Annotated in this window: 48 protein-coding genes (2 of these 48 cut by a window edge); 33 read left to right on the top strand and 15 right to left on the bottom strand. The window is 49.5% G+C overall.

Translation table 11 applies throughout. The features are described from left to right. The 4 genes from tfpB to ACJJIB_RS20280 form a co-directional block, all read left to right on the top strand. A protein-coding gene (gene tfpB / locus ACJJIB_RS20295) for a type IV pilus assembly ATPase TfpB (RefSeq protein WP_444887383.1) crosses the window boundary here: on the top strand, positions 1-997 show its 3' portion. 779 nt of this gene lie to the left of the window's left edge; 997 of the gene's 1,776 nt are visible here — the last part of the coding sequence; its start codon lies off the left edge, out of view; its stop codon occupies positions 995-997. A gap of 96 nt (positions 998-1,093) precedes the next feature. Next, a complete protein-coding gene (glnE, locus tag ACJJIB_RS20290) occupies positions 1,094-3,937 on the top strand; it encodes a bifunctional [glutamate--ammonia ligase]-adenylyl-L-tyrosine phosphorylase/[glutamate--ammonia-ligase] adenylyltransferase (RefSeq protein WP_444887382.1) in 2,844 nt (947 codons plus the stop codon). Between the two features lie 59 nt (positions 3,938-3,996). Then, the gene (locus tag ACJJIB_RS20285) at positions 3,997-4,959 is read left to right on the top strand and encodes a branched-chain amino acid transaminase (protein ID WP_444887381.1); all 963 of its coding nucleotides are present in this window, start codon (positions 3,997-3,999) and stop codon (positions 4,957-4,959) included. A gap of 266 nt (positions 4,960-5,225) precedes the next feature. Beyond that, positions 5,226-6,599: an O-antigen ligase family protein gene (locus ACJJIB_RS20280; RefSeq protein WP_444887380.1), complete on the top strand. Its 1,374-nt coding sequence runs from the start codon at positions 5,226-5,228 to the stop codon at positions 6,597-6,599. A 44-nt stretch (positions 6,600-6,643) separates the two neighbouring features. On the opposite strand, the gene ACJJIB_RS20275 is transcribed toward ACJJIB_RS20280, so the two are convergent. Next, a complete protein-coding gene (locus ACJJIB_RS20275; protein WP_444887379.1) occupies positions 6,644-7,975 on the bottom strand; it encodes a UDP-glucose dehydrogenase family protein in 1,332 nt (443 codons plus the stop codon). A 177-nt stretch (positions 7,976-8,152) separates the two neighbouring features. Here ACJJIB_RS20275 and ACJJIB_RS20270 point away from each other — a divergent pair, with 177 nt between their 5' ends. Then, entirely contained in the window at positions 8,153-9,043 is an 891-nt protein-coding gene (locus ACJJIB_RS20270) for an ELM1/GtrOC1 family putative glycosyltransferase (RefSeq protein ID WP_444887378.1), read from the top strand. Here the strand turns inward: ACJJIB_RS20270 and ACJJIB_RS20265 are convergent. Next, on the bottom strand, positions 9,040-9,705 hold the full coding sequence (locus ACJJIB_RS20265) for a YrbL family protein (RefSeq protein ID WP_444887377.1): 666 nt from the start codon (positions 9,703-9,705) through the stop codon (positions 9,040-9,042). The two genes, ACJJIB_RS20270 and ACJJIB_RS20265, sit on opposite strands and share 4 nt — an antisense overlap. Then, a complete protein-coding gene (locus ACJJIB_RS20260) occupies positions 9,702-10,820 on the bottom strand; it encodes a glycosyltransferase family 4 protein (RefSeq protein ID WP_444888951.1) in 1,119 nt (372 codons plus the stop codon). Before ACJJIB_RS20260 ends, ACJJIB_RS20265 begins: the two co-directional genes overlap by 4 nt. Positions 10,821-11,030: 210 nt before the next feature. On the opposite strand from ACJJIB_RS20260, the gene waaA reads away from it, so the two are divergent. Beyond that, positions 11,031-12,293: a lipid IV(A) 3-deoxy-D-manno-octulosonic acid transferase gene (gene waaA / locus ACJJIB_RS20255; protein WP_444887376.1), complete on the top strand. Its 1,263-nt coding sequence runs from the start codon at positions 11,031-11,033 to the stop codon at positions 12,291-12,293. A gap of 49 nt (positions 12,294-12,342) precedes the next feature. On the opposite strand, the gene ACJJIB_RS20250 is transcribed toward waaA, so the two are convergent. Beyond that, positions 12,343-13,869, bottom strand: coding sequence for a TolC family outer membrane protein (locus ACJJIB_RS20250; RefSeq protein WP_444887375.1), 1,527 nt, complete (start codon positions 13,867-13,869; stop codon positions 12,343-12,345). Positions 13,870-14,224: 355 nt separating this feature from the next. On the opposite strand from ACJJIB_RS20250, the gene ACJJIB_RS20245 reads away from it, so the two are divergent. The 4 genes from ACJJIB_RS20245 to ACJJIB_RS20230 are packed head-to-tail and all read left to right on the top strand — an operon-like array spanning position 14,225 to position 18,499. After that, on the top strand, positions 14,225-14,875 hold the full coding sequence (locus ACJJIB_RS20245; RefSeq protein ID WP_252083551.1) for a paraquat-inducible protein A: 651 nt from the start codon (positions 14,225-14,227) through the stop codon (positions 14,873-14,875). Continuing rightward, entirely contained in the window at positions 14,872-15,552 is a 681-nt protein-coding gene (locus ACJJIB_RS20240) for a paraquat-inducible protein A (RefSeq protein ID WP_252083550.1), read from the top strand. The genes ACJJIB_RS20245 and ACJJIB_RS20240 overlap by 4 nt, the downstream gene beginning before the upstream one ends. Beyond that, on the top strand, positions 15,545-17,929 hold the full coding sequence (locus ACJJIB_RS20235) for a PqiB family protein (RefSeq protein WP_444882965.1): 2,385 nt from the start codon (positions 15,545-15,547) through the stop codon (positions 17,927-17,929). Before ACJJIB_RS20240 ends, ACJJIB_RS20235 begins: the two co-directional genes overlap by 8 nt. 21 nt (positions 17,930-17,950) lie before the next feature. Further along, positions 17,951-18,499 (top strand): DUF4136 domain-containing protein, encoded by a 549-nt coding sequence (locus tag ACJJIB_RS20230; protein ID WP_252083548.1) that lies wholly within the window; start codon positions 17,951-17,953, stop codon positions 18,497-18,499. Between the two features lie 186 nt (positions 18,500-18,685). Here the strand turns inward: ACJJIB_RS20230 and ACJJIB_RS20225 are convergent, their stop codons facing one another. Both ACJJIB_RS20225 and ACJJIB_RS20220 read right to left on the bottom strand, forming a co-directional pair. Further along, positions 18,686-19,741, bottom strand: coding sequence for a glycosyltransferase (locus ACJJIB_RS20225; RefSeq protein WP_444887374.1), 1,056 nt, complete (start codon positions 19,739-19,741; stop codon positions 18,686-18,688). A gap of 38 nt (positions 19,742-19,779) precedes the next feature. Then, a complete protein-coding gene (locus ACJJIB_RS20220; RefSeq protein ID WP_444887373.1) occupies positions 19,780-20,820 on the bottom strand; it encodes a glycosyltransferase family protein in 1,041 nt (346 codons plus the stop codon). A gap of 116 nt (positions 20,821-20,936) precedes the next feature. Here ACJJIB_RS20220 and ACJJIB_RS20215 point away from each other — a divergent pair, with 116 nt between their 5' ends. The 10 genes from ACJJIB_RS20215 to ACJJIB_RS20170 all read left to right on the top strand — a co-directional run bounded on the left by ACJJIB_RS20215 (position 20,937) and on the right by ACJJIB_RS20170 (position 29,633). Then, positions 20,937-21,635 carry an NUDIX domain-containing protein gene (locus tag ACJJIB_RS20215; protein ID WP_444882961.1) on the top strand — a complete coding sequence of 233 codons (699 nt, stop codon included), beginning with the start codon at positions 20,937-20,939 and terminating at the stop codon, positions 21,633-21,635. A gap of 85 nt (positions 21,636-21,720) precedes the next feature. Continuing rightward, the gene (locus tag ACJJIB_RS20210; RefSeq protein WP_444887372.1) at positions 21,721-22,242 is read left to right on the top strand and encodes a DUF1249 domain-containing protein; all 522 of its coding nucleotides are present in this window, start codon (positions 21,721-21,723) and stop codon (positions 22,240-22,242) included. A gap of 41 nt (positions 22,243-22,283) precedes the next feature. Continuing rightward, positions 22,284-23,108 (top strand): phosphodiesterase, encoded by an 825-nt coding sequence (locus ACJJIB_RS20205; RefSeq protein WP_444887371.1) that lies wholly within the window; start codon positions 22,284-22,286, stop codon positions 23,106-23,108. Between the two features lie 438 nt (positions 23,109-23,546). Continuing rightward, positions 23,547-24,197 (top strand): hypothetical protein, encoded by a 651-nt coding sequence (locus tag ACJJIB_RS20200; RefSeq protein WP_444887370.1) that lies wholly within the window; start codon positions 23,547-23,549, stop codon positions 24,195-24,197. 73 nt (positions 24,198-24,270) lie between these two features. Beyond that, positions 24,271-24,894 (top strand): YqiA/YcfP family alpha/beta fold hydrolase, encoded by a 624-nt coding sequence (locus tag ACJJIB_RS20195; RefSeq protein WP_444887369.1) that lies wholly within the window; start codon positions 24,271-24,273, stop codon positions 24,892-24,894. Positions 24,895-24,906: 12 nt separating this feature from the next. Beyond that, positions 24,907-26,793: a DNA topoisomerase IV subunit B gene (gene parE, locus ACJJIB_RS20190; RefSeq protein WP_444887368.1), complete on the top strand. Its 1,887-nt coding sequence runs from the start codon at positions 24,907-24,909 to the stop codon at positions 26,791-26,793. Between the two features lie 83 nt (positions 26,794-26,876). After that, on the top strand, positions 26,877-27,647 hold the full coding sequence (locus ACJJIB_RS20185) for a hypothetical protein (protein WP_444887367.1): 771 nt from the start codon (positions 26,877-26,879) through the stop codon (positions 27,645-27,647). 527 nt (positions 27,648-28,174) lie between these two features. Further along, complete coding sequence (locus tag ACJJIB_RS20180; protein ID WP_252083527.1) at positions 28,175-28,663, top strand: hypothetical protein; 489 nt, start codon at positions 28,175-28,177, stop codon at positions 28,661-28,663. Further along, on the top strand, positions 28,660-29,034 hold the full coding sequence (locus tag ACJJIB_RS20175; protein WP_444887366.1) for an FAD-binding oxidoreductase: 375 nt from the start codon (positions 28,660-28,662) through the stop codon (positions 29,032-29,034). The genes ACJJIB_RS20180 and ACJJIB_RS20175 overlap by 4 nt, the downstream gene beginning before the upstream one ends. 290 nt (positions 29,035-29,324) lie before the next feature. After that, a complete protein-coding gene (locus ACJJIB_RS20170) occupies positions 29,325-29,633 on the top strand; it encodes a hypothetical protein (RefSeq protein WP_444887365.1) in 309 nt (102 codons plus the stop codon). 46 nt (positions 29,634-29,679) lie between these two features. Here the strand turns inward: ACJJIB_RS20170 and ACJJIB_RS20165 are convergent, their stop codons facing one another. Next, a complete protein-coding gene (locus ACJJIB_RS20165) occupies positions 29,680-30,597 on the bottom strand; it encodes a LysR family transcriptional regulator (protein WP_444887364.1) in 918 nt (305 codons plus the stop codon). 121 nt (positions 30,598-30,718) lie between these two features. Between ACJJIB_RS20165 and ACJJIB_RS20160 the strand changes: the two genes are divergently transcribed. Then, positions 30,719-31,441: an SDR family oxidoreductase gene (locus ACJJIB_RS20160; protein ID WP_444882952.1), complete on the top strand. Its 723-nt coding sequence runs from the start codon at positions 30,719-30,721 to the stop codon at positions 31,439-31,441. Between the two features lie 35 nt (positions 31,442-31,476). On the opposite strand, the gene mmsB is transcribed toward ACJJIB_RS20160, so the two are convergent. Both mmsB and ACJJIB_RS20150 read right to left on the bottom strand, forming a co-directional pair. Beyond that, positions 31,477-32,376, bottom strand: a complete 900-nt coding sequence (mmsB, locus tag ACJJIB_RS20155) for a 3-hydroxyisobutyrate dehydrogenase (RefSeq protein ID WP_444882951.1) — start codon at positions 32,374-32,376, stop codon at positions 31,477-31,479. Between the two features lie 39 nt (positions 32,377-32,415). Next, a complete protein-coding gene (locus ACJJIB_RS20150; protein WP_444887363.1) occupies positions 32,416-33,927 on the bottom strand; it encodes a CoA-acylating methylmalonate-semialdehyde dehydrogenase in 1,512 nt (503 codons plus the stop codon). A gap of 334 nt (positions 33,928-34,261) precedes the next feature. Here ACJJIB_RS20150 and ACJJIB_RS20145 point away from each other — a divergent pair, with 334 nt between their 5' ends. Next, the gene (locus tag ACJJIB_RS20145; RefSeq protein WP_444887362.1) at positions 34,262-35,317 is read left to right on the top strand and encodes a hypothetical protein; all 1,056 of its coding nucleotides are present in this window, start codon (positions 34,262-34,264) and stop codon (positions 35,315-35,317) included. 95 nt (positions 35,318-35,412) lie between these two features. On the opposite strand, the gene ACJJIB_RS20140 is transcribed toward ACJJIB_RS20145, so the two are convergent. Together ACJJIB_RS20140 and ACJJIB_RS20135 are read right to left on the bottom strand one after the other, a co-directional pair. Next, positions 35,413-36,417 carry an alpha/beta hydrolase gene (locus ACJJIB_RS20140; protein ID WP_444887361.1) on the bottom strand — a complete coding sequence of 335 codons (1,005 nt, stop codon included), beginning with the start codon at positions 36,415-36,417 and terminating at the stop codon, positions 35,413-35,415. 381 nt (positions 36,418-36,798) lie between these two features. Further along, positions 36,799-37,401, bottom strand: coding sequence for a GNAT family N-acetyltransferase (locus tag ACJJIB_RS20135; RefSeq protein ID WP_444887360.1), 603 nt, complete (start codon positions 37,399-37,401; stop codon positions 36,799-36,801). Positions 37,402-37,847: 446 nt separating this feature from the next. Here ACJJIB_RS20135 and ACJJIB_RS20130 point away from each other — a divergent pair, with 446 nt between their 5' ends. Both ACJJIB_RS20130 and ACJJIB_RS20125 read left to right on the top strand, forming a co-directional pair. Continuing rightward, a complete protein-coding gene (locus ACJJIB_RS20130) occupies positions 37,848-39,314 on the top strand; it encodes a DEAD/DEAH box helicase (RefSeq protein ID WP_444887359.1) in 1,467 nt (488 codons plus the stop codon). Positions 39,315-39,631: 317 nt separating this feature from the next. Next, positions 39,632-41,944 (top strand): FG-GAP repeat domain-containing protein, encoded by a 2,313-nt coding sequence (locus ACJJIB_RS20125; protein ID WP_444887358.1) that lies wholly within the window; start codon positions 39,632-39,634, stop codon positions 41,942-41,944. 49 nt (positions 41,945-41,993) lie between these two features. Here ACJJIB_RS20125 and ACJJIB_RS20120 read toward each other — a convergent pair whose 3' ends face one another. After that, complete coding sequence (locus ACJJIB_RS20120) at positions 41,994-43,295, bottom strand: amidohydrolase (RefSeq protein ID WP_444887357.1); 1,302 nt, start codon at positions 43,293-43,295, stop codon at positions 41,994-41,996. 836 nt (positions 43,296-44,131) lie between these two features. Between ACJJIB_RS20120 and ACJJIB_RS20115 the strand changes: the two genes are divergently transcribed. From ACJJIB_RS20115 to ACJJIB_RS20105, 3 genes are read left to right on the top strand one after another with little or no spacing between them, the layout of a single operon-like run. Then, positions 44,132-46,489, top strand: coding sequence for an efflux RND transporter permease subunit (locus tag ACJJIB_RS20115; protein ID WP_444882943.1), 2,358 nt, complete (start codon positions 44,132-44,134; stop codon positions 46,487-46,489). Beyond that, entirely contained in the window at positions 46,470-47,285 is an 816-nt protein-coding gene (locus tag ACJJIB_RS20110; RefSeq protein ID WP_444887356.1) for an outer membrane lipoprotein-sorting protein, read from the top strand. The genes ACJJIB_RS20115 and ACJJIB_RS20110 overlap by 20 nt, the downstream gene beginning before the upstream one ends. An 11-nt stretch (positions 47,286-47,296) precedes the next feature. Next, a complete protein-coding gene (locus tag ACJJIB_RS20105; RefSeq protein ID WP_444887355.1) occupies positions 47,297-48,481 on the top strand; it encodes a hypothetical protein in 1,185 nt (394 codons plus the stop codon). 70 nt (positions 48,482-48,551) lie between these two features. On the opposite strand, the gene ACJJIB_RS20100 is transcribed toward ACJJIB_RS20105, so the two are convergent. Then, positions 48,552-49,145: a TetR/AcrR family transcriptional regulator gene (locus ACJJIB_RS20100; protein WP_444887354.1), complete on the bottom strand. Its 594-nt coding sequence runs from the start codon at positions 49,143-49,145 to the stop codon at positions 48,552-48,554. A 340-nt stretch (positions 49,146-49,485) separates the two neighbouring features. Here ACJJIB_RS20100 and ACJJIB_RS20095 point away from each other — a divergent pair, with 340 nt between their 5' ends. The 6 genes from ACJJIB_RS20095 (at position 49,486) to ACJJIB_RS20070 (ending at position 56,890) form a co-directional block, all read left to right on the top strand. Further along, positions 49,486-49,782, top strand: coding sequence for a hypothetical protein (locus ACJJIB_RS20095; protein ID WP_444887353.1), 297 nt, complete (start codon positions 49,486-49,488; stop codon positions 49,780-49,782). Between the two features lie 60 nt (positions 49,783-49,842). Further along, complete coding sequence (locus tag ACJJIB_RS20090) at positions 49,843-50,154, top strand: cupin domain-containing protein (RefSeq protein WP_444887352.1); 312 nt, start codon at positions 49,843-49,845, stop codon at positions 50,152-50,154. 402 nt (positions 50,155-50,556) lie between these two features. Next, positions 50,557-50,865 carry a DUF1272 domain-containing protein gene (locus tag ACJJIB_RS20085; protein ID WP_444887351.1) on the top strand — a complete coding sequence of 103 codons (309 nt, stop codon included), beginning with the start codon at positions 50,557-50,559 and terminating at the stop codon, positions 50,863-50,865. A gap of 226 nt (positions 50,866-51,091) precedes the next feature. Further along, the gene (glk, locus tag ACJJIB_RS20080) at positions 51,092-52,054 is read left to right on the top strand and encodes a glucokinase (RefSeq protein ID WP_252083507.1); all 963 of its coding nucleotides are present in this window, start codon (positions 51,092-51,094) and stop codon (positions 52,052-52,054) included. Positions 52,055-52,368: 314 nt separating this feature from the next. Next, entirely contained in the window at positions 52,369-55,233 is a 2,865-nt protein-coding gene (locus ACJJIB_RS20075; RefSeq protein WP_444887350.1) for a TonB-dependent receptor, read from the top strand. A gap of 136 nt (positions 55,234-55,369) precedes the next feature. After that, complete coding sequence (locus tag ACJJIB_RS20070) at positions 55,370-56,890, top strand: tryptophan halogenase family protein (protein WP_444887349.1); 1,521 nt, start codon at positions 55,370-55,372, stop codon at positions 56,888-56,890. 151 nt (positions 56,891-57,041) lie between these two features. Here the strand turns inward: ACJJIB_RS20070 and ACJJIB_RS20065 are convergent, their stop codons facing one another. Next, positions 57,042-57,341, bottom strand: coding sequence for a hypothetical protein (locus tag ACJJIB_RS20065; protein ID WP_444882933.1), 300 nt, complete (start codon positions 57,339-57,341; stop codon positions 57,042-57,044). A gap of 55 nt (positions 57,342-57,396) precedes the next feature. Continuing rightward, positions 57,397-57,671: the end of a VCBS domain-containing protein gene (locus ACJJIB_RS20060; protein ID WP_444887348.1), read on the bottom strand. Its footprint extends 1,648 nt past the window's final position; only the last 275 of its 1,923 coding nucleotides appear in the window; its start codon lies beyond the right edge, outside the window — the gene reads right to left on this strand; its stop codon occupies positions 57,397-57,399.

The following is a 57,671-nucleotide window of genomic DNA, read 5'->3' as shown; positions in this document are numbered from 1 at the left end:
AATCCTTGGACGAATGAATGTGGCGGAGAAGCGCAAACCCCAGGACGGCCGCATAAAAACCAAGCGGCCCGATGGCAGTGAGGTGGAACTGCGCCTCTCCACTCTGCCTACCGCCTTTGGCGAGAAGTTGGTGATGCGTATATTCGATCCCGAGGTACTGGCGCGCTCCTATAGTGACCTGGGGCTCGCCGGCACTGATTTGGCCCGCTGGCAGACGATGCTGGCGCGGCCCAACGGCATTGTGCTGGTTACGGGCCCTACCGGCTCGGGTAAGACCACTACCCTATATACCGGCCTCAAGCAGCTCGCCACCAGTGCAGTGAATGTCTCCACCGTGGAAGATCCTATCGAGATGGTGGAGGAGAGTTTTAATCAGACTCAGGTCCACCATTCTATCGGCTTCGATTTTGCCGCGGGCATCCGTACCCTGATGCGCCAGGACCCGGATATCATCATGGTGGGGGAGATTCGCGATCTGGAAACCGCGCAGATGGCGGTACAGGCAGCGCTCACCGGCCATTTGGTGATCTCCACTCTACACACCAACGATGCTCCCACGGCGGTTACTCGTCTGTTGGATTTGGGATTGCCTCACTACCTGCTTAAGTCCACCATCCTCGGTGTTATGGCCCAGCGCCTGGTGCGGACTCTCTGTCCTTCGTGCAAACGCGAAGACACCATCAATGAGGCGGATTGGCATTCCCTGGTTCGCCCCTGGAAAGCGCCTCTACCCGAAAAAGTGTATGCCCCCGAGGGCTGTCTGGAATGTCGTAACACTGGCTACAAGGGCCGCCAGGGGATCTATGAAATCCTACCGTTTAGCGAAGCGGTGCAGACCATCGTCACCCCCGATTGTGACCTACAACAGCTGCGTCGCCAGGCTATGCGCGAGGGTATGAACAGTCTGCGTCTGTCGGGGGCCAAGAAAGTGGCCGCTGGCCTGACTACGGTGGCGGAAGTATTGCGTGTGGCACCGCCGCCGGATATCGCTTTTTAATTGGGCCCAATTCCCCAAGTAGTTTGAGTTTAAAAATTGTGGGGCGGGCAGCTGCCCCTGCAGAATTCCACATTTGGAAATAAGGATCGATTTCCCATGATTGATAGCGCCATCTGCCCCGAACCCCTGCGCCCGCAACTGCAGAGCCTGTGGCAAGACTGGCGCGAGGCGGCGGGCCCGGCATTGGCGGCTGAGGCAGAGGCGTTGCTACAAGAGAAAGCGCTTGGGTTGGCACTGGCACGCAGTTTTATCGGTTCTGAATTCCTTTATCGACAGTGCTGCCGCCAACCGGATTTCCTCTTGGAACTACTGCAACAGGATGATCTGGGCCTGCAATTGCCTTGCTTTGATAGCGATGAAACTTTAGATCTGGCTCTGCGTCAGCTGCGCAACCGAGCGACCGCCGAGGTTATTTTCCGAGACTTTGCCGGCCAGTGGGATATTCCCAGGGCCTGCCTGCGTCTCAGCGAGCTGGCAGAGCTCGCTATTAGCACGGCTTTGCAGTGGCACCACCGCCAGCTGGCACAGCGTTATGGTGAGCCCCGGGATAAAAGCGGGAGGGCTCAGTCTTTGGTGGTGCTGGGTATGGGTAAGCTGGGCGCGCGCGAGCTGAATCTCTCCTCGGATATCGATCTGATCTTCGCCTATCCCGACCCCGGTCATACCGATGGCGATCAATGTGTGGAAAACCAGAAGTTTTTCCAGCGCTTGGGTCAGCGTCTGATTAAATCCCTGGATGCCATTACGGCGGAGGGCTTCGTGTTTCGTGTGGATATGCGCTTGCGCCCCTATGGTGACAGCGGCCCATTGGTGAGCCATTTTGCCGCTCTGGAAGATTATTATCAGACCCAGGGGCGCGAGTGGGAGCGTTACGCCATGGTCAAGGCGCGTCCGGTGGTCGGCGATCAAAGCGTTGCCGCCGAGTTGATGGAGCTGTTGCGGCCATTCACTTACCGTCGCTATATTGATTTCAGTGCTATTGATGCCTTACGCGAGATGAAAGCGCTGATTCAGCGACAGGTACGCGCCCGTGGGTTGATTGACAATATCAAGCTGGGGCGCGGAGGTATTCGCGAACTGGAGTTTATCGTGCAGGCTTTCCAGTTGATCCGCGGTGGACGTGTGCCGGCGTTGCGAGAGCGCAATTTGTTAACAATCCTGCCTTTGCTGGAAGCTGACGGCCATGTGGAACCTGGTGTCGCCGATGAGTTGGGCAACTGCTACCTGCTGCTGCGTCGGGTGGAGCACGCCTTGCAGGCTTATAAAGACCAGCAGACCCAAGCGCTGCCGCAGGACCCAGCAGAACGCGAGCGGCTCGCATTCGCCCTCGGTCGCGACAACTGGGATCAGTTGTCCAGGGAATTGGCTGCCGTTCGCAATGTGGTGGAGCGAGAGTTCGACACGGTTATTGCACCGCCGGAGGAGATTGCCGAGCCCCATGTGGCGGAAGAGTGGCAGGGATTGTGGAGTAGCTGTGGCGATGAGAGTAGTGAAGAGATCAATCTGCAGACCCTGGAGAATGCAGGTTTCAGTCCGGCGCCGGAGGCTCTGGAGTTGCTGCGGGATCTCAATCACTCTCCAATGGTAGTGGCACTGCCAGCATCTTCGCGTGAGCGCCTGGATCACTTTATGCCCTTGTTGCTGGCCGCAGCCAGTTTGCAGGAAAGACCATTGTTGGTGCTCGGTCGGGTACTCCCCCTGGTGCGCTCAGTGTTGCGCCGCAGCGCTTACCTGGTGCTTATCAATGAGAACCCCCCAGTACTCAGCCAGCTGGTACAACTGTGCAGTGCCAGCCCACGAATCGCCGAGCAGCTGGCGCGTCACCCCATCCTGTTGGATGAACTACTGGATTCTCGCCGCCTGCTGGCACCGGCCACGGCTGAAGATATTGCCGATGAGCTTCGCCGCGAACTGTTGCGTGTCGATCCAGCAGATCTGGAGCTGCAGATGGAAACACTGCGCTATTTCAAGCAGAGCCAGAGTCTGCGTATTGCCGCTCAAGAGGTCAGCGGGGCATTACCGCTGATGAAGGTAAGCGACTCTCTCACCTGGCTGGCGGAAGGCATATTGCAGCAGTCACTCAGTCTAGCCTGGGCGCAAATGGTGGATAAATATGGACAGCCGGCCGGCGCCACAGCTGAAGATATGCACTTTGCCATTGTCGCCTACGGTAAACTTGGGGGGCTGGAATTATCCCACGGCTCCGATTTGGATATTGTTTTTGTGCACGATGCGGACCCCCAGCTTGCTACCGACGGCGCAACCAGTATCGACAATTTGCGCTTCTATACCCGCCTTGCGCAGCGCCTGATTCATATCCTGCAAACCCGTACCCTGAGCGGACCGCTGTATGAGGTGGATACCCGTTTGCGCCCTTCGGGCAATTCGGGCCTGTTGGTCACCTCTATGAAAGCCTTTGAAAAATACCAGCGCGAGAGTGCTTGGACCTGGGAGCATCAAGCGTTGGTGCGCGCCCGCCCGGTTGCGGGTAGCGAACAGCTCTGCAAGGACTTTGAGGCCCTGCGCCTGAAATTGCTTTGCGAGCCCAGAAATGAGGGGAAATTGCGCGAGGAAGTGGTTGGGATGCGCGATAAAATGCGCTCTCACCTGGATAAAAGCAATGATCAAAATTTCGACCTCAAGCACGGCCCGGGCGGTATTGTCGATATTGAATTTTTGGTTCAATATGCTTCTCTGGCCTGGGCGCAAACTGCGCCCTCGATCGTGCGATACACCGATAATATTCGCATTCTCGAAAGTCTGAATGACGCGGGCCTGATGCCGGCCAAACAGGTCGAGCATCTGATCGACGCCTACAAAGCCTACCGATCTGAAGGTCATCGCCTGGCACTACAACAACTGCCAGGGACAGTGAGCGATGACCGTTTCACAGCGGAAAGAAAGACCGTTCTAACAAACTGGCAGCAATTACTCGGTTAAAACCGGCTTGGTCCTGCTGCCCGATTAAACTGTTTTTCAGGATTAGTGGGAGTTGCCCTATGTCTTTTGCCGACCGTGATGGCGTTATCTGGTTTGACGGTGAGTTGGTTCCCTGGCGCGATGCGCGCGTGCACGTCCTAACCCATACCCTGCACTACGGCATGGGTGTTTTTGAGGGGGTGCGCGCTTATGAGACCGATCGCGGAGCCAGTATCTTTCGCCTGCAGGATCATACCCGTCGTTTATTTCGCTCCGCGAAGATCATGAATATCCCTATGCCCTATGAAGCGGATGAGCTGAATGAGGCTCAGCGTCTTGTAGTCAGGGAAAATAATCTCCAGCACGCCTATTTGCGCCCAATGGTATTTTACGGCTCTGAGGGGATGGGGTTGCGTGCAGAGGGCCTTAGTACCCACGTAATCGTCGCCTCCTGGGAGTGGCCCAGCTATATGAGCCCAGAGGCATTGGAGCGTGGCATCAAGGTCAATACGTCCTCTTATACTCGTCACCACGTCAACATCAGCATGTGCAAGGCGAAGGCCAACGGTAATTACATCAACTCAATGCTGGCCCTGCAGGAGGCGATTCGCAACGGTTGCGAAGAGGCGTTATTGCTCGATCCAGAGGGCTATGTGGCCGAGGGCAGTGGGGAAAACTTTTTCATCGTCAGGGATGGGATTATTTATACCCCGGAGCTGACCTCCTGCCTGGATGGCATTACCCGGGATACGGTGATTGAATTGGCTAGGGAGTGTGGCTACAGGTTGGTGGAGAAGCGTATCACTCGCGATGAGGTTTATATCGCCGATGAGGCCTTTTTTACAGGTACTGCCGCAGAGGTGCTGCCTATCAGTATGCTCGATGGCCGCTCCATCGGCAGTGGTTGCCGCGGCCCAATCACCGGTCGCTTGCAGGGACTTTATTTTGATGTAGTGCATGGTCGCAGTACCGCACACCGAGGTTGGCTGAGTGATGTAGATGACACCGGCCTTCATGACACAAGCCATATTGCTGTAGCCTAACTCACCAGATTTGGGCTAAGTTCAGATCCTCCCAATTTCAGGTGGAGGGCACTTTAGAGTGCCCTCCCTGACCACTCTTCAGGGGAAAGTAGTACCCTGCCTGTTGTTCTCGTAGAATGCTCAAGTAAATTATCCCTCTGTACTCAATAGGTGTCTGCCCATTGCAGACTTGGTGTGAATCGAAAGCGTTGCATAGCGAATTCAATCTTTACCCCTGTTTAATGGGGTGCTGGTAAATAAGTCATTAAGGGCTGTGGGAGTTATTGGTGTTACCAATTAAAAACCTTGCGAAGGATTGGAAAGGCATTTTTGCTCAATTTTGGCAGCGCAATGAGCTGATCGATGTATCTACAAACTTGCAAATGCTAGGAGGCGCTCTGCTGCTTTTATATGCAGCACTATTTCCTTTGGGGAGCGATTTTGCAGATACCGCTAAAACTCTATTTATTGTTCTTACTTTTTGGGTACTTTTTACCCGTGGAAGAAACTGGCTCAACTCACCAGTCGGATGGTTCTTCGCTGCTGCTTTATTAGTTCAGATGTTGTCCTGGGCTGGTATGTTAATGGCATACCCAGAATGGGCCGAGTCTTCCCCGAAATTCCACCGCCTGGGGCAGTGGTTTGTATTCGCTGCCATAGCCTGCTGGTTGGGCGGCAGTACTCGCAATACTTTAATTCTCTGGTTGACGGCACTACTTGCTCTGCTTTTGGCACCCTGGGTAGCGGGAGGGGGATTTGCTGAGTGGATAGATGGAGCTAGGGGGCAGCGAGTCGAATTTGGTTTCCATAATGCCCAGCATACCGCCATTCTTTTTGGTGTTGCACTGTTGGGCCTAGCCGTTTTCTCTCGTCGCTTATTTAGGTATACAGGACTGTTATCCATATCGAGCTTAGCCTGGGCTGTTGCTGTTGGTATATGTGCTCTGGCCGTGCTTTATTCACAGACTCGTGCGATTTGGTTTGCTTTGGCCGTATCTCTCTTCACTCTCTTAATCGTTTGTGTGTTTATAGTTCTTCGCAAGCAGGGTAAGGGAGTTTGGTTGCGTTTAATAGCTTGGGGGACGGTCATCGGTGTGGCCATGGTCGCCCTTTGGGTGAAAGTTGGGGATGTGGTGAGCAAGCGCCTCGGGCTCGAGAGGAATACCGTTGATGCTTTGCTTTCAGGTAATCTTGATTCGATTCCCTATTCTAGTATCGGTGTCAGGATCCATAGTTGGCATGCTGCGATGAATTGGATAGCTGAACGCCCATTGCTTGGCTGGGGAGGTAAAGGTCGACGTCTCGTTATTCAAAATCTGCAAGGTATGCCATCGGAGTTCAAAAATACTATTGGGCATCTACACAATAGTTATCTTGATTTACTGGTGAACTATGGAGTTCTGGGCGCGTTGGTATGGGGAGTCCTCAATTGCTGGGTATTCATATTGGCTTATAAAAGCTGGCGCAGGGGTGTTTTACCTGGCGACTTCTTCTTATTTTATATCGGTTTTATGATTCTCTGGCTGGTTGCGAATTGCTTTGAATCCTATCTTTTTTACTCCAGTGGCCATTTTATTTTTGGCATAGTGGTTGCTGGTATTGCTACCCATATTTTTCGCTGCAGGAGTGAATTTAGGCCTGAACCTGGCCGGAATCTCTAAGAGAGAACCTGAGGGGCTAAGCCCCTCAATGTCTTGTAGGGCACTTATACTTTCGGGCGTCCCACACAATAATAGTCCATGCCGCTCTCGGCCATGTGTTGGGGTTCATAGAGGTTACGGCCATCAAAAATAACCGGATTAGTTAACGCCTTGGTAACGGCCTTAGCATCAATGGCCTTAAATTGCTGCCACTCGGTAGCGATAATCAGGGCATCTGCCCCAGATAACGCAACTTCCTTAGTGCCGCAGAGTTGCATGTCTTCGCGCACACCGTATATCCGTTGGCACTCCTCCATTGCCTGAGGATCAAAGGCTTGAACCTTTGCCCCGAGCTGCCAGAGTTGTTCCATCAAGGTACGGCTGGGCGCTTCGCGCATGTCATCGGTATTGGGTTTAAAGGCAAGCCCCCACAAAGCAAAGGTTTTTCCTTTCAGGTCCTCGCCAAAATGCTCTGTGATTTTTTGTAGCAGGTAGCTTTTTTGGGTTTGGTTACGCTCCTCCACAGCATTCAAAATACCCGGGGATACCCCCATTTGAGTTGCTGTAGAAATCAATGCTTTCACATCTTTCGGAAAGCATGAACCGCCGTAACCGATACCGGCGTAGATAAACTGGTAGCCAATGCGAGGGTCAGAGCCAATACCCTGGCGTACCTGCTCGATGTCTGCGCCCACATGATCGGCGATTTGTGCCATCTCATTCATAAAACTGATTTTGGTGGCCAGCATGCAGTTAGCGGCGTATTTGGCCAGCTCCGCACTGCGAACATCCATGGTGATGATTTTTTCATGGTTTCGGTTAAATGGCGCATAGAGCTGACGCAGTGCATTCTCTGCGGAGGTGCTGCGAGTACCAATAATGATGCGATCTGGTCGCATGCAATCGCTCACTGCAGAGCCTTCTTTAAGGAATTCTGGGTTTGAAACGACGTCGAAAGGGATATCTTCGGTATTACGCGCAGCCAGTCGATCAGCAATGGCCTTACTCACTAAATCTGCAGTGCCCACGGGAACTGTAGATTTATTGACGATCACCTTGGTTTCGCTCATATAAGTGGCGATAGATTCGGCCACTGCCAGCACATGGCGAAGGTCGGCTGAGCCGTCTTCGTCAGGAGGGGTTCCGACGGCGATAAAGATGACTTCCCCGTGCTCTACGCCCTGTGACGCATCAGTGCTGAAATTCAGTGTTCTATTTTTTAAGTTGCGCTCAATCAGCGGGGATAGGCCAGGTTCATAGATAGGGATGATCCCTTTTTTCAGATCTTCGACTTTCTTCTCATCGATATCAATGCACAAAATATTGTGGCCAACTTCAGCCAAAACTGCGGCCTGAACCAAGCCGACGTAACCGCTGCCAAATACCGTTACATTCATGAGTATCCCATTACCTGTCACTGGAGGGGCTGTGCCGCCCAAAAATATGCGCGCTAGTGTACCAGATATTGCCCTTAGGCCTTGGGGCGCAATTGGCATATCCCGTGCTCTCATATTCGCCGACAAGTGGGCAATAAGCTATGCTTGCGGCCTTTTACTGGCAGGGGTTCATTGGCTTTGCAGCTGAAGGTATGGCGTTTTCTCGATGGTAACCGGGCGCATGAGAAACAGAGTGCAGCGTTGGTTTGTGGCCTGGGTAAAAGTTTTGCTGGGCAGGTACAGAGTTTTGATATCCCCGCAGAGTTGAGCGCTTTGCGCATTTTCCTGGGGCGGACACAACAACTCGATCAGTTGCCTAAACCGGATTTCCTAATTGGAACCGGCCGCAAGAGCCGTATGCCGATGTTGGCCGCGCGCCGCCGTTACGGTGGTCGCGCAGTGTCGATAAATCGTCCGCAGCTACCTTTTGGCTGGTTTGATTTTGCAATTGTGCCGGAGCACGATCGGCCACCACCTCTGGAGAACATTATCCTAAGCCAGGGTGCCCTAACGGAGCCTCTACCCGATATTGGCCCTCAGGCTGGGAAGGGGTTAATTTTGCTCGGTGGACCGAGTAAACACTATTCCTGGGATCTTCAGGCTATCCGGGCACAGATAGAGCCATTGATAAGACAACCTCTTGATTGGCAGATTTCCAATAGCCGCCGAACGCCAGGGAGTACATTGGAAGCCTTGTCCGAGGGCAATGCCCGCTTTATCGATTGGCGCTCATGTCCTCCCGGTTGGATTCAGGAGCAGATGGCCACGACTGAGCAGATTTGGGTGAGCGAAGATAGTGTTTCCATGCTGTTTGAGTCCTTACAGAGCCGCGCGAGGGTGGGGGTAATTCGGGTTCCCGGCCGGGATAAGTCCAATAAGGTCCGAGCTGCGGTGCAGAGGTTGATCGATCAGGGGGTCGTCAGTGAACACCTGGAAGAAGTGTTAGCGCAGCCGCCTCGCCAGCCTCTGGATCAGTACCTTTTATGTGCCAGGGCACTATTGCGCCGTTGTGGGCTATTGGCCAATTAGCCTTTCAGGCCGCGGGCTTCAAACTTTCGCCAGGGTATCTTCTTGTCGGAGACTTCCCATTCCACGCGCAACCACATACGTTGGATACGGCGGTGGATATAACGCCTGGCAAAGAAACTGGAAAATTTCGGTAGTGGCAGGAACGAGGCGCAGCCCAGGCCATCGATAAGATAAATCTGCAAACGCCCGTTTTCTCGGCGTAAGACTAGGTTGTGCGCGATCAGGTTTTTGGTCAGTACACCGTATTCCAAGAGCCAACTGGCAAACTCTTGTAGTGCAATACGCACCTCTTCATCCAGGCCGTGTTTGTTTAAATATTGGCGTAGGGTAGGTGCCGGAGTTCCGCTTTCATCTAAGATCATATCGGTCACTGCGGCGGGGCCGAGGCTGGTCTGCTGGATTCCATACCAGCGGGGTAGGTGCTGCCACAGTCCGGCGCTACCCCGTTGAAGGGCACTTTGGCTATAGCCCTCCTGCTCACGTAAGTTATCGTCAAAGCTATCCAGGCCGCGTCCACGCTTATACCAGGGGGCCCTATCCAATAGTATTTGAGTGCGTCCAGGGCGCATCACTTTGACGCACAAGTGAGGCTCCTGCGGATGCTGATAGCAAAAGCGATTGCCTCCACTGGCGAAGGGTTCACGATTGTTCAAATCTATCATGGCGCCATATTTCTCTTATTGTTGTTAAGCATAGTGCGATAGATTTCCATGGTGTGGGCGGCTTGTCGCTCTAAGGTAAAGGCTTCTGTGAGCTGGGGTCTTTGTTGAGGAGTGTCTAGTATCTCCAGGGTCTTCTTGAGGAGCATTTGTCGGTCCCCTTTATTGACCAGTCCCCGTGGGAAGCAGGCTTGCAGGGATTCAGCCGGGCCGCCGATATCATAACCAATAATCGGTGTGCCTATTGCGGCGGCCTCGATAACGGTGCGGCCAAATGGCTCCGGGCGTTGTGAGAGATTGAAAACCAAATCGGACTGCTTGTACCAGTAGCGAATATCAGAGCGATGCCCAACAAAGCTGACACGATCCTCTATCCCCAGATTTCGTACTTTTTCTTTTAGTTCTTCTTCGTAATGGGCTTTATTCGCTTCGCTGCCACCGAGGATTACTCCATGAATATGGGGGTCTAAGGGGACGAGTTTAGCAATTAGCTCAATAAAATCTTCCTGACCTTTCCAGCGGGTCAAGCGTCCCGGCAATAACAACCAGCGTTTCCCTTGGAGCTGTGGAAACTCCTTACAAGTCCGCTCCATCCAGTCAGCTGGGAGACAAATTTGGGGGTGAAACTCTTTGGTATCGACCCCGCGATAGACAATCTGAGGGGGCCTCTGTAGGTCATTAGGGTAGTTCTCCAGCAGGTAATCGTTTACGCACTGTGAGATAGCGATAACCTGCTCGGTTTTTGCCATGATCGCACTGTAGCGGTTGGTCGAGTAGAGCCCGTGCGCTGTGCTCAGCAGCCGGGGACGTTTGTCCACGGGCATTTTTTTCCAGGCCAGGTAAGTAAGCCAGGCGGGCACCCGGGAGCGAACGTGCAAGATATCTGCATTTAATTTCTGCAGCAGATTACGCAAAGGGCGCACTTGTAGCAGGCTGGTGAGGGACTTTTTATGGATTGGCAGGGTGATATGCTGTGAGCCTTCATGCTGTAGCTGCTCCACCATACGGCCGCCACTGGAAATGACAATGGATTCATGGCCGGCATGGACCAGTGCACGGGCAAAATCCAGGGTTCCCCGCTCAACTCCGCCCGAGTTTAAGGCGGGCAGTAGTTGCACAACTTTCAAGTGACCAGCTCCGAGTGACCAAGAAGAAAATGTTCTGCCAATGATATGATGGCCAGGTTTTGGCTTCCTGGCAGGGATCTCATTATATGCAGTGAAGCCTGAACCAGTACAGCTGGTGGTACGCCTTACCAGTATTTGTTTTCTCCCCGTGAAGCACTTTTGTCGATGCGAGTTCTGTATAACGTTATTTTTCGAGCGGCGATGCCACTTATTTTGCTGCGTCTGTGGTGGCGTGGCCGCAGCCAGCCCGAGTATCGGCTGCGCCTGGCTGAGCGCCTGGGAAAAGTGCCGAAGCGCCTTAGTTCTGCGCCTTTACTCTGGGTGCACTCAGTGTCTGTGGGGGAAACGCTGGCGGCGATACCGGTGATTACCCAGCTGGCGGCTCGCTACCCTCAGTGGCAGTGGCTGGTGACGACGAGCACCCCCACAGGTTCTGAGCGGGTGACTGAGGCGCTGCGCCCTATTCTTGGCGGCCGTTTACTGCATTACTACCTGCCTTACGACCTGCCAGAGTGTCTGACGCCATTCCTGCAGGCTTTACGTCCGAATATGCTTGTCATTGTGGAAACTGAATTGTGGCCGAATCTCCTGCACTTTTGCAGAAAGCGCAATATACCGACGCTGCTGGCCAACGCCCGGCTCAGCGAGAAATCTGCGCGCGGCTATGGAAAGTTTCCAAGATTTACCCAATCAATGCTGGCAAATCTGGATAAGGTCGTCGCTCAGTATGATGTGGATGCTCAACGCTTTGTAGAGTTGGGCTTGCCGGCGCCGCGGGTGCTGGCCAGTGGCAATATCAAGTTCGATCTGGATATCGGTTTAGGGTTGGTCAGTGAGGCCCAGGCCCTGGCCCACCAGTGGCGTGGATCTGAGGGGCGCAAGGTGTGGCTGGCTGCCAGTACCCATGCCGGTGAGGATGAAATTATTCTGGATGCCTATCGGGCATTGCTAAAGACCAGTGAAAATTTGCTGTTGGTGTTGGTTCCCCGACACCCACAGCGCTTTGAAAGTGTTGCACGGCTCTGTCAGGAAAGGGGCTTCCAGGTGGTTAGGCGCAGTGAAGGGCGGGCGCCATCTGTCTGTGATCAAATACTCCTGGGGGATACGATGGGAGAGCTGCTGCGCTTCTTTGGCGCGAGTGATATGGCCTTTGTGGGTGGCAGCCTGGTTCCTGTGGGCGGACACAATATGATTGAGCCAGCAGCCTGGGGGGTCCCGGTGGTATGCGGACCTTTCCTGCATAACTTTTCCACCGTTGCCCAATTGCTAAAGGACGCTGGCGGCATGGTGATTGCCGAAGATGCAGTGAGCATAGCTGAACAGCTGGATCTTTGGTTGAAAAATGATCGCCAACGTATGGCTGCAGGGCAGAATGCCAGAGTGGTGGCACAGGAAAATAGTGGCGCTTTAGGACGTCTGCTGGATGAAATTGAGAGTCTGATGCCTGATTTGAAAGATCAGTGAGTGGATCAGAGTCCACTCACTGATAGAGGTACTACTGATAAATATGCGCTTACTTAGAAGGCGCTGGTGTACCGGGAGGACTGGACTCGCCTACGCGGAACACATTGTGTGCTGGATTCAGCATACTATCCAATTCTTGCAGATCCTTTGGCGACAATAGCCCCGCCACCAACTTGAGGTTCAGGCTGTTGATGATGTAGTCGTAGAGGGCGTTGGCATAATCCGTCTGAGACTGGAACAGGGTCCGTTGGGCCAATAACACATCGACGATATTACGTGTGCCCACCTCATAGCCGGCCTGGGTGGCATCCAGTGCACTCTTGGCGGAGACCACCGCCTGTTGCCGCGCCGCCACCCGGGAAACATCGGTCACTACCGCACGGTGTAAGGTACGGGTGGACTGGATGGTGTTGCGCTCGGTTAGGTTGCGCAGATCCTGGGCCTGGAAGGACAGGTTGCGCGCCTCGCGGCGATTGGCGCTAATCAGGCCACCGGTGTAAATGGGAATATCTAAGGTAATCGCGGCGGTAGTATCGCGAAAATCCTGATCTCGTGGAAATACCGTAGATCGATTCCGCTCCCTAAAAGGTTCATCAAATAAAAATCTAGTTCTTTGATCACCTTCCGAGGTGAACTTATTGTACGAGACAGAGCCTGTAAGCGTAGGCAGATGCTGGCTGGCGGCAGAGCGAGCATTGTAGCGGGCTGCCTCGGCGTTTAGTCTTGCGGCTTTTAGGGTAAAGTTATTTGCCAGGGCGAAATCGACCCAGTCGGCTCGATCTGACGGTACTGGCGGCGCTACCTGAAAGCTCTCTATCAAAGGGGCTACCTCATCGTGATAGCCACCGGTCAGTACCGAGAGGGCGTCAAAGGAAGAGAGTAAGTTATCCTGTTCCGTTAAGCGGCGGGCAACCGAGCTATCGAAAGCCGCTTGGGAATCATAGACGTCGGTGATTGCCGTCAGCCCCACCTCGAAACGCTGCTGGGTTTGTTCCAGCTGCTTTGCTAGAGCTTTTTCTTCAGAGACGGCCGCTTCCAGTACATCATAGGCGCGCAATACATCGAAGTAGGCAGTGGCTACGCGGATCATCATATCCTGCTGGTTGGCGCTGTACTCTGCCGTAGCCTGTTCGGTTAGTTTCTTACCTTGCTGATAGCCAAACCAGGCGGGGGCATCAAATATCGCCTGGCTAAGGCTCGCATTATATGTTCTGTCGTCAAAAGTACCTGTATCCCGTTGGAGGAAATCGACCAATTCAAGATTGTTGTCGTCGTTTTCATCAACAGGTTCTGAATTTCCAAATTGCCTGAACTCGTGATTTCTTGCCGCCTGGATCTGTGCATTCACCTGCGGCAACAAGGGCGCACGCAGCTGATTTTTTGCCTCAATTCCAGCATGGTAGGCGGCGCGGTCTGCAGCCAGCTGGGGATCGTTATCCAGCGCCTGCATATAAATATCCCACAGGGTGTCGGCCTGGGCCTGCATGGCGCCGAAGCCCAGCAGGGTGGCGGCGATTAGTTTCTTCAGTGGACGCAACTGGCGGCCTTTCGGCGCTTTGCGGTTACTTCTTTTCATCTGTTTCAACTTCCTGTGGCGGGTGCGGTCTTCAAGCTTCTGTCAGTTCTCTGGAGCGGCACTCGAGTTTTGGTTCTCGGTGGGTTCCCTTGGCTCGCATGGTCCGATGTTGCTGCCAGTCTCCCCAATTAGCAGTCGCGAGAGTGTACCCGCGGCCAGTCTAAGCGTCGAGGCGACGCTTTCGGCTTTTTGGTATATCTTCGTTAAACCGACGCGAATGTGCGTTTACCGGTATCTGCCTGGCAGTATCAGGGCAGCATTGAATAGGGCAATGCCCCTACATTGCAATAGACGCGCCATGGAAGTATTTGGATGCGGCAAAAATTGTGCAGAATAAGGCAAGGACCTCTGGCACATGGATCAGCTGCGCATCAAAGAGCCAATACCCTGGCAGCGTGCCTGCCACGAGTGCGACCTGTTATTGACCGGCAGTGTGGCACCGCCCGGTCAAAAGCTGGTTTGTCCCCGGTGTCGCTGCACGTTGCACCGCAATAGTAATCACAGTGTCTATTACACTATTGCCCTGAGTCTCACCGGGCTGTTGTTATTTATTCCCTCTGCCAGCCTGCCATTACTCAAATTCTCAATTTTCTCTTTTGGTGCCGATAATACCCTATTGAACGGGGTTCACTCTCTATACAAAGCAGGATTTATCTGGCTGGCGTCTCTGGTTTTATTTTGCAGCGTGCTGGCGCCCCTGGGCAAATTTCTGTTGTTGTTATTTATTTGCTGTGGCAGTGCCTGGAGACTTTTGGATCGCGCGGTTGCCTTTGCCGTGCGCTGGTATCAACACATCAAAGAGTGGGGCATGCTGGATGTCTATATGCTGGGTATTCTGGTGGCATTAATTAAATTGAGAGACCTGGGCAAAATGGATGTGGAGCCTGGGCTCTACTGCTTTGGTGCCATGATGTTAGTGGCAAACCTCTCCTCTCTTAGTTTCGACCAAAATGCCATTTGGCAGCGAATTGCGCTGCGGCGTGTCCTGCGTGAGGCGGCCACATGAGTGCCCCGCAGAAAGCCCTCCAAAATGGAATGAGCAGCTGTTTGAGCTGTCACCAGCTGATTATTTTACCGGCCCGGGGAGGGCGCTGCCGCTGCCCTCGTTGTGGTGCGAGTGTCTATGGACGCATTGATGGCAGTTTGATGCTTACCTGGGCACTGACAATCACCGGTGCCTTGTTGTTACTACCAGCAAATATCCTGCCGATTATGAGTGTTGTTTACCTTGGCGCCGGTGAACCCAGCACAATTATCAGCGGTGTTATGCAACTGTATAACAGCGGTATGTGGGGCATCGCTCTCATTGTCTTTGTGGCCAGTATCGCCGTGCCGGTAATGAAGCTACTGGGATTGGTACTGCTCTTGGTACAGATCCAATTGCGATTGCATTTTGTGCCCTCTCAGGCAATGAAAATATATCGGGTGGTTTCCGGAATCGGGCGTTGGTCGCTGCTGGACCTGTTTATGATTTCTATTCTTGCGGCGCTGGTGGACATGGGATTTATCGCCCGAGTGGAAGCAGGGCCGGGCAGTACCGCTTTTGCCTCGGTGGTGGTGGTCACCATGATGGCGGCGCGTTCTTTCGATCCGCGCCTAATATGGGATGCCCATGATGGCGATCTGTATGCAACCGCAGTAGAGCCGGAAACGGCTCACAGGAGTGCGGCGGAGAATGGCTGACAATACGCCAGTGGATAATGACACCATAGAACCCAGCGCCTATGAAGGTCCTCAGCGGGGACAAGTGCGCAGGAGTCGCGGCCTGCCGCTTGTGTGGATATTGCCCCTGGTAGCGGGTTTGATTGCCGCCTGGTTACTTTACCAGGATATGGCTGAGGGAGATGTGCACGCGAGCATCCTGTTTCACTCCGGCGATGGTCTGGTGAAAGGCAAAACGGTGGTGAAATATTCCGGTGTGGATATCGGCATAGTGCAGGATGTGCGGCTGGTACCCAATGCCAAAGAATTAAATGGTGCCGACGGTGTTTTGGCTGAAGTCAGTCTTAACCGCAGTGCCGAGTACCTGCTGGTCGAGGGCACCGAGTTTTGGGTGGTGAAGCCGGAGCTCTCCATTACCGGTATCAGCGGATTGGAGACTTTGCTATCGGGTAATTACATTGCGGTGGAGTCCGGCAGTGGCAAGCGTAAGCGGGAGTTTGTCGCTCTGGATCGTCCACCGGCATTTATACGCGGCGACGGTTTACGCGTGGTACTGAAATCCCGCCGCCTCGGCTCCCTCAGCCGGGGCTCACCGGTGTACTACCGTCAGTTACGTGTGGGGCAGGTGGCCGATTACAGTCTCGACGAAAATGGCAGAGAAGTCAGTATCGAATTATTTATCCGGCGCGAGTACGGCTATTTGGTACATCGTGGCAGTCGCTTTTGGAATAGTTCCGGGATTTCGATTGAAGGAGGGATCAGCGGTATCAGTATCAATCTGGAATCTCTCGCCGCTCTTTTTGCCGGTGGTGTCAGTTTTTACACGCCGGAATCCCAGCGCCAGTCGCCATTGGCGGTCAATGGCACAGAATTTAAATTATATAAAAACTTCGCTGCCGCAGATGCGGGCATTGCCGTCACTTTAAATTTTGACCGAGGTGTCGATGTGACACCCGGTAGTACCAAGGTGTATTACCAGGGCATCAAAGTGGGTGAGGTTAGTCGCGCTAAAGCCAACAAGAGTATGAATGGAATGGAAGTGCGTGTCTTGATGGACCCGGCGACCGATGACCTGCTCAGTGAAAATACTCGCTTCTGGTTGGCGCCGCCCACTTTTGATTTTAGCGGCGGCTTGAATGAATTAATTCAGGGTAACCGTATCGAGGTAGATCTGCGCCGGGGGAAGCGTTCTCAGCGCACTTTTTCCGCGCGCGCTTCGGCACCACAAATGGACCCTAGGGTCCCTGGACTGCATTTACGCCTCACTTCCCGCAACCCGGGCTCACTGCAGCGCGGTGCCCCCGTATATTTTCGCCGAATCGAAGTGGGCAAGGTACAGGGGATGGAATTGCGCAGAGATGGCGAAGGCGTAGAAGTGTATGTGGTGATTGAACCGCGCTATGCACACCTGGTTAGGCCAGGTGCCCGCTTTTGGAATATCAGTGGATTGCGCGCTAGTGCGAGCCTGAGCAGTGGCATCAAAATACAGGCGGATTCGTTGATGTCTTTGTTGCGTGGTGGTGTTGCTTTTGGCATCCGGGGTGGGGAGTACGAAAAGGGTGGACCTGCGCAAAATGGCGATCAGTTTCCTCTGTATCGCAGTCGCGAAGCGGCGATGGAAGAGGGGATTGAAATCAGTATTAATTTACCCAGCGCTGAGGGGCTTAAGGAAGGGGCTCCGTTGCGTTACAAAGGTGTGCAAATTGGAGAAATAACCCGCTTGCGCCTCGGCAGGGATCTTGGTGAAGTTCAGGCACGAGCAAAGCTCTACCATCGCGGTGGCAATTTTGCCCGTGCCGGCACTCGTATCTGGGTGGTGTCCCCGCAGATTGGTATCAGTAAAGTCGCGCACCTGGACACACTGATTACCGGCCGCTACCTCGCCCTGGAGCCCGGCGGCGGGCCGCCGGAGACAGAGTTCTACGCCGAGCTTCAGGCCCCGAAGGAGGATCTTGCCGAAACTATGAGTCGACCCGGCCTGACGGTAATACTCGATGCAGCCAGGCGCGGTTCTCTGGTGGCCGGCAGCCCCGTTTATTATCGGCAGGTGCAAGTGGGGGAGGTTACTGGCTTTGAGCTGGGAGAGTGGGCGGACCGGGTATATATCTTTGTGCACATCGAGCCAGAGTATCGCCCGTTGGTGCGTGAGCATACGGTTTTTTGGAACGCCAGTGGTGTGGATGTGAATTTTGGGCTGAAAAGTGGTCTTAATGTTAATACTGAGTCTGCTCAGGCTCTAATTAAAGGGGGCATTGCTTTCGCCACGCCCGAGCCGCCATTTATGGGGTTCGAAGTGGAATCCGGTAGCCACTTTCCACTCTACCCACGGGCGGAACCCAAGTGGTATAAGTGGAGCCCCAAAATAGAGCTTTATAATTATTCGGAACCGGTCAAATAAATAACAAGGTAAGGAGCATTTATGCGTTATATAACCATGGGATTAATGACTCTGCTGTTCTTGGCCGGGTGCCAGGAAATGCAAGTGGAGCGGGTGAGTACGGGGGCTCAACCGGTGGCTTTTTCTACCTATAAATGGGGAGTGACGCCACTCAATGATGCGGATGCCTCAGCACAATTGGTAGAGCTAGACGAGGAGATGCGCAACTCAGTGGCGGCGCAATTACAGCAGCGCGGCTATCGAGAGGTGGCCCAGGACCAGAATGCAGATATGGTCGTGGATTATCAGGTGGCTGTGGTTGATGAATTTTTTTCCGGCGATACACGAGACCCAAGCTGGGACAAGCAGTTTGATAGCAATGCACCCCAGGATGTCGTGGAGCTGCCGCCGCTCACCGATGCTCCGCTGGTGATTATGAGCGTGGGGATTGGTCGCCCCGACGGCGCGATAATTTGGGGGGGCAGGGCCAGTGAACTCCTGACTCGCCCAGACAGTATTGAGCAGCGCCAGCGTCTGATCTCACGGGGCGTGTATGAGTTGTTGAGGGATTTGCCTCAGGCCTACCAGTAAACTGAAAAATTATCGGCGCTTTATAATCCCTCCAACTGACTCCTCATCGCCGGCCGTTGGCCGGCGAAACCCCTCAAATATCAGAAAACTACCAGTTACTATTTTTTACTGGCCTGTTTTTTTACGGTCCGCACAGGCAGGGCTGCAAAAAATACTTTGAAGGCAGTCTGCAATTTTTGCTAAGGGCTAGGGGCGCCCACGTTGCATCAGGGTGTTGTAGAGCTCAATGTAGGAGTCCACGATAAACTGCTTCGAGTAGCCATTCGCATACACTTCCGCAGCATTCTCGATCAGGCTCTGGCGCAACTCTGGATTATCCAGCACGGAGCGGATGGCTTTGGCCAGGGCATCAGCATCATCGATAGGAGTGATCAGGCCGCTATGACCATCGCTGATGACTTCCCCCGGGCCTTGGGAATTGGTGGCGACAATGGGGCAGCGGTGTGCCCATGACTCCATCACAATTGAACCCAGCCCTTCGTGCCGTGACGGGCATACGAACAAATCTGCGGTGCGCATCAGGGTGGTAACGTCGTTGCGCCAACCGAGGAAGCGTACGCGTTGGTCCAGGCCGAGTTTATGGCATAGGGCTTTCAGGTTGGCCTCTTCTGGACCTGCACCGGCGAGCCACAGGGTAGCATTGGGTATTTGCGCTAGAGAGTGCAGCAGGACATCAAAACCTTTGTTGACGTGCAGGCGGCCCGCAGCGAGGATGAGGGGCTTGTCTTCCGGCGTATCGAAACTGTTGCGTGGTAGCGGTTCTACCGGAGTTTCATCGGCAAAATTGGGGATATGAAAAATCCTCTCCCTGGGAATACCACCATCAACCATATGCTGGCAAATACCCTTGCTGATACCGATCCAATAATCCGCGTGCCGATAGTACTTCAGGTTGTAGTAATGGCCGAGCCGGCTGACCAGTAGATAGTTTTTTGAGTTGGGAGTGATAATAGTGGCACGCCCCATCCAGGTCATAACGATGTCCGGCTGCCAGTTATTCAGTGCCTCGCGATAAACTCTGCGGCCTAGAAAATCCAGTTTGCCACCAAACTTAAAACCTTCGGTTTCAACCCCATTGTTACGCAGCGCTTGCACACGGTGATCGTGGTTGCGGATAAAGGCTTTCTCATTAATCTCAGTGCGCGGGTTCAAACCGCTCACCAGGCGCACGAAAAAATTTTCCGCACCGCCGTGCTCGGCACCGGCGAGGACCTGCGCCACTCGAATTGGCTTGTTACTCATAAATCCAACGTATTCTGTGTAATTCTTCCGGTGGCCCGTTATTTCAGCGAGCCATTCAGGTTGATATCGCGGGCCCAGGCGTAGTCGTGACTAAAGGGTTGCAGGCTGGTGGCCTCAACAATGTATTGGGCGTAAAGTTTCGAGTTCATTTCGGTGTGGAAAAACTCCCGGGCTTTAGCTGCCCAAGCACGGCGCTTGGCATCGTCGCTATGGAACTCGCGGATTTTTTCCAACAGGTCCTGCTCATCAGAAAAGTAAACCACGCTCTCTGGGGGTAATAGTTCGTCGAAGTGCAGCTTGTCACTGGTGAATTGCAAAATACCATTACCGGCAAGCTGGGCCATTCGCGCAGAAGAGTACCAATAATGGGTGTCTTGGCGATTAAAATTTAGTCCCATTTTAGTTTGCGCGAGTGCGCGATCGTAGTCTCGTCCCCATACTGGTGCTTCACCAAAGCTGCCGTAGGTTTTGAAGTTCAGTGAATCTCCCAGGGTATCCTTGAGATTTTTCACCATTTGCAAGCGCTTGGTGAAATCATTGCTGTTGCTACAAAACAGCAGATCAATAGACAGATCAGTGCGTTCGGCATTATTGAGGTTTTCGATAGAGGGTTCGACCGGGTTGGGCATATGGTAAACCCGGGCGTTAATGCCCTCAAAAATACTCAGTTCGCGACGGCCGGTGGAGACGAAGATGGCATCGGCCACTTCGGCGCGGTGTTTGATACGCTCAACATTGCTGGGCACGAACAGTGGATCGTTATTACAGTGTGCGATTAGGCAATTGGGCTGTTGTTGCTTGATCGCCTTCAGGGTGTCGTTACTGATCATGTCGCAGTGGCCGGCGATGATCAGGTCGGGCTCAAATGCTTCAACCGTTTCTAACAGGCGGCGATTGGCTTTGCTCACCCCCAGGTCGCGGATTCCGAAGGGCGCTTCGAAAGCTGCCACATCCCGGTCGCTGAACACCTGCGTATAGTGATCGTTTTTGATCAGGCCAAAAGTCAGTTTCTGCGCCCAGCTAACCCGCGTCTTACCGTAACGGCGCAGTTGTTGGTAGGCGATATTGAGCACTCTCATGGTGGTGCGGTCTCTAAAAAAATCCAGGAAGATATTACGTATGGCCGCTTGCTAGAGGGGCTGGTACGGTGGGCGCAGAGTATAACAGCTGCATCCCGCTCATATAGTGTTCGAGTATGCAGACCCCACTCGCGCAGAAGGTCAGCGAACTAATGTCAAAAATGAAGAGTCAAAAGGGGTTGTCCCCAGAGTTTTCCGCAGATTCTGTAGAAGTTGTTTCCAGGGAAACGGTTTATAAGGGATTTTTTTCCATGTTGCGGCTACGGCTGCGCCATCGCCTTTTTCGTGGTGGCTGGAGTGAAATCTTTACCCGGGAGCTGTTTGTACGCGGTCCGGCAGTAGGGGTATTGCTCTACGACCCTGAGCGAGACCTTGTTGCGCTTACCGAACAGTTTCGTATTGGCGCCCTAGAGCGGCCGGCAGGCCCCTGGTGTCTGGAAGTGGTTGCCGGCATGGTGGAAGCCGGGGAAGACCTAAAAGATGTAGCTCGGCGTGAAGTATTGGAGGAAGCGGGGCTCAAAGTACAGGAGTTGCACTTTATCCACAGTTATATGCCCAGTGTTGGCGGAAGCTCCGAACGGCTACATCTGTACTGTGCGCTGGTGGACTTGAACTGTGCGGAAGGTTACTTTGGTTTGGAGCAGGAAAACGAAGATATCCGCTTGCGGGTGTTTTCCAGGGACTCGGTACTCGCCGCCATGGCGGGGGACTATGCTCCAGGAGAGAACCCTATCGATAATTCGGCCACCATTATTTGTATGCAGTGGCTGCAGTTGAACCGGGCAAAATTAACAAAACACAGGCCAACTGCCTGACCGTCACTTGCGTTACGCAATGTTACCTGCGTATAGAGCAAACTGAGATCTGAGTCACGGCGGCCAATGAATTGGAGTGTTGATAATGGCTCTACTGGAAGAAGCGAAGGCGCGGCAGCACAGGAAGTTGAAAATGTCGCCAAATGGCAACGCTAGGGCGGTGTATCGAGTCGATCTACCGTCTTATCATGCCGATTGTGACGCCAACTACCTGCGCTTGAGCAAATTGTTGCCTGAGCTTTCACAAAGAGCGCTTTGGCGCTACCAGTTGCCGGGCGGCACTCTGGTGTTGAGAGTAGTGGAGCGCTCCAGATATACCACGGAGGTGTCTCTGGCGGCGGAGGTAAATCTTAACGAGTGCCAATGGCTGGAACCTCCCGACTTGACTGTACGCCTCTACCACGATGCGTGTATGGCGGAGGTGATTAAAGCCAATGGTCGCGGGCCGGTGGGTGGTAAAGGAGTGGATACCGCCTATCCCAATCCCCGTATGCAGCATGCAGATGAGAGACCCCAAGCCAATCGCTTCCTTGGTGAATGGTTGGAGTACTGTCTTGCAAATGGTCGTGCAGAATTTGAACTGGTGTTGGATGGCCAGAAATTTTAATTCTGCTGCAGAACACACGGATGTGAACACAAGGTGAGCAAGTGATTCGCGAGCACAACAAGTCGGATTCACCCCTGGGGGTGACTTCGCACCGTCTTATCCAGATCACAGATCCACATATCGGCAGCAGGCCCGATTATCAATTATTGGGTCTGGATACCGGCCACACCCTCGATGAAGTTTTGACCTCTCTCCAAAGCCGGCAGCCCCATGCCCGGGCTCTGGTCGCCACTGGCGATATCAGCGCCAATGGTTCTGAGGCTTCCTACTGCCGGTTCTTAGAAAAGACCCGCATACTTTCCATGCCCTGGTACTGGCTGCCCGGCAATCACGATGTGAGTACCCGCATGAAAAAACTGGCCCCCAACCGCTGTATCGATTTGGTCTCCTTGGGGGATTGGCGCCTGCTGCTGTTGGATACCAGTGTGACAGGGCAGATTTGTGGCGGCTTAGACAGCGCGAAACTGGAGCGCCTTCAGATGCTCCTTTGGGAGACTCGCGATCACCCGGTGATTATTATGATGCATCACCAGCCGGTCCCTGTGGGGAGTAAGTGGATTGATGGCCATATGCTGCGCGAAGGCTGTGAGACATTTTTGCATATAGTTGATCAGGCCCCCCAGGTAAAAGCCTTGGTTTGGGGGCATGTACACCAGCAGTTTGACAGCAACCGAGGCCATCTCGGTCTGCATGCCACTCCCTCTACTTCGGTACAGTTTACTCCCGGCAGTGGCCCCTTCGCTGTCGACGAAGAGATGCCCGGCTACCGCTGGTTTGAACTGTATAGCGATGGCTCCTACGAAACCGGTGTGGAGCGGGTGGCTATCTCCAAGTATTGTGTCGATCTCGCCTCATCCGGTTATTGATTTAAGTCAAACCGCTGCGAATTCGCAGCGGTACTTTCACTAAAGCTCTCAAGTCTTCCTCCTTGCTATTGGCTCCCCAGTAAAGAATGTAATGCTTTCGGAATAGACAGCAAACAGGTCACTGCCTATTGGTAACAACCATTCCTATTTTGTGCGACCTGAGCACAATGTATTTTCCCCTCTCTTTTTTAGCAAAAAACCAAATAAAACCATTCTTAACCAATCCCTTGTGTTTTTCCCCTATCCTCCCCGTACAATGAGATTACCTGTATTGAGCGGTGATTTTTGAATATGGGAAAAGCGTGGTGAAAGGTGAGCCAATAAAGTATTCAAGTGTGGTTTCTAGAATTGCCGAGGTTTGAAGCCTAACGGTGATAGATAATGTGATTGGGAGCCTCTCGCCGAATGTATATTTTTCGGAAATTCAGGAGCTTGTAAATGCAACAATTATTTTCTATACCTTTCCTCGCATTTTTATTATTGATTACGGCTTGTAGTCAGCAGTCCACTTTACAGGATCGCAGTGATGGCCTGGAAGCACGCCCCAGCCAGCTCGATGAAGTCGCGGCAGCTTTCGCCTTGGATCTCAGTGGCGCTAAGGTTTATATCGCACCGGTTCAAATTGACTACACCAAGCGATTCTCTTCCCTGCCCAGGCGCCAATATCGGGAAAAAGATTACGAGCTGGACCAGAGGGATCTACAGCGTTTGAATACACTGTTGGCGCAGAGCTTTAGTAATAAGCTGCTAAAACCGCGCAATGCCCAGCAAGTGTCGGAGCAGGCGGAAGCCGACTACACCCTATCCCTGTCACTGCAAGATTTTTCCCTGGCTGCACCGCTAGATCCATCTCCCTGGACTTGGCGTGTCTATACAGAGCAGAGCGCCTACGCACAGCTGGTAGGTACTTTGTACGATCGTAACGGCAGCGCAGTAATGCATTTTCACGATCGGCGGGATATTGGTGAGAATCTCGGTTCCTCTGGGCCGGGTGGACGGCTGGAACGTTTCACCAGTGTTACCTTTTGGTCAGATATGCGTGTGGATATTCGCCGGGCTTTTGCTAGCTTGAACAGATCGCTGCTGTAATCGGTCTCTGGAAGAGCAGGAACTGTGAGGAGGCCAACCCCATTGCTGCCGTGGGGCGCTATAATCCCCGACTATGCAAACACAAAATCTCAACGGAAGGCCGCTGCTGATCTATCTGCACGGCTTTCTTTCATCGCCTCAGTCCTTTAAATGCCAGCTGATGCGGGACCGGTTGGCTGCCGACCACCCACAGATCATTTTCTGTGCGCCACAAGTCTCCCCCTATCCAGGAAGTGCTCAGCAATCATTGCTGCGCCTATTGGATGGCTTCTTTGACTCAGACAACTGTGGCCCAATAGGGTTGGTTGGTAGCTCTATGGGGGGATTCTGGTGTACCTACCTAGGCGAGCGTTACCATTTGCCAGCGGTGTTGATCAATCCGGCCGTTCGCCCATCTCGCTTTATGCCGGCCTACGTCGGCCAGGTGTTACAACCCTACAGTGGTGAGTCACAGGAGTATCGCCTAAGCGGTGCGGACGTTGATACCATGGCGCAATTGGAAGCAGAGATACCCAGTCCACTGCTGAGCCGCTATTGGCTTTTGGCACAGCGAGGCGATGAAACCCTCGATTACCGCGATGCAGAGTCTTTCTATCAAGGGCAGCGTCAAACTGTCGAGGAGGGGGGCGATCACAGCTTTCAGGGCTTCGCGCGTTACTGCGATCCCATTGTCGAATTTCTATTTAACCAGCAGTAATTTATAACAATTATGGCCAATTATTCCGCCGAAGATATTGAGGTACTCACAGGGCTGGACCCGGTGCGAAAGCGCCCGGGCATGTACACAGATACCACCCGCCCCAACCACCTCGCCCAGGAAGTGATCGACAACAGTGTCGACGAAGCGCTTGCCGGGCACGCGAAAAAAATTGAAGTGGTATTGCACAAAGACCAATCGCTCTCGGTTAGCGATAACGGTCGCGGTATGCCGGTGGATATTCACCCGGAACAGGGGCGCCCTGGTGTTGAAGTGATTCTTTCCACCCTGCACGCTGGTGGTAAGTTCTCCAACAAAAATTACCAGTTTTCCGGTGGTCTACACGGTGTGGGTGTTTCTGTAGTCAACGCTCTTTCCAAAGTATTGGAAGTGACCATCCAGCGGGATGGTAAGGTGCACCGAATCGGTTTCAAAGATGGGGAAAAGGCCTCGGATCTTGAGGTTGTCGGTAATTGTGCCAAGCGCACCACAGGCACCAGTGTACGCTTTCTGCCCGACCCCAAGTATTTTGATTCCGCAAAATTCTCCGTGGTGCGACTGCGTCACCTACTGCGCGCCAAGGCGGTATTGTGCCCCGGCCTGACGGTCACTTTTATTAATGAGCAGGACGGTGAATCAGACGAGTGGTACTACGAGGACGGTCTCAAAGATTACCTCGCCGCTGCCAATCAAGGCTGGGAAATCTTGCCGGTCGAGCCCTTTGTGGGTAGCTTTGCCGCCTCTACCGAAGCAGCAGACTGGGCAGTGCAATGGCTGCCGGAGGGCGGTGAGATTACCGCCGAATCTTACGTTAACCTGATCCCTACCGCCCAGGGCGGTACCCACGTGAATGGGTTGCGCGCGGGCCTTCTGGATGCCATGCGTGAGTACTGTGAGATCCGCAATTTATTACCTCGCGGTATTAAGTTGGGCCCTGAGGATATCTGGGGGCAGTGCTCTTACGTACTCTCCGCCAAACTGGCAGACCCGCAGTTTTCCGGGCAGACAAAAGAACGCCTCTCCTCCCGTGAGGCCACCGCGTTTATTTCTGGCGTGGCCAAGGATGCGTTTAGCCTGTGGTTGAATCAACATACGGAAGAGGGTGATAAGCTTGCCGAGTTGTGCATTGGCAATGCACAAAAACGCATGCGCTCAGCAAAAAAAGTCGCGCGCAAGAAAGTCACTCAGGGGCCCGCGCTGCCGGGCAAGTTGGCGGACTGTTCCAGCGCCGATACCTCCCGCTCCGAACTCTTTCTGGTGGAGGGGGACTCCGCTGGTGGTTCCGCCAAGCAGGCGCGGGATCGCGAGTTCCAGGCCATCATGCCGCTGCGCGGTAAAATCCTGAATACTTGGGAAGTGGACTCCGCTGAGATTCTCGCCAGCCAGGAAGTGCACGATATTGCCGTGGCGCTGGGTGTTGATCCAGGCAGTGACAATTTGGAAGGGCTGCGCTACAACAAAATCTGTATCCTCGCCGATGCCGACTCCGATGGCCTACACATCGCCACACTACTCTGCGCCCTGTTCTTACGTCACTTCCGCCCGCTGGTAACTAACGGTCATGTCTATGTCGCCATGCCGCCACTGTTCCGTATAGACATCGGTAAAGATGTTTACTATGCGCTGGATGAATCGGAGAAGCAGGGAATCCTCGATCGTATAAGCGCAGAAAAGAAAAAGGGCAAAATACAGGTGACTCGCTTTAAAGGTCTGGGTGAAATGAACCCCATGCAGTTGCGTGAAACCACCATGGACCCCAATACCCGCCGACTGGTACAGCTTTACATAGATTCAGGAGATGACAGTAATCAACTACTAGATATGCTCCTGGCTAAAAAGCGTGCCGGGGATCGCAAGCAGTGGCTGGAAAGTAAAGGGAATCTGGCTGAAGTGGGTTAAGCCCTAATTAATCTCTGATCTATTTTTCTTAGGTTGCCTTAGTTTACTAGGGCAACAATTTAAAGCTCTATGGAAGGTATTTTGTGAAATTAACCCATTTATTTATCTTTTTTATTTTTTTTGTTTCTCCTTTAACCGGGTTGGCAAAAGATATTCAGTCTTTACTTAATCAGGAGATAGATAGTTTTATAGCAGAACTAAAAGGCGAAGATAACTTTGTCTTAACTAAAACTGCTAATCGTATTACAGGATCTGGATTAAGTGATGAACGTTTATTTGATGCGGCTGAACAGGTTCTCCTGGAAAAACACCAGGCGAATATGACAGTTGCTCAACGTGATGAGAAAGTGATTAGTGAAATCGTCAATTTGTTACGTACACTTTCATCATCTGGGAATACAAAATATTCACCCACTATCAATAAGATAATGCGTGAAAGTGGTAATCGTGCGATTAGAAATCGAGCGAAGCATGTGCTGACCAAGTTTAGTTTTTATCAAAAGCGCAATGCATTGATGCAGAATATGGAAGGCCATGTAGCTACTAATAGCTTGCATACTACACGCTTACTAAATTTGCTCAATAGTAACGATATGATCATGCAGCGGTTTGCCGCTGAGGAAGTTGTCCGCGATGGAGCTGCTGAAACCGTAATTCAGGAGTGGTTTTACAAGGCAGTAGAAAAGGATGTTAGGCAGCCTGTAGACAAACTACATATCGATACACTTGCCTGGTATTGCAAAGCTCTAGGTACGGTTAATAAAAGTGAGTACAAGGAATTCCTGAGTTCTATCGCTGATGATAGAAGTGTACACAGAAAAATTAGAAGGCACGTGAAGAAAATTCTTAACTAGGTAGCTGCAACTGAGCGAGATGCCTTTGCATTTCGCTCACAACTCATCTTTCATTCTCCTCTCTTTTTTTCTGTCGGCATAGAAATATGTTTAAAAAATATGCCGCGATTTTTTTAGGTTGATATGTTTCACCTCTTCCTTCTCGCTTTATCCTTGGTGGATACTTTTACTTACTAATTTGAAATCTCTGAAATTTAATGGTGGGGGGATTATTTTTTCTTTTATTTAAAGGTTATGTCGTTGGCTGGTTGTATATAGGGTGCTCAGGCGTATAAATATTTGTTTCTGATTGGTGAGATCTGTTAGATGACAACAATATTAGAGTTTTGGATACGTTAACCATCTTCTTGTTTTCTTAGAGGTTGTCAGTCTTCCAGATGCCTATAAAGAGGAAATAAACGTTCTAAGTTAGGTGATTATATACTTTCGGTAGTAGAGCGTTATCTGCTGGTATACCTGTAAGAGCTAAGAGTTGGTTCTAAAAGTTATTTAAATTACCGTCTTGTTCGATGGGGTAGAGTCGGATTATGGTGTGGGATACATTAAGTGCTGTTGGCGAGCTTGTTGGAGCCTTCGCAGTTGTCGCGTCCTTAGTCTATCTTGCTGCTTTAATAAGAGTTCAGAATAAAGAATCCAAAATTGCTTCTATGCATGAGATATCTATTGCTCATCGAGAAGCTGTGGCGGCAATTTGTGAAGGTCCGATGGCAGATGTTTTTGCGAAGGCGATGAAGGATTTTGATTCGTTATCTAGTGCTGACACTTTGAGAATCATTGGTTTTGTATATCGTTTTTTTAAAATTTGGGAGGAGGCCTATTTTCAATATAAGGCAAACAGGCTGGATTTTACTATCTGGGACTCAATGACTCGTCAATATACTGCATATTTATCGATGATTCCCTTTAAGAGGATATGGGAGTTGCGATCTGAATATGTAGCTCCTGAATTCCGTGATTATGTAAATTCTAGAAAGCCAGTAGATTTAGTTTTACCCAATGCAGTCAGTAAAAAGTGATTCCCTTGTCCGCTGTGAAGATACAGGAGTTTCATTCCGATGGTTGCAGTATCTTTCCTGATGGCACTCTTGAACAGAGTGAGTTATGGCTTGATTGCTGCTATGCCCATGATCATGCCTATTGGAAGGGGGAAAGCTATTCTCAGCGGCAAGAGGCTGATTGTGACCTAGAAGTTTGTGTTGCCAAAACTGGGGAGAGGGAAATTGCGTTGTTGTTGCTGGTAGGGGTTAGAGTTGGCGGGACGCTATTCTTGCCAACCTCATTCCGTTGGGGCTATGGTTGGCCCTATTTGCGGGGTTATAAAGCCTTAACAGAAGAAGAGCTGGATGCTATTGAACAGCTGCAAGGATCCTTGCCTGGGTTGTTCTAGATAGTCTAATAATATTTTTATTCAATGTATAAGATTAACTCTATGGTTTTTTCTCTCTCAAGGATATTGGGAGCTAATGGTGATATGATCAATAATCAGAAGATTTTTTAAAAGGGATTTATAGCGTGGCTTATTTTCGTGGTGTTTTATGGTTCTGCATTACCCTGAATATACTGGTCTTTGCTTATCTGGCCTTCCTCTTGGGCTGGAATGTTGGGCTTCTTGAAGTTTTACTGGGAATCATTCTTGCTAATTTTCCTTTGCCTTTTATGGTTCGCTGGTGTGAGCGTATGGCCAAGGATTTAAAGGGGTACTGGATCAACTTTATTCCCTATATAAGCCCCGTATTGGTGGGGTTTGGTGGCTCAGCGGTCTATATTAATGCAGCGCTAAAAGGTGAAAAGGTATTTTGGCTTTATTTAACTGTGCCTATGGCACAGGCAACGGCTTTTTGGGTACTCCTGGCACTGGTCTTTTGTATTTACCCGTTCATTAATACTGAAAGGCAAGAAGTGGTAGAACCTGAGTATAGTAACAGCGCTGAAAGCCCCGCAGACATTTTGAAAAAAGAGCAGGAAAGGACGGATGAAATTGCTTAGTGTTTGTAAGCATTACTGTATATAGGTTCATATCTTTTATTGTTTATTAGTCTTCTGCTGGTTCCCTTTTCAGTAGCTGTCCATATTCTTTGGAAAAGTGGTCTTTTAGCCATTGCATCAGGCTACGTACGCGAACTAATTGATGGCGCAGCGGGGGGCAAACCATAGAGAGCTGGGTGGATTCTGACCACCCAGGCAAAATTTCCTGTAATTTACCTTTTTCGATATCTGCCTGGACGTAGATGTCTGCCAGGCGAGTTACACCAAGTCCTGCCAGTGCTGCAAGGTGCATCGCCCGGCCGCTGACCATTTTGATACCCTGTTCCACCTCAATCTTATGCCTGGTCTTACCACGCGTCAGCACCCACTGGTTAACACTGCCGTAAATTAGGGGTACTTTCGAGAGGTCCATGGGCTTTAGAATTGGGCCACGCATTTTGATAAAATCCGGGCTCGCAACATAGCGGGTTTTGATACTGTGCAGTTTGCGTATTACGAGGGTGGAATCTGGCAGCTGCCCCATACGTATTACTAAATCGTAACGATCTTCAATGAGATCGACACGCACACTGGAAAAATCCAGCTGTATTTGTATTTCGGGATAAGTTTTCTGAAACTTAATGACTAGGGGGGCAATGATCTCCTCGCCGATAATCCCACCCACCGCATTGATACGAATTTTCCCCTTTATTTCCTCTTTGGCATGTGTTGCCCACTCTGCGGCACTATCTAGTTGCTGTATTGCCTGCTTGCATCGCTGGTAATAGCCTTCACCGACCTCAGTAAGTCGCAGCTTGCGGGTAGTGCGGTGTAACAGTTGAACACCCAGGGTGGACTCTAATTCGGAGACTTGTTGGCTGAGTGTAGCTTTGGAGAAACCTGTATGATCCGCAGCAGCAGTAAAACTGCCCCGCTCAGCCACAGCAATAAAGGCGCGTATGGCTCGCCAAGAGATATTGTTCATTGATTCCAAACAATGATTTCACATTAGTTGAGTTAATAGACGTAATTCTAAATTCTATACTGCCGATACAAAAGGGTTATCCCGTAGTCTTTAATCATTGATTGCAGAAGAGAGAGTCAGTATGTCTAAGCCATTGATTGTAATAACAGGTGCCAGCTCTGGAATTGGAGCATCAATAGCTCAGCATATGTCGGATGCCGGGCATCCGTTGTTGCTATTGGCGCGTCGTTTGGAAAAATTAGAAGCGATGAATTTACCGAACACCCTCTGCAGACAGGTCGATGTCACCGATCCTGCTGCGTTATCTGCAGCAATTCAGGAGGCTGAGACTCTTTATGGGCCTGTAGATTGTTTGGTGAACAATGCCGGTAAGATGTTGTTGGGGAACATAGAGACCCAGAGTGCTGAAGAGTGGCGGGAGATGTTTGATGTCAACGTGCTCGCCTTGATGAACTCCATGCAGGCTGTTTTGGCCGATATGAAGTCTCGTGGTCGCGGTACTATCCTCAATATCAGCTCGATTGCCGGCGTGAAGACATTTATCAATCATGCTGCCTATTGCGGAACCAAGTACGCAGTGTCGGCGATTAGCGAAACCGTGCGTGAAGAGGTTGCCGCAAGCGGAGTACGTATTATGGCCCTATGCCCAGGAGCTGTGGAGACAGAGCTACTGAGTCATACCACTTCTGAAGAGATTATCAAAGCTTACGAAGAGTGGAAGGCCTCCATAGGTGGCGCCATTAATGCAGAGGACATCGCTCGCACGGCGTTGTTTATGTACAGCCAGCCCCAGCATGTGAATATCCGAGAAGTGCAGATAGCCGCTACAGGCCAGGATCGATAGATGAGTTAGATCGGGAAAGAGGCTGAACAATCTAGCTATTGGTCGGCCTCCTTCCTGAAAATTGTTTGGATACTGGAGAAATCCAGTTCTTCATTGCCCTTCAGACTGTGTAAGCCAAATAGATTTCTGGCCAGTGAGCCGAGCGGTGTGTAGCTTTTGCTATTGTCGGCGGCTTGCTGAGCAAGCCCCAGATCCTTACACATCAACCCCACTTTAAAGCCTCCGCGATACTGATTACTAGCGGGCACACTATCCATAACACCGGGATAAGGATTATAAGTTTGTAGGGACCAGTTGGCGCCTGAGCTTTTCGCCATGATTTCGGTTAGCACTTTGGGATCCAGGCCGTTATTCACACCCAATTGGAGTGCCTCGGCGGTGCCAATCATATGAATAGCCAGCAACATATTGTTGCAGATCTTTGCCGTTTGCCCAGCTCCGGCAGGGCCTGCAAAAAAAACGTTGCCCCCCATATGCTGTAGAACTGTTTTGGCTCGCTCGACATCCTCGTGCTCACCGCCACACATAAAGCTGAGAGTTGCGGCAGCGGCCCCTTTGACTCCGCCAGAAACAGGAGCCTCTATTGCATGAAGGCCTTTATTTCGTGCGGCGTTAAGTAGGCGTTTTGAGCTGCTTGCTGAAATTGTGGAGCAATCAATAATTAAGGATCTCTCTTCGATAGCTTCCAGCAGATGATCTTTTTCAATATAAAGGCTCTCTACCGCAGCACTGCTGGGTAACATACTAATAACAAAATCTGCTCCCTTCACCGCTTCTGTTGCTGATGAACATTTTTCAACTCCCTGTTCTACAGATTTCTGAAGCAACTCCTCTACTGGATCGAAACCTCTTACACGGAATCCAGCTTTGATTAAGTTAAAAGCCATTGGGGCACCCATATGCCCCAGACCAAGGAAGGCTGTGATTTTATTCATGGCAGTATCCAAAAAATTAAATTTTATTGGTATGTGCAGTTACTTTAACTGTATCGTCATATTTGCCTGTTCAGCGTGTTCAATATCTGAATCGAACCAGCGGGCTGTGATGGTTTTTGTTTCGGTATAAAAACGCACGGCCTGCTTACCATAGGCGTGGAGATCCCCATAAAATGAACTGCGCCAGCCAGTAAAACTAAAGAAAGGTAATGGAACCGGGATAGGCACATTGATTCCTACCTGGCCCACAAGAATTTCGTGCTGATATTTACGTGCCGCTGCACCGCTGGCAGTGAATATGGAAGTTCCATTGCCGTAAGGGCAGTCATTCACCAGTTTTATTGCATCATCTAGGTGATCTACATTCACCAGACATAACACTGGCCCAAAAATTTCATCAGTGTAAATTGACATCTCGGTAGTAACATTGGCAAATAATGTAGGGCCAACCCAGTTACCATGGGGATATCCATCCACTGTAATTTTTGAACCATCCAGAAGGCAATTCGCCCCTTCTTTTTTGCCCGTCTCGATATAACCCAGCACACGTTCCTTTGCAGCAGGTGAAATTAAGGGGCCGTAGTCGGATTGTGGATTCTTCCAATGCCCGGGTGTTATCTTTGCCATCGCATCCTGTATATCAGGAATCCAACTTTGCGCTTCACCCACTAATACCACAACCGAAATAGCCATACATCGCTGACCGGCAGCCCCTACAGAAGAGCCGATGATATTATTAATAGTGGCATTTTTATTTGCATCCGGCATCACTACCATGTGGTTTTTTGCCCCGGCAAAGGCCTGTACTCTTTTTAAATATTGAGTGCCTGTCTGATAGATATGGCGCCCAACTGGCACGGAGCCGACAAAAGATATAGCTTTAATATCCGGGTCTTTTAGTAAGAAATCTACCTGCTCGCGACCACCATGGATAACTTGTAGAACCCCTTTGGGTGCTCCTGCCTGCTCAAATAATTCAGCCAGTTTGCAAGGTGTAATGGGGTCTTGTTCAGAAGGTTTAAGAATAAAGGTATTGCCACAGGCAATCGCTAGCGGAAACATCCACAACGGTATCATTGCGGGAAAGTTGAATGGCGTAATACCGGCGCAGACGCCAATGGGTTGAATATAGGAATAGCAATCTATAGCACTGGCAACGTTTTCAACGGTTTCCCCCATTAGCAGGGTAGCAATATTTGCGGCATGCTCAACCACCTCAATGCCTCGCCAAACATCCCCCTTGGCGTCTTCAAATGTTTTACCGGTTTCCTCTGCGAGAATCTCGGCCAGGGCCTCTTGGTGCTCTTTCAGGAGAGCTTGGTACTTGAGCATAATGCGTGCTCTAGTAGGAACTGGGGTGTTCCGCCAAGAAATGAACGCCTGCTTGGCGGCGGTGATTGCCTGGAGTTGCTCGGCCTCAGTGGTATAGGGGGCCTGGGTTAAAACCTCACCTGTGGCGGGGTTTGTCACATCCAACCACTCCTTGGTAGTGGACTGCACCCAGTCGCCGTCAATGAATAGAGGAAGGCGTGAAGGGATGGATTTATTCATATTATTTGCCTTACCAGTAACCGGTGGGAAATTGTCAGACAGTTTAGGCGTTGCCTGAGTGAAAAAAGAGGTGTTTTACGCCGCTTCTTGAGATGAAGCATATCAGCCTTGTTTAATAGTGTATTTCGGGGTGAATATCGATAAGGGTTTTATCTGATGAGCTTCCAGCTTTTGTTTGCAATATAGAATTTTTGTGCGCACCTTCTCAACCTGAAAAATAGCCTGTTTGTTTTCAAGCTTTGTCCGTAATCATGCTGTTAGTATGCCCTCTCTGTAGGTTTGTAGTGATTTTGTGAGGTTTTCTATTCATTTATTTTAAGAAAGAGGGTAGACGGTGTCTTATAGAAAAATATTTCAGGTATTCGTTTTATTTCTTTTTGGATCTTTCAGCTCCTTACTATCGGCAACCACTTTGGAGGATCTCCGAGCCCATACACCTACGTCAGATAAAACCTGGGCAGAACAATGGTTTTACAATATTGCTGTGCCGGATGTTGGCTATTTCAAAGTAAGCTTGCAGACATATATTGCACCAGATTTTGAAGTTCCAAAACCTAAAGCTTATATACACTTGGCTTTCTCTCCGATAAACGGGTCAACTGTTAAGTATGATATATTCCATGATGAGGTTATTTTGGTGGATCCTAATAATCCGGATAAGTTTTATTACGAAGTTCCTGGGTTAATAGTTGCTGATGAAAATCATATAGATATTAATTATGATTATTTCGATTTTACTATGCGTTGGAATGGAGATCACCATTACTATTGGCATAGTAATAATCCTGGTCGGTCACCATTGGGAATTCTAAAGGAAATTATCAACTTTGGTCCTGAATGGTTTGTTTATACTATGGGTACACCAATCCAATATAGTTTCTCTAATGGAAATGTTGCATTAATGGGCCTGGGATTTGCCCAGCTTGATAAAGGTTGGTTTGATAAAGAGTCGAGCTCTGGCATCGTTTACACAATGGGCTTGTCTGAAGAGTTATATTTTATGTTTACAGGAGGAAAGGTTAATGATACTAATATCGAAATGTGGATAGGTCGTTATATTAGTAGTGATTACGATCTAATTTTTTATCCTGCATTTAATGGCCTGTCTGTTAAACGGGAATCTAATGCTTGCGAGGGATATGCCAATGTTGAGTTTAATAAAATTAACTATAAGTTAGTCGTTGAGGCGAAGGCTGACCCTGATAGTTTCTATTCTCAAGACTTCCCCTCAGATGTAATTTTTGGTAGAGGCCAAGTATATATGAAATCTATGCAGGCTAACGTAACCTTCTCTCTCTATAAAAAAGGGAACCTAGTTGAAAAAATTACAATGCCTCAGGGGCTTTTAGAGTTTAGCGGCCCCTTAGCTTGTGAAGATTTCTTCAACTGAAATGTGATATTTTTCAAGGAATAGCTAATTGTCTTTTTTAGCAAGGCCGAACTAGTGAGTTTCGCCTTGCTACTCCCTATACTAGGCCAATAGGTTTAATGGTATTGAATAGTGATATTACTTGCCTTGGGAAGCCAATCCTGTAGAGCGCTATGCTCAATTTCCCCAATAACCGCCATACTCGGGTGATTTCTATCTTTCAGGAGCACTATTTTGATATGGTCCTGATGCAGGTTTTGAAAGTGATCATAGGGTGAAATTGGGTCAGTATTGGAAGCAAATAAAAGCACGGGCACAGGAGTGTTGGTTAGTAAAGGTTCAATTTGTGTTTCCAGTAGGCTTATATTGGCTTCCTCTAGCGCCATTGACGCTCCTATTTTTATTTCTTTTTCAGAGAATGCTCTACTAAGTAGGGGAAAATTCTCTTGGGCATAATTATAAACAGCCTGGTCAAATTCCAACATGGGGGCTTGTAATATTAGGCCGCTGATATCTTGTCGAGATTGAGTGATTCTCGCCGCAGTAAGGCTCCCCATGGAATTTCCAAGAAGATAAATGTTTTTACTTTCTATCAGGTCTTTATGGATAAGCTCGTCAATTAACCGGTTAATCACTTCACTATCACCAACGCCATATTCCTTACGGCCTTCAGATTCACCATGGCCGAGCAGGTCTGGAATAACTACCTGAAATCCAAGGAGACGAAAATATAATGCTGAGTGAAGCATGAATTCTTTTGAGATTCGGAATCCATGTAAAAGAATGATGGTCCCAGAATAATGTTTGTTTAGGGCTTCTTTATTTATAGATAGATTAACTTGGCTGGTTTGATCGCCAGAGTCAGTTTCTATGGAGTATTTAATTTTACCTTTTTCAAGGGGGTCAGCAGAGAAATAGCTAATACACAAGTTTCTTAGCTTGTCACAGTAATTATTTTTATGGAATCCCCATGATTTTATCTGCTCATTTGAAACTACATGATCGTAAGGGAAGCTTTTTGAGCTTGCAATATAATCTCTGATGTTAACTGCGCAAGATGATATAAGTAAACAAATTGATATAGTCAGAAATAGTTTTATTGATTTCATTTTCATAGGCATAAATTGTCGCTAAAATCTAGTTGAATCAAAAAAATAAAGTGAAAGAATTACGTTGTATTAGTAGCGGTGCACTACCTGTGGTTAGGCTAAATTGATTCAACTTTTGGCAATTGCTCATTTCTCTAAGATTTGTGTAAGCAAAGTTTCACTTTTTCTTTGATTGCTTTAGGAGAGTTTAAAGCTTTTACAGCCGGCGTTGTGCCCGATCGACTTTGCCAGTAGTTAAATAGATCTATGAATGTGCCGACTGGAGGGTCACTTACGGGTGAAGTTGATAAGGTAAGGGGAGATTGTGAACTCGCAAAAGGAAATTGTTTGGTTTTTAGAGAATGGCGGCAGACAAATAACCTTTGCTAACCGCCATGAATGTTAAGAGTGTATTTAATTTAGGTTAATTCCGGCCTCCCTGGAGGCCGCATCAAAGCCGTTGGCTTGTCGGCCAGCCTGCAAATCGAGTGTATAAGTTAATAGGGTGTAGTCTTTTGGATCGGCTTTACAAACAAATCCCATCGAACGGGCAAATGTCTGCACGCGTTTGTTGTCGGCTGACTCAATGGAATAAATTTGCTGTAAGCCTTGCTCTTTTGCGCAGTCGATCAGACGCTTTAACATTAATCGACCTAGCCCCAATCCCTGCCAATCATCGCGGACCACAACTGCGCATTCGCAGGCTAGCCCGTCTGCATCTACGGCGTAATGTGCGGTAGCTACGGCTCTTTGCGCATGGTCGCTGGTGCAGAGTGCAATAAAGGCCTCATGAACTTGATGGTCGTTATCGGTGAGTAGCTCAATCAGCTTTTGGCTAGCTTTACAGCTGCCGCCGATAAAGCGGTCTCGCCGGGTTTCTGGAGATAAGTCTTCTATCAGTTCTTTTTCCAGTTGGCTATCACTGCGGCAGATGGGGCGTATTGATACCCTGCGCCCATTACCGAGAGTAATTAGTTCTATCTGGTGCTCATTACTGACATTGCTATTTTCTGACATGGCTGTGAGTATCCCGGCAGCACCTGGCTGCATCATCTTTGGTTCGCAACGGGGGTTGGATATCACAAAGATAGACGCTCAAGTTGCGAACGTGGAACTATGTTACGCTCGCTTGGCCTGGGTCCCCAACAACCCCTTTGTCTATGCCTATGAAGAGCAGTTTTAGCCGAGAGAACTATACAGTCAGTTTCATTATGGTATAGTGCTGTAGCTGATTTTTCTCAGCTGCGTCATTTGTAGGCCGGTGATCTACCGGTATCCCCCCGTGAACTTTTCTAAATTCTTCCCGGAACCCTCTACTGAATGCCGCGCGCCGGCTGGCCGGTGAATTGACGGCTGTGTGCATCGAGCCTCACTTGCTCTGGATGCCAACTCCGATTTTTCTATTTGCTCCTTCGTGGTGCGAATGTGTTTGATTGCGCCCAGGGCGCAGTTTGAGGTTATTTATGTTGTTTGAAGATCTGGGCCTTGCCCAGGAGATTGCCCGTGCCGTTGCAGAGCAGGGCTATACTGAGCCCACGCCAATCCAGGCCCAGGCCATTCCGGCGGTAATGAAGGGCAGTGATATTATGGCTGCAGCCCAGACGGGCACGGGTAAGACCGCCGGTTTTACATTGCCGCTGTTGCACCGCTTAAACCAGGGAGAGCGTGCCAGAAAAGGGCAGGTGCGCGCATTGGTACTCACCCCAACCCGCGAGCTGGCCGCACAGGTGTTTGATAATGTGCAGAGCTATAGCCAGTACCTGCCAATGCGTCATGCGGTAGTTTTTGGTGGAGTGAAGATCAATCCCCAGATTTCCCGACTGCGAGGCGGTGCCGATATTCTAGTGGCGACCCCTGGTCGTCTATTGGACCTGCACAATCAAGGGGCAATCCGCTTTGATCGCCTGGAAGCCTTAGTCTTAGATGAAGCAGACCGCATGTTGGATATGGGTTTTATCCATGACATTAAGAGAGTGCTGAGGATCTTACCGGCCAAGCGTCAGAATCTACTCTTCTCGGCAACCTTTTCTCCTGAGATTCGCCAGCTAGCCAAAGGTCTGGTGAAGGATCCGCTGGAGATTGATGTCAGCCCGCGAAACTCCACTACCAAAACAGTACGACAGAAGCTCCACCCTGTGGATAAGGCTCGAAAAACAAAACTGTTAAGTCACCTGATTCGAGAGAATGGCTGGCATCAGGCACTGGTATTTAGCCGTACCAAACATGGGGCCAATCGGCTGGTGAAACAGCTCGAAGGAGATGGCATCCTGGCAGCGGCTATTCACGGTAATAAGAGCCAAAATGCCAGAACCCGGGCTCTGGCAGATTTTAAAGCCGGTAAGGTGCAGATCCTCGTTGCGACAGACATTGCTGCACGGGGTATCGATATCGATCAATTACCCCAGGTGGTAAATTTCGACTTGCCCAATGTTCCTGAAGATTATGTTCACCGTATCGGTCGTACAGGACGTGCGGGCGCCCAGGGGCAAGCTGTATCCCTTGTTAGTGCCGATGAAATTAAGCAGCTTCGCGATATCGAGCGCTTAATTGGTAAGCCAATTCCCCGCGAGGAAATCGAGGACTTTGAGCCAGATCATCAGTTGCCAGCCTCTGGCAACCCCAAGCGTGGCGGCCAGCAAAAACCTGGCGCCAGTAAACGCCCTGTAGGTTCCCGAAATAATGAGGGCGGACGAGATGCTCGTGGCAATAGCGATGAGCGCCGTGGTAATCGCGGAAGTGGTCGCGGTAAACCAGAAGGACGTGGAACCGGTGGTCGCAATAGCAATGCCACCGCAGGTAAAGGAAGCAATGGAAATCGCTCCGGCGGTACTGGCAGGGCTCGCAGCGCTGAATCGGGTCGCAGTGATGGCCAAAAACCACAGAGAGCTCCGAGACGCCGCCCCAGCAGAGGGCGTTCGGAAAGCGCTTAGCATTTTGAGTAGTTGGTAAAAAAGCGGCCTAGGCCGCTTTTTTTTCGCCTTTATTTTCTTTCACTGTCTGTTTACTTTTATCGTTTTATTCATCAGCGATGCTTGAGAAAAGTTTATCTTTTTTTGTGAGTGAAGTTGTTATTTTTATTCTTATATTATTATTGTGATTTGTATTATCCATACTAAAAGCTGGAACCAGTGTCTGCTTATTTTTGGCTAATTTGGATATATCAATTCCATAATTGATCACATTTGCTCTCAGAAATTTGTGTTAAGTTAAATTTGCTTATTTAAGAAAATTTACACAAGGATATGTTGTGAAATTGAAGTTGCTCTCAAAGTTTTTCGTTCTTCCTTCTACTGTGTTACTGCTGACCAGTAATGCAAGTGGTAAGGCTCAATTCCAGCCTGCCGAAATTTACTCAATAGGTTCCAGAGCTGAAGCTGTTACCGTAGCTGACTTGAATAATGATGGACGAGATGATGTGGCTATTATTACTTCCCAGGCTTTTGATCCAGACAATGACTTCCAATTAAAAGTCTTTCTTCAGAATCAGGCTGGACAGTTACAAGACGCAGTAAATTACCCTCTGTCCAGTGAGACAGAGAGCTTGCCGAAGTCTCTCGCAGTGGGTGATATCAATAGTGATGGTCGCAAGGATATTGCTATTGGGTTTGCAGGTGAAAAAATTGAAACCTTTTTACAAACTGAAGATGGAGGTTTGACAGCCGGAGAAACTTACCTCTCCAGCTATGCTACCAATATTGCTATTGGAGATCTAAAGGGAGATGGAGTCAATGAGATTGTTGGGATCAGTAAAACCAGCGATGGTGTTGAGAGTATTCGCCAGGCACCCCAGCCCTTTGGTCAGGTAAGAAGTCTGAGTTTTGTGATGGGCCATGAATCCGCTTTGCTGACTCTGGGGGATGTCAACAGGGATTATGTCGATGATATTGTGATGCTCAGTGAGCAACCGCTGAGTACAAAGTTGGCGGTAATGGAGTCTAATCCGTTTAGCAGCCAAATTGCCTATTATGATTTTAGTAGTAAGGTTCAGGCTAATGGTATTTCGACAGGAGATATCAATGGCGATGGATTCAATGATGTGGTTGTTTCTCTCGAGGATAGCGCTACAGGAGCCGGTTTGGCAGTTTTTTTTCAGGATAGTGAACGTAAGTTGCAAATCCCTGTTTTTTTCTCCACACAAAATAATCCTGGACCAATTTTAACTAAATTATTGCAAGATAAAGAATCTGCTAGGGTATTAATGCTGCCCAAGGAGGGATTTTCCCTGACCGCTTATGGAGATTTTATCCAGGATTTGGAGGCTTCTAAATACGAGATAAATATTCCTGTTGGTAACTATTCCAATCCACAAAGTATAGCTACGGGAGATATAAATAGTGATGGGGCCGTTGATATTGTTATCGCTAATCCTCAACAGGGACTAATAACTCTAAAGGGGAGTTTGGCAGTATTAAATCAGCCGCCTCAAGCCATTGCTGGAGGTGATCAATCTGTTGATGGAGGCTCCCTGGTTGTGCTCGACGGTAGCCAGTCTTCAGATCCTGATGGAAATATTGTTGCATATCATTGGAAGCAACTTTCTGGAGCGCCTGTAAGCTTGATGGACTCGGGGGATGGGGTGGTGAACTTTATTGCTCCAGCTGAGCAAAAAGGCATAGTGCAAGAGTTGGTTTTTGAGCTTGAGGTTGAGGACGATCATGGTATTGTCAGTACCGATCAAAGCACAGTACGTGTGGGAACTAACTTGGCACCGGTTATTGTGGTTGAGAATATCGGAACGATAAAAGCTGGGCAAAGTGTCAGGCTGGACGCCAGTGAATCCTTTGATATGGATGGAGAAATTGTAAGTGCCCGCTGGGCTCAGTTGAGTGGTGATCCTGTTGAGTTAATGCAACTTGAACGTGGGGTTGCTACTTTTACCGTTCCTGTCTTTGGTGGGCCATTAGGGTTACTGAAAGGTTATGTATTTGAGGTTGAAGTAGAAGATAATGGTGGGCAGAAATCAAAAAGAACAATCGCTTTTATAGCGGAGGGTTTGAAGGCTCCTATAGTTGTGCCTGGGGAGCCTCAAGAGGTCAAGCCTGGGAAGTTAGTTCAATTGGATGGTCGAGAATCCTATGACTCAGACGGTAAAATCGTAAGTTACAATTGGAGCGCGTCAGGCTTGGAGATAAATAATAATCCAGACGGAACCGCCAGCTTTATTGCTCCTGAGATTGCTGCTGATACACAGAGAGTGATAATGGTAACTCTTAGTGTGAAAGATGATGATGGTTATACCGGGGTGGGGTTTTTAGCGATCCGAATAGTTGGTAATTCTAGCCCTAAGGCGCAAATCGTTACCCCACTAAATGTAAAACAAAATAGTCTTGTCACCCTGGATGGATCTAATTCCATAGATGAAGATGGAACTATAATTAGTTACCAATGGCAGCAAGTTGGTGGGCCAGAGGTTTCACTAGAAAATGCTAGTGCAGCGATAACAACATTTATTGCTCCTAACAAAAGTGATGAGGAATATACTTCTTTAGCATTTCAGTTGACGGTGACGGATGACCAGGGAGATATTAATAGAAGTATAATTATGCTTCTGGTTGAATAAAATTTAAGAACAATTGTTGTTGTGGGCCTCGAAAGAGGCCCTTTTTATTTTATTGTTTTTTATAGTTTGCCATATAATCCAAAGTTAACAGGGTCAGCGCTTCAGTACCCTTACGCAAAGCATCTTCATCCACATAGAAAAGCGGTGAGTGATTGCTTGGGGCTTGGCTGGCATCCTGATCTCTTGGAGTTACCCCCAGGAAATAGAATAAGCCTGGGATTTCATTAGCGTAGTAGGAGAAATCCTCAGCTCCAGTAATTTTCGGGATTTCGATTACGTTCTTTTCGCCAACAACAGACCTCAAAATAGGCAGGGCCATTTCTGTCAGCTCTGCATTATTTATTGTTACCGGATAGCCCTCCAGAATCTCCACATCCGCGCTTGCCCCGGAGCTTTCAGCAATTAACTTAGCAGTGGTTTTTAAGCGTTTGAAAATTTCTGCACGGTTATCCATATCAAAATTACGGATGGTGCCGTTCAGATAGACACTGTCGGGAATGATATTGTTGCGGACACCACCGTCAATACGTCCGAAGGAAACGACTGCGGGCTCTTTAGTGATATCGATCTGGCGGCTGACAATGGCTTGGGTGCCCATTACGACTTGTGCAGCGGCGACAATAGGGTCCACTCCACTCCAGGGGCGTGAACCATGGGTTTGGCGGCCGTTGATAGTAATACGGAACTCATCGGCAGCGGCCATAAGCGGGCCCGAGCGATAGCCGATGACACCGGTGGGTAGTGAGGAAGTGACATGCTGGCCAAAGGCCACGTCCGGCTTGTACTTCTTGAAAATGCCCTCTTTGAGCATTAGCTCTGCGCCACCTTCTTCATTGTCCGGTGCGCCTTCCTCTGCAGGCTGGAATATAAACAAGACGTTTCCAGCCAGCTCATCGCGAAGGCCTGTCAGGACCTCGGCAGCGCCCATCAGCATGGCCACATGAGTATCGTGGCCACAGGCATGCATAACGCCAACATCTTTACCCTGGTAAGTGGTTCTGGCTTTGGAAGCGAAGGGCACATCGGTTCTCTCGGTGACTGGCAGAGCATCCATGTCCGCGCGCAAGGCAACAGTTGGGCCCGGTTTGCCGCCTCTCAAAAAGCCCACAAGGCCGGTATGGGCGATATCGGTTTCAACCTCAAGGCCCAGTGCACGTAGGTGTTTTTCAATATATTTGGCTGTTTCAAATTCGCGATTGCCCAGCTCTGGGTTCTGGTGCAGGTGGCGACGCCACTCAATTACTTTGGACTCAGTATTTTCCAGCAATTGCTGAGGCTTAGGGTCGCTTGCAAAGGTATGGGTAGCCAGCAACGATGCACCGATTGCGATGGGCAGGAGCAGTTTTTTCACAGCACAATTCCTTCATTCTCATTATCGTCGCCCGATTCTAACCCAGATTTTGCGCAACCGACTCCCTCGAGCTGGTTTGCCTTTACATATTTTGAAATTCCGTTGTTGACATGATGAACCGAACGGTTCAAGATGTTCTGCATAGATTGTGGAAAGAGCTGTAACCACAGGGCAATGAGGATGACAGGAGGTTCTCAAGATTTTCACGAGACTGGGTGATACTGATTGGTCATGGATTTGGCAAGCTGTTGTGCTCTGTTTCAGTAGGCACAATGGAATATCGAGCAATATCTGCGGGGTCCAAGATTATTTGTATTGCTGACCAATCATTTTGGACCTTAATGCGCGATTAAAGTAATGATTGGGAAAAATCAGAATGATTTAACTTGTAGAGTGCTCTATTTTTTTCTTAGAGGATAATTAACGAGTTAATTTATAGTGATAATAATAGGCAGGTTACTAATATATCTGTATGTCTTAGGCATATATAAATAATTATTCTATTTGTTGTTAGATTTACATCGACGTAAATTAGATATTTTCTTAACTCTGAAACCCTTCGGCAATCGCCTCTGTATTGGGGAGAGTAAGCTCTGCTTAATGATTGATTACTGCTAATTAAAAATAAGTGGTTCTTATAGCGTATAAAGTGATGATTTCTTATTGATGTCTCGGCCATATTTACGGTTTGGCTGATGGCATTAGTGTGCCTTTTTATCAAATTTTGTAGCTGATCATATTGGCTACTACGGGATTCTGTGGCCGTAAGTAAATACCCATTTGCTTAGGTTGTTGATTAATTATTTTCTATCAAGTTGTTTGAAGGAGCTGATTTAATGTCATCCCCCCAATTACCCTCGAATTGGGTCAGCCGTTATGCGGATTGGCTTATTCGATATCGATGGCTGGTAGCCATTGGCGCACTACTGTTAGCCTTCTTTGCGGTAAGCGGAGCAAGATTTCTGGGTTTCAACAATGATTACCGGGCATTCTTTAGTGAAGCTAATCCTCAACTACAAGCTTATGAGCAAATCCAGCGCACTTACACCAAGAATGACAATATTCTGTTTGCGGTAGTGCCTAAAGACGGAAATGCCTTTTCCAATGATGCCCTGGCAGCCGTAGAGGAGATGACGGAGAAATCCTGGTTGTTACCTTATGCGCTGCGGGTGGATTCAATTACCAACTTCCAGCACACCATTGCCGAGGAAGATGATCTCCTGGTACAGGACTTGGTGGAAAATGCCAGCAATTTAGATGCAGAAACCCTGGCCTCTATCAAGGCTGTAGCGCTGGCAGATCCCACCTTGAAGGAGCGCCTGGTAAATAGTGATGGTTCCGTTACAGGGATAAATATCACCTTCCAGCTTCCACAAAAATCCATGCATGAAACCCCTGAAGCGGCTGAAGCTGCACAGGCATTGATGGAAGAGATTGAAGAAAAATACGATGTAGAGGTCTATGCGACCGGTATTATTTTACTGAGTAATGCATTTTTTGAGGCCTCTCAGTCAGATATGAGCACCTTAGTTCCGCTCATGTACCTGGTGATTATTGCAGTTGTATTTTTGTTGGTGCGGAGCTTCAGTGCGACTTTTGCAGCGCTGTTGGTTATCGTCTTCTCCATGGCCGCAGGCATGGGTTTGGCCGGTTTTATCGGTGTTAAATTGACACCGCCATCCGCTTCTGCGCCCACCATTATTATGACTCTCGCAGTGGCGGATTCGATACATATATTGGTGAGTCTGTTTGCTGCAATGCGCCGTGGACTCAGCAAGCACGATGCAATTAAAGAGAGCTTGCAGCTCAACATGGGGCCTGTGTTCTTAACTTCGATCACTACCGCCATTGGCTTTCTGTCGATGAACTTTTCCGATGCGCCTCCCTTCCACGATCTGGGTAATATTACCGCGATGGGTGTGATGGTGGCCTTCTTCTTATCGGTTACCTTACTGCCTGCATTGATGGCGATACTGCCGGCCAAAAGTCGCGCCAGTGAATCCAAAATTGGACGCTCCATGGATACTCTGGGAGAATTTGTGATTCGCCGTCAGCGCCCGATACTACTGGCGGGAGTAATTGTCTCGTTGGGATTATTGGCAATGATTCCAAACAATGAGATTAATGATGACTTTGTTGGTTACTTTGATGAGTCTGTGGAGTTTCGAACTGATTCAGATTATATCAATGACAACCTCTCTGGTATTTACCAGCTGATTTACTCGATCGAATCCGGTGACAACAATGGTGTTAGCAATCCGGAGTTTCTTGCCAATCTGGAGCGTTTCACTGAGTGGATGCAGGCCCAGCCTGGGGTGCGCCATGTCAATACCATTGGCGATACTTTCAAGCGCTTGAACAAAAATCTGCATGCTGACGATCCTGCCTACTACAGGTTGCCTGAAGAACAGGAATTGGCAGCCCAGTATTTGTTACTGTACGAGCTGTCTCTCCCCTATGGCTTGGATTTAAATAATCAGCTGAATGTGGCTAAGTCGTCGACGCAGATTATTGTAACTCTCGATAATCTCAAGTCGAAAGAACTCAAAGTGGTAGCTGATGCCGGCAGTAATTGGCTGGAGAAAAACATTGGTGTAACTGCCTATGGCGTAGGTCCGGCGATCATGTTTGCCAATATTGCCGAGCGCAATATGGAGGGCATGTTGGTGGGCACTCTGGTTGCGCTGGTGTTAATTTCTGCACTGATTGGTATTGCCCTGCGCAGTGTCAAACTCGGTTTCTTAAGCTTAATTCCCAATTTGTTGCCGGCCGGCCTGGCATTTGGCCTCTGGGGTGCACTGGTAGCTGAAGTCAATGTGGCTGTCACTATGGTGACCGGTATGGCACTGGGTATTGTGGTAGATGATACAGTGCACTTCCTCAGTAAATACCTGCGCCAGCGCCGTGCAGGCTATAACGTGGAGGACGGACTGCGTTACGCCTTCTCTTCAGTGGGTGTAGCGATAGTTGTGACCTCAGTCATTCTGATTGCCGGATTTATGGTGTTGGCCCAGTCCTCCTTCGGTATGAATTCTTCCATGGCACTTCTGACCGCAATTTGCATTTTGATGGCCTTGCTGGCGGATTTCCTACTTCTTCCGATTCTCTTGATGAAGCTCGATGCCAAGGCATACGACCCCGCTATTACCCCTATTGAAAATAAGGAGCAAAACTATGCAACCCAGCCGCTCTAATAAACCGTTTTTGACACGGGCCCTAGCAGGTGCCCTGGCTCTGGCAGCTTTCTCTGTTTCTGCCAGTGAACTGGACCTGGCCGCAGAAAAAGGTCTGGAAATTGCCAAGGAGGCGGACCGCCGCGACTTGGGATTCGGTGATCTTAGCAACAGCCTTACAATGACCCTGCGCAATAAATATGGTGAGGAGAGTGTGCGGGCTATGCGCACTAAAACTCTGGAGCAGAAAAACGACGGTGATAAATCCCTGGTGATTTTTGACAACCCTCGGGATGTAAAGGGTACAGCATTTTTGTCCTTTACCCATAAAGTGGGCTCCGATGATCAGTGGCTCTATTTACCTGCTTTAAAGCGAGTAAAGCGTATTTCCTCCAGCAACAAGTCTGGCCCATTTATGGGTAGTGAATTCTCCTATGAAGATATCGCCTCACAGGAGGTGGAGAAGTACACTTACAAATATTTACGCAACGAGTCTTTCGATGGCCGCGATCACTTTGTTCTGGAGTTGGATCCGGTTGATCCTAAATCTGGTTATTCCATTCAACACCTTTGGGTTGATACAGAGGAGTACCGCGCATGGAGAACGGATTACTATGATCGAAAAGGGGACCTGATGAAGACCCTTACGATTTCCGACTACAACCAGTACGGCGATCAATACTGGCGAGCCAATAAAATGGAAATGGTTAATCACCAGACCGGTAAATCCACGGAGTTGTTGTATGGCGACTGGGTATTTGGCAATGGTTTTACCGATCGCGACTTCACCAAAAATAGTCTCTCCAGGGCGAAATAGGGATTGCGCCCATGGTTAACCAAAAAATACTCATTTTGTTGCCACTATTGGCGGCGCTGAGTCATACGGCTGGAGCGGATGAGTTGAGCGGTTATGCGGGCCTGGAGGCCCGCGCATTCACCGCAGACCCTTTGGATTCAGCACAAAGTGATGCCGGTCTTTCTGCGTCTTTAAATCTCGAGTACTACCGGGATTTTGACGATGGAAACCAGCGTGTTGTGGCCAGTGTCTTTGGGCGCTGGGACAGTGAGGATAGCGATCGCAATCACGCGGATCTCGGCGAGCTTTACTGGTGGAAAGCTTACGATAGTTTCGAGCTTTACGCCGGGGTGCGCAAAGTATTTTGGGGAGTTACTGAAACCGTGCACTTGGTGGATGTGATTAACCAGGATGATGCACTGGAAAATATCGACGGTGAAGACAAGCTGGGCCAACCCATGATTAACCTCCTGATGGAGCGTGATTGGGGAACACTGGAAGTGTACGGTTTACTGGGTTTTCGCGAGCGTCAATTTGCTGGCCGGGAAGGACGATTGCGTGCGCCGCTGCTGGTGGATGAGGATGCTGCGGTCTATCAATCTGACCGGGAGGAGAAGCATATAGATTGGGCCTTGCGTTACAGCCATGTACTTGGAGATTGGGACCTGGGCCTCAGCCATTTTTCCGGTACTAATCGGGATCCATTGTTATTGCTTACGGAAGATGGCTTGCTTGCGCCTTACTATGCACAGATCGATCAGACGGGTGTGGACATTCAAACTACCCGTGGAGATTGGTTGTGGAAGTTTGAAGCTATTTCATTTAAACCTCGCGGTGAAGATCGCCAGACAGCGGCTGTCGGTGGTTTCGAATATACATTTTATGGTATTGGCGAAACGGTCTCAGATCTTGGGGTATTAATGGAGTATCAATTTGATGATCGTACCGGACCTTGGTCTACGGCCAGTCAAAATAACATTGCGATAGGTGCGCGATACGCTCTCAATAATACTCAGGATACGGAGCTTTTATTTGCCGTAAGCACCGATTTGGATAACGGTAGTCGTTTTTCCAATCTGGAACTGACCCACCGACTTAATGATCGCTGGTTAATGGAAGCAGAAGCGCGTTTTTTCGGTAATGCCGATGAAGAAGACCCTACCTACAATTTGCGCAACGACGACTATTTTCAGTTGGAATTACGTCGCTATTTTTAAAAGTTAATTCTCACAGGAATACCCCCATTCCCACCCCAAAGAGGCAAGAAGTTTTGGGGTGGGCTTTTTTCTAGGGAAGTGTATACTGGTCCAGAATTGTGGATAGCTGTTGGTAACTGTTTTTGCCTGCTGTGGTACTGCCCGTGCCTTTATTCAGGGCCACTACGCCACGGCTTACCGCCATAACCATCGCGGCGAGGGCGGCACAATCGACACCGGCCTGCAATTGGCCATCGTCAATAGCCTTTTGCATACGGGTTTCGATCCGGTTCAGCATATCATTGGTACCCTTGGCTACCAGGTCAGCGAGAAATCCTTCACTGGCACCCACCTCCATTGCTGCCATAGTAGCGATACAGCCTTCAGGAGTTTCAGAGCTCTCCATACCAGACTGAAGCATTTCCAGGAAGCCGCCCATGGCTGTGCGGAAGTTCGGGTGGTTCAAGGTATCCATAGCATCGCAGGCGTATTGGGTGTGGAAATGTTCCAGACAGCGGCCATACAACCCTTCCTTGCTTTGGAAGGTGTTGTAGATACTGGATTTATTCAGTCCCATGGCCGATTCAAGATCCGACAAGGAAGTTGCTTTGTAGCCTTTTTCCCAGAAAACGCGCATGGCCTTGTCTAGTACTTGTGACTCATCGAACTGCTTGCGCCCACTCATTTATCGTTACCAAACCTCAAAAAAATGATAGTGACATATCAATCTGGGGTGGGCAAGACGAGAGGGGGAGAGTCTCGAAATTATAGGGGTAAATAGGTTTTGGCATGAATAATCCAGCGGATTTGCCGCTTCATGAATAGGTGGTCAGCTTATTTTGTACAAAGGCCTGGTGCTGACTAATGGGCCCCTTTTAACTGGTTGCTCTTAAGTGACCAGCTCGTCTTAACCTTTGATTGTTGTTGCCCCGAGGTGGAGTCAGGGCTACCTGCTTGCGGTTCCTAAAAATAGATATTTAACCTATGATTTCGGCCGCGAATGAATAGAGAAGGAATAGGAAATTATGGGTATTTTTGATAAAGCCAAGGAACTCGGTGAAAGGGTCAATGAGTCCGTAACCGCTTTTAGCAGTGATGAAGTAATAGCCAATACCGTTATCAAAGCGGTTGAGAAGCAGGAGAAGGTGAATGCCATTCTCAAAGCCAGGGGATGCAATTATCGTGTTGCGGACATCGATCTGGGGATGGGCATTCCACCAACAGTGACTTTTGGGATGAGGCGAGTTGATGAGCTGGCAGAAAAAAAGGCTAATGAAAATGGTGTCATGACTTCACCTGCGCCTGAAGAACCCGCCTTATAGTTACCGACTCTCTCAATGACGGTTCCGGAAATTTTATAAAGCGATATTGGAATAAACATTATGAGAATAGTGCGTAGCAGAGAATTTACCGGTAGTAAGCCCTGGGAATCGCAACTTATCGCAAATATGAACGGGATTACCACTAAACTGCATTGGACTAATAAACCTTATATTTGGCATATCAATGATGGCCAGGAAGTCTTTGCTGTTCTCGATGGTCAAGTAGAAATGTTTTACAAAGTGGCAGGTAGAACCGAATCGGAACTTCTTGGACCTGGTGATATATTCCACGCTTCCGAGGGCACGGAACATGTAGCTCATCCTGTTGGTGAGGCTCGCATTCTGGTTGTGGAATCTGAGGGAAGTGTTTAGATAAATCTTTTTCTTTCTGAAAAAAACACATTTTACTAGAAATTATTCTTGATTATGTGCGACTGTGATTAACCCTTACGAAGCTGATTGCCTAGGTCGGGAAGCGAAATATTAACTGCTGTGTATTCCGTTCCGCACGTATATGACGATTTATTGTCATTTTTATACCATTATTTTTGCAAAATTTGCGATAATATTAGCGGTTTTCTTTGAGCGTTCTTATTTGTCCCGGTTGGGAAAGCAGTCTGTATTTTTTGCAAAAAAAAGGGTGGTTTTTTCTTTGCCTGATATGACGAAATATGGATCACCTAAAAATTTCGGATTGGTAAATTTATCCACATAAACAGTAAGTAATGAAAACGATTGTTGTCAAAAATTTCTAACCAATAAAGGGAGTCTAGAATGCTGGAATTAAGACCGAATTGTGAGAGTTGCGATAAAGATCTCCCCCCTAATTCTGTAGAGGCGATGATCTGTACTTATGAATGTACCTTTTGTAAGTCCTGTGTTGAGGAGATTTTGAGCAATGTCTGTCCCAATTGTGGTGGTGGATTTTGCCCTCGTCCGGTACGGCCGCAAGTGGCGAGACGCCAAGGGGTGGGGATTCAATTTCAGCCTGCATCGCAAAAGCGGGTTTTGAGTCGCTACAGTAAAGAGGAGATGCGAGATTTTGCTGCATCGCTGAAGGCGGTAGCCCCAGAGGCGCGCTAAAGTTTTGCTTAAACTTAAATAAGCTCTTTCCTGTGACCAATCAAAAGCTTGCAGTCTAATTATTGTGGTTACTCGGTATTTTACTGCAAATATGTCAGAGGCTCTCTGGGTTAACCGGTTTCTTTTTGGGTTGAATGGTTCGGTAGGAACACTTGTGGGACTGGCAATATCTTCTCTGACACCGTAACTTATATTTCTTTTTTTGGGGATCTGAACAGGGATAACTATGACGAGTATCGTAGCGGATATCGGCGGCACCAACGCCCGTTTTGCGATAGCCAAGCCAATTGCAGAGGGCTATCAGCTAGAGGGGCTGAAAGTAGTGGACTGCAAACGCTTTGAAGGATTTGATGCTGCGTTGCAGCATTGGCTCGATAGCCTCGATCAGCCCAGGCCAGAGAAAGTGTGTATTGCTGCTGCAGGCCCGCTGGAGAAGACTCCCTCTGGAAAGCGCGTTTATATGACGAACCTGGGCTGGAGCATTGATGCAACGGCCCTGGCCGAGGAATTTCAGTTCCCCCATCTGGAGCTGATTAATGATTTTGCCGCGCTGGCTCAGTCGCTACCGCGCCTGTCCAGTAGCGATTATACCGTGCTGAGGGATGTGCCTCGTCCACAGGGTGCGCCCATGGTAGTACTGGGTCCGGGAACTGGCCTTGGCGTGGCAGGCCTAGCCGAGGCAGATGGCCGCTATCATGTGCTTGCAGGCGAGGGTGGCCATGCCAACCTGACAGTATCCACTGAACGCGAACTGCAATTGCTACAGATCCTGATGAAGAGTCGGTGTCCGGTTTTTAATGAGTGGGTTCTTTCTGGCAGCGGATTGGTGAACCTTTACCGTGCCGTGTGTGAGTTAAATGGCCGCACTCCTGAGGCACTAACACCGCCGGATGTGAGCGCCCGTGGCCTGGATAATACCGATCCTATGTGTCGTGAAACCCTGCTGGATTTCCTCAATTTCCTTGGCAGTGCCGCGGGAGATGCTGCGCTGTATATGGGGGCTCGCGGTGGTGTTTTCCTGGGAGGGGGCATCCTGCCTCGGATTGCTGAGCTACTGCCAGAAAGTGAGTTCGAACAGCGCTTCCTTAACAAGGGGCGGGTTGCACCGTGGCTGGAAGCTGTGCCGGTATATGCTTTGAATGCCGGTTACCAAGCTCTAATCGGTGCTGCGGTGCAGTTAGAAGGCTGATTTGCCTATTTTGCCCCTGAAAAGAGGAAGTCAACCATTTCGGGGGCGCTACAAAAATAGTTGAGAGGATACTCAGGACCCCCTTACCCCTGGCCTCCAGGAGGTTTCACAGTGTTGAAGCTATAAATCCCTTTTTCGCCTTTCCTGTCAGGTATCTTTTACGTTAACTCTATCGCGTACAATTAAGCGGCATAGCAGCGTGACAGCAGTCACAGTTTCTCCCACCTCCTCCCCCCTCAGGGGAGGATGTTATGGATTAGGGGCCGCCCTAGGATGCAGGGTCTCAACATAACGATAAGTCCAGGGAGAAGATGATGAGTCTATCCAATAAAGGTAAAGGGGTGCTCAGACCCACTTTGCTATCTGCTGCCATCGCGGCCTCCGTGTCCACCTCGGTTGGGGCCTATGCGCAGGAGCAGGAAACACTGGAAGAAGTAACAGTTACCGGTATTCGCACCAGCGTTTTGGACTCCGTTGAAGCCAAGCGCGCCGCCGATGTTGTGGCCGATGTGGTAGATGCGGGCGCTCTGTCATCTCTTCCCGACCAATCAATCGCCGATGCCTTGGGCCGCTTGCCCGGCGTAACCACCGTGCGATCCAACGGTCAGTCCTCACAGCTAAATATCCGCGGTATGAACGGCGACTTCCTGCAGACCACCCTGAATGGTCGTGAGCAGGCCTCTACCAGTGGATATACCGAAAGTACTCGCTGGATATCTTTTGACCAGTACCCAGCTGAGCTGATTAATCAGGCCGCGGTCTACAAGACTCCGAAAGCCTCTCATATTGAAGGTGGTGTAGCGGGCTCTGTAGAGCTGAAAACAGCCAATCCTCTCGACGCCGAGAAAGAACACAACTTTAATGCCAATGTGCGTATGTCGTTTAACGACGCAGCAGACGATGTCGGTGCCGACGAATTCGGTGAGCGCGTCACGCTGTCGTACATGGGTAAATTTATGGATGACAAGGTGGGCGTAGCCCTGGGTTATTCCCACCTCGAACAGCCGAATAGCTTTGTAAAATCCCGCACGGGTGCAGACGCCCAGATCGGTTATGAACCGCCGGCAAGCGATTACGATGGTGACGGCAGCGCAGATGCTTTGCCGCGCGCATTCCAATGGCAGTCCGGTGATGGTACCGATACTCGTAATGGTTACCTGGCCAGCGTCGTTTTTGAGCCTACCGATGGTTTCAAGGCCCAGTTGGATTACTTCAAATCTGACTTTGAGCGTGTGGATACTCGCCACGGTATTACGGTTGGTGGCCTGGCCAATACAGACATGTATACCCTTTCCGATACCGAAGTAAACGGCGGAGTGGTTACCGATGGAACGGTAATTATTACCGATCCAAAAACTGTTTACGATTCCAGCCCCTGGTTTGAATCCCGCTCTGAGGATCAATCCACTCAGGCGGACAGCGATAGTATTGGCCTGAACCTGGAGTGGAATTTTGGTGACCGCCACACTCTGGCCGTTGACTACTCCTACAGTAAGGGCACCAAGACGCGCAAGGATCAGATTGTATCCATGCACGCTTATGACCTGACCTACGATGACAATGGGAACTTAGAGACCTGGGAAGAAGCTGCTGGGCAGAGCTTTGCCTATTCCCTTAATGGTGATGGTATTCCCTCAGGCGTTTTCTCCGGTGTAGATTTCACCGATCTGGATACCATGCGTTTGTCGCGCTACGAAGAGTACCCCCACGAGTACACCGATAAAGTTGAAGCCTTCAAGTTCGATTACAAGTTTGACTTGGAGTGGCGAGCCATTGCCTCTATAGAGACTGGATTCCGTGTCTCTGAGCGTACTTTCGATTCTGAGCGTGGTGCTTTCCTTTATGGTAGCCGCGATGGTCAATTCAATGACTACTGTGCGGATAACCTGTCCGACATCGATTGTGAGCCGCAACTACTGGACGGCTATGTCAGCATTGAATCTACCAATGGGATACCCCAATTCGTAGTCAACGATATGGATGCCCTGGCTTCCAGTATTTTTGGTGCCGGTAATTACGAAGGTAAAAAGGTATTTAGCCAGGACTGGACTTTCGTTGAGTCCGGTGCTGTGAAAGAGGAAGTTTTTGCCTACTACCTGATGGCCAATATCGAAACCCAGTTGGGTAGTATTCCAGTAACTGGTAATTTCGGTGTACGGGTTGTTGAAACCGATGTGAAGTCCAGCGGTATCCAAAATGTGGGTGCTGGCAATGGTATCGAAATTACTGATGACGTGGGTGTAACTTCAGATAGCTACGACTATGTTGAGTACGGACCCGAATACACAGACACCCTGCCTTCCCTTAACTTAAACTTTGAGCTGACCGAGCAGGACTACATTCGCTTTGCTGCAGCTAAAGTGATGGGCCGTCCGCCGGTTGGGCAGCTGAAGGGCGGCGCTGGCTCCTGGAACAGTGTTAACAACGATGGCGCTACGGAGTACAACGTTTGGACCAAGGGTTCTCCCTACCTAGATCCTTTCCGTGCAAACCAGTTTGACCTGGCTTACGAGCACTATTTCGAAGATGGCGGCGCGGTAACTGCAGCCATTTTCTGGAAAGATATCGAAAGCCTGGTAGAAAAGCAGTATATCTACCTGGACAGCCAGGCTGATCGAACGGCACTGTTTGATTCCCTGGGTATTGAAATTCCCGTTGGTCTGGAAGCCGGCGCCTTCGAAACTTACGTGAACAACGACAAGGGTGGTTATATTCGAGGCATCGAGCTTGCGGGTACCAAAACCTTTGATCAGCTGCCGGGTATTTGGGCTGGCTTGGGTATGACCGCCAGCTATTCATATACTGAGAGTGAAACCGAAGTGAGTGGCGGTAACCTCTATGGTGAAAACCTGCCGTTGCCGGGCCTCTCTGAAAATGTCTGGAGCACTACAGTATTCTGGGACATCGGTAATTTCAGCTCCCACGTCAATGTTCGCTATCGGGATGAATTTATCCTGAATATGCCGGTACCAGGTAGCTCAACACCTGTGGAAGCACAAGCCTATACCACTGTCGATGCACAGATATCCTATGCATTTGATAACGGTATCGATGTGATTTTCTCAGCAAACAATCTTACTGATGAAGCTGATGTGAAATCCTACGGAGTAGATGGCGTCCTCGGTGAATACACTGAGTTTGGGCGTCAGTTCTACCTCGGCTTGAACTATAGCTACTAAGTATCGCTGATTCTTTCGGTGTAAACCGAAGATGTGATAAGAGACCGCCCGCTGAGCTACGCTTGCCGGGCGGTTTTTTTTTTGAAATGTTAAAGGGACCGACAATAAGTGCGGTGCCGAGTTATTGAGAGTCGCCATGAGCAATCAACGCAAAAAAATAATTATTCTTGGCGGGGGTACCGCTGGCTGGATAACCGCTAATCTGATGGCGACCCATTGGCAGAATAAAGGGTTTGAAATCACCCTGGTGGAATCACCGGATATTGGGATTATCGGTGTGGGGGAGGGATCAACTCCGCCACTAAAAGGTTTTATGGAGACTATAGGGGTTAGCGAATCGGAGTGGATGCCTGCCTGTAACGCTACTTACAAAGTCGGAATTACTTTTAGGGATTGGTCGGTTAAGCCGGGCTTTACCGAGTATGTTCATCCCTTTGTCGGCCAGCCGGACCAATTTACTATTCCGGCATTTTTTCATAATAGTTACCTGCGCAGGAAAGGTGTTGACTTGGAGGGACACCCGGACCACTTCTTTCTAGCAACTGAGATGATCCGGAAAAAATTATCTCCAGTCGCGCCGGAAAACTTCCCTTTTGAAATTGCCTATGGCTACCATTTTGATTCTGGTTTATTGGGCCAGTTCCTGCGGCGTGTTGCCGAACAAAAAGGGGTTCGCTATAAGGTGGCGACAGTGGCTGGTGCCATGCTCGATGCACAGGGGAATATTGATCACCTGAAAACTACTGACGGTGAGGTTCTCAAAGCGGATCTGTATGTGGACAGTTCCGGCTTCCGTGGAAATCTTATACAACAATCCCTGAAAGTTCCTTTTATCAGCAGTGCTGAGAGTCTGTTTAACGACTCTGCGGTTGTATTTGCTACAGACCAGGAAAGGGAGTATGCACCGCACACTATTTCTACTGCAATGAAATATGGCTGGGCCTGGAAAATCCCGCTGACTAATCGCAATGGCAACGGCTATGTTTACAGCTCTCGCTTTGTCGACGATGACAAGGCAGAAACGGAATTTCGCGCTCACTTGGGGTTGTTGGACAGTGATGTCGAGGCGCGTAGATTAAAGTTCAAGGTGGGACGGGTTGCCCAACACTGGGCCAAGAACTGCTTGGCGGTGGGGCTCTCTCAGGGCTTTATTGAGCCTTTGGAGGCAACGGCGTTGGATATGGTTCAGGAGACTGTTGTGCGCTTTATAGAAGCCTATAACAATGGTGATCATACAGATAAGTATAGAGATGACTTTAATAATCGTATCAGCGCTCGTTTTGATGCCGTGCGGGACTATATCGTCTGTCACTACCGTATTAGTTCGAGAACAGATACAGATTATTGGATTGCCAATGGCACTAATGAAAAGATATCTCCCTCCCTGCGTTCAATCTTGATGTCCTGGATAGCAGGCAAGAATATTACTGATGAGCTACTGGATCAAAAACTGGATGTCTATTTCCCGAATGTATCCTGGAATTGCCTGTTGACCGGGAAGGGTGTTTATCCGAGCCAGGAGCAATTACGATCGGGGAATGAACTCGCACATAAATATAAAATTAAGGAGATCAAGGATTTTAATCGCCGTTGCGCCCTTAATTTTAAGTCTCATTTGCAGCAGCTTCATTTGTTGTCGTTGGGAGGAGGTGGCTGAATTAATGGGAAGTGTAAAAAGCCCTGCAATAGGCAGGGCTAAAAGTCGATAAGAAGTAAGTGCTTGGGGTTACGATTCCACTTTCACGATCTAAAAATAATTTGCTAAAGAAACTCAAGCACTGGTTTGCTGTTAGGGTAAGCCATCCGGATTATTCCTCTCCTTCGGCTTTAAGTTTCTGTGTTTCCCTGATGTGTAGCATACGCCTTTCGCCACGCTCACCACGAATCTTTATTCGGTCTCCAGATTTCATGCCCTTGCGTTTTAATTCATCTACTTCAATAAAATAGTAGTGGCCACTTTGCTCATCTTTCAAGGCGAAGCGTCTTTCTACTTTCCCAGTCTCAAAATCTTCAGAGATGATTTCCTCCAGGGTTCCAGTTACAACCTCTTCTGCTTGAGCAAAGAAAGTGAGAGTCAACCCCGCGATCAGTGTAAAAATTCTTAACATAATATTTATCCTTTTAATAACCATTCTGATTGGAGTAGGTCAAGTTGCTCAGAAACTATTGTCCATAGCTTACATTAACAACAGCTGATTTACTGGAAGAATTCTTAGATTTATATGTAATTGAGAGCCCAATTTTTGAGTCGGTAAAGCTGTCACCTGGTTGTTCAAGTACAGCAACATGGTTGGATGTTCTACCATTAAGATAATGAACGGTTACTGAACCTTCAAATTGTGATCGTGGGTTAAGTATATCGTGAGCTATGTGATAGTTGACGTAATAATGATTTCCGCCATTTTGGCTGCCAGCGCTTTCTATCTTTAGCTGTTGAG

The organism is Microbulbifer mixtoriginis (SeqCode), from assembly GCF_052467705.1.
The sequence above is the reverse complement of the archived record's forward strand: the minus strand, read 5'-3'. Positions and strand labels throughout refer to the sequence as shown.

What these genes read in the sequence shown, in the direction of transcription:
- glnE (WP_444887382.1), top strand. Translation starts at nt 1,094, where the DNA reads ATGATTGATAGCGCCATCTGCCCCGAACCCCTGCGCCCGCAACTGCAG.
- ACJJIB_RS20285 (WP_444887381.1), top strand. Translation starts at nt 3,997, where the DNA reads ATGTCTTTTGCCGACCGTGATGGCGTTATCTGGTTTGACGGTGAGTTG.
- ACJJIB_RS20275 (WP_444887379.1), bottom strand. Translation starts at nt 7,975, where the DNA reads ATGAATGTAACGGTATTTGGCAGCGGTTACGTCGGCTTGGTTCAGGCC.
- ACJJIB_RS20265 (WP_444887377.1), bottom strand. Translation starts at nt 9,705, where the DNA reads ATGATAGATTTGAACAATCGTGAACCCTTCGCCAGTGGAGGCAATCGC.
- waaA (WP_444887376.1), top strand. Translation starts at nt 11,031, where the DNA reads ATGCCACTTATTTTGCTGCGTCTGTGGTGGCGTGGCCGCAGCCAGCCC.
- ACJJIB_RS20250 (WP_444887375.1), bottom strand. Translation starts at nt 13,869, where the DNA reads ATGAAAAGAAGTAACCGCAAAGCGCCGAAAGGCCGCCAGTTGCGTCCA.
- ACJJIB_RS20245 (WP_252083551.1), top strand. Translation starts at nt 14,225, where the DNA reads ATGGATCAGCTGCGCATCAAAGAGCCAATACCCTGGCAGCGTGCCTGC.
- ACJJIB_RS20240 (WP_252083550.1), top strand. Translation starts at nt 14,872, where the DNA reads ATGAGTGCCCCGCAGAAAGCCCTCCAAAATGGAATGAGCAGCTGTTTG.
- ACJJIB_RS20235 (WP_444882965.1), top strand. Translation starts at nt 15,545, where the DNA reads ATGGCTGACAATACGCCAGTGGATAATGACACCATAGAACCCAGCGCC.
- ACJJIB_RS20230 (WP_252083548.1), top strand. Translation starts at nt 17,951, where the DNA reads ATGCGTTATATAACCATGGGATTAATGACTCTGCTGTTCTTGGCCGGG.
- ACJJIB_RS20225 (WP_444887374.1), bottom strand. Translation starts at nt 19,741, where the DNA reads ATGAGTAACAAGCCAATTCGAGTGGCGCAGGTCCTCGCCGGTGCCGAG.
- ACJJIB_RS20220 (WP_444887373.1), bottom strand. Translation starts at nt 20,820, where the DNA reads ATGAGAGTGCTCAATATCGCCTACCAACAACTGCGCCGTTACGGTAAG.
- ACJJIB_RS20215 (WP_444882961.1), top strand. Translation starts at nt 20,937, where the DNA reads ATGCAGACCCCACTCGCGCAGAAGGTCAGCGAACTAATGTCAAAAATG.
- ACJJIB_RS20210 (WP_444887372.1), top strand. Translation starts at nt 21,721, where the DNA reads ATGGCTCTACTGGAAGAAGCGAAGGCGCGGCAGCACAGGAAGTTGAAA.
- ACJJIB_RS20200 (WP_444887370.1), top strand. Translation starts at nt 23,547, where the DNA reads ATGCAACAATTATTTTCTATACCTTTCCTCGCATTTTTATTATTGATT.
- ACJJIB_RS20195 (WP_444887369.1), top strand. Translation starts at nt 24,271, where the DNA reads ATGCAAACACAAAATCTCAACGGAAGGCCGCTGCTGATCTATCTGCAC.
- parE (WP_444887368.1), top strand. Translation starts at nt 24,907, where the DNA reads ATGGCCAATTATTCCGCCGAAGATATTGAGGTACTCACAGGGCTGGAC.
- ACJJIB_RS20180 (WP_252083527.1), top strand. Translation starts at nt 28,175, where the DNA reads ATGGTGTGGGATACATTAAGTGCTGTTGGCGAGCTTGTTGGAGCCTTC.
- ACJJIB_RS20170 (WP_444887365.1), top strand. Translation starts at nt 29,325, where the DNA reads ATGGCCAAGGATTTAAAGGGGTACTGGATCAACTTTATTCCCTATATA.
- ACJJIB_RS20165 (WP_444887364.1), bottom strand. Translation starts at nt 30,597, where the DNA reads ATGAACAATATCTCTTGGCGAGCCATACGCGCCTTTATTGCTGTGGCT.
- ACJJIB_RS20160 (WP_444882952.1), top strand. Translation starts at nt 30,719, where the DNA reads ATGTCTAAGCCATTGATTGTAATAACAGGTGCCAGCTCTGGAATTGGA.
- mmsB (WP_444882951.1), bottom strand. Translation starts at nt 32,376, where the DNA reads ATGAATAAAATCACAGCCTTCCTTGGTCTGGGGCATATGGGTGCCCCA.
- ACJJIB_RS20150 (WP_444887363.1), bottom strand. Translation starts at nt 33,927, where the DNA reads ATGAATAAATCCATCCCTTCACGCCTTCCTCTATTCATTGACGGCGAC.
- ACJJIB_RS20140 (WP_444887361.1), bottom strand. Translation starts at nt 36,417, where the DNA reads ATGCCTATGAAAATGAAATCAATAAAACTATTTCTGACTATATCAATT.
- ACJJIB_RS20135 (WP_444887360.1), bottom strand. Translation starts at nt 37,401, where the DNA reads ATGTCAGAAAATAGCAATGTCAGTAATGAGCACCAGATAGAACTAATT.
- ACJJIB_RS20130 (WP_444887359.1), top strand. Translation starts at nt 37,848, where the DNA reads ATGTTGTTTGAAGATCTGGGCCTTGCCCAGGAGATTGCCCGTGCCGTT.
- ACJJIB_RS20115 (WP_444882943.1), top strand. Translation starts at nt 44,132, where the DNA reads ATGTCATCCCCCCAATTACCCTCGAATTGGGTCAGCCGTTATGCGGAT.
- ACJJIB_RS20110 (WP_444887356.1), top strand. Translation starts at nt 46,470, where the DNA reads ATGCAACCCAGCCGCTCTAATAAACCGTTTTTGACACGGGCCCTAGCA.
- ACJJIB_RS20105 (WP_444887355.1), top strand. Translation starts at nt 47,297, where the DNA reads ATGGTTAACCAAAAAATACTCATTTTGTTGCCACTATTGGCGGCGCTG.
- ACJJIB_RS20100 (WP_444887354.1), bottom strand. Translation starts at nt 49,145, where the DNA reads ATGAGTGGGCGCAAGCAGTTCGATGAGTCACAAGTACTAGACAAGGCC.
- ACJJIB_RS20095 (WP_444887353.1), top strand. Translation starts at nt 49,486, where the DNA reads ATGGGTATTTTTGATAAAGCCAAGGAACTCGGTGAAAGGGTCAATGAG.
- ACJJIB_RS20090 (WP_444887352.1), top strand. Translation starts at nt 49,843, where the DNA reads ATGAGAATAGTGCGTAGCAGAGAATTTACCGGTAGTAAGCCCTGGGAA.
- ACJJIB_RS20085 (WP_444887351.1), top strand. Translation starts at nt 50,557, where the DNA reads ATGCTGGAATTAAGACCGAATTGTGAGAGTTGCGATAAAGATCTCCCC.
- glk (WP_252083507.1), top strand. Translation starts at nt 51,092, where the DNA reads ATGACGAGTATCGTAGCGGATATCGGCGGCACCAACGCCCGTTTTGCG.
- ACJJIB_RS20075 (WP_444887350.1), top strand. Translation starts at nt 52,369, where the DNA reads ATGAGTCTATCCAATAAAGGTAAAGGGGTGCTCAGACCCACTTTGCTA.
- ACJJIB_RS20070 (WP_444887349.1), top strand. Translation starts at nt 55,370, where the DNA reads ATGAGCAATCAACGCAAAAAAATAATTATTCTTGGCGGGGGTACCGCT.
- ACJJIB_RS20065 (WP_444882933.1), bottom strand. Translation starts at nt 57,341, where the DNA reads ATGTTAAGAATTTTTACACTGATCGCGGGGTTGACTCTCACTTTCTTT.